General features: G+C 52.5%; 59 protein-coding genes (1 of these 59 running past the window's edge). 51 read left to right on the forward strand and 8 right to left on the reverse strand.

The features are described from left to right. From B4N58_RS01010 to B4N58_RS01045, 8 genes are all read left to right on the forward strand, one after another. Positions 1 to 679 (forward strand): CBS domain-containing protein (locus B4N58_RS01010; RefSeq protein ID WP_291745033.1); only part of this gene is annotated, 679 nt, incomplete at its 5' end. Continuing rightward, positions 676 to 1107 (forward strand): DUF3293 domain-containing protein, encoded by a 432-nt coding sequence (locus B4N58_RS01015; RefSeq protein ID WP_291745035.1) that lies wholly within the window; start codon positions 676 to 678, stop codon positions 1105 to 1107. The genes B4N58_RS01010 and B4N58_RS01015, both read left to right, overlap by 4 nt. A gap of 369 nt (positions 1108 to 1476) precedes the next feature. After that, positions 1477 to 2082 (forward strand): TetR/AcrR family transcriptional regulator, encoded by a 606-nt coding sequence (locus B4N58_RS01020; protein ID WP_138517601.1) that lies wholly within the window; start codon positions 1477 to 1479, stop codon positions 2080 to 2082. Positions 2083 to 2150: 68 nt separating this feature from the next. After that, positions 2151 to 3320, forward strand: coding sequence for an iron-containing alcohol dehydrogenase (locus B4N58_RS01025; protein ID WP_291745037.1), 1170 nt, complete (start codon positions 2151 to 2153; stop codon positions 3318 to 3320). Between the two features lie 74 nt (positions 3321 to 3394). Further along, complete coding sequence (locus B4N58_RS01030; RefSeq protein WP_291745039.1) at positions 3395 to 3700, forward strand: putative quinol monooxygenase; 306 nt, start codon at positions 3395 to 3397, stop codon at positions 3698 to 3700. A 109-nt stretch (positions 3701 to 3809) separates the two neighbouring features. Next, positions 3810 to 4772 carry an LLM class oxidoreductase gene (locus B4N58_RS01035; protein ID WP_159569251.1) on the forward strand — a complete coding sequence of 321 codons (963 nt, stop codon included), beginning with the start codon at positions 3810 to 3812 and terminating at the stop codon, positions 4770 to 4772. A gap of 82 nt (positions 4773 to 4854) precedes the next feature. Next, positions 4855 to 5877, forward strand: a complete 1023-nt coding sequence (locus B4N58_RS01040) for a zinc-binding alcohol dehydrogenase family protein (RefSeq protein WP_138517597.1) — start codon at positions 4855 to 4857, stop codon at positions 5875 to 5877. A 49-nt stretch (positions 5878 to 5926) separates the two neighbouring features. Then, the gene (locus tag B4N58_RS01045; RefSeq protein ID WP_138517596.1) at positions 5927 to 6916 is read left to right on the forward strand and encodes a zinc-dependent alcohol dehydrogenase family protein; all 990 of its coding nucleotides are present in this window, start codon (positions 5927 to 5929) and stop codon (positions 6914 to 6916) included. Between the two features lie 155 nt (positions 6917 to 7071). On the opposite strand, the gene B4N58_RS01050 is transcribed toward B4N58_RS01045, so the two are convergent. Next, a complete protein-coding gene (locus B4N58_RS01050; protein WP_291745043.1) occupies positions 7072 to 8046 on the reverse strand; it encodes an IS1595 family transposase in 975 nt (324 codons plus the stop codon). A gap of 436 nt (positions 8047 to 8482) precedes the next feature. Here B4N58_RS01050 and B4N58_RS01055 point away from each other — a divergent pair, with 436 nt between their 5' ends. From B4N58_RS01055 to B4N58_RS01105, 11 genes are all read left to right on the forward strand, one after another. Continuing rightward, positions 8483 to 9616: an alkene reductase gene (locus B4N58_RS01055; protein WP_291745045.1), complete on the forward strand. Its 1134-nt coding sequence runs from the start codon at positions 8483 to 8485 to the stop codon at positions 9614 to 9616. Positions 9617 to 9654: 38 nt separating this feature from the next. Next, on the forward strand, positions 9655 to 9966 hold the full coding sequence (locus B4N58_RS01060; protein WP_291745046.1) for an ArsR/SmtB family transcription factor: 312 nt from the start codon (positions 9655 to 9657) through the stop codon (positions 9964 to 9966). A gap of 387 nt (positions 9967 to 10353) precedes the next feature. Next, on the forward strand, positions 10354 to 10803 hold the full coding sequence (locus B4N58_RS01065; RefSeq protein WP_291745048.1) for a hypothetical protein: 450 nt from the start codon (positions 10354 to 10356) through the stop codon (positions 10801 to 10803). Between the two features lie 69 nt (positions 10804 to 10872). Further along, the gene (locus B4N58_RS01070) at positions 10873 to 11532 is read left to right on the forward strand and encodes a fumarylacetoacetate hydrolase family protein (protein WP_291745049.1); all 660 of its coding nucleotides are present in this window, start codon (positions 10873 to 10875) and stop codon (positions 11530 to 11532) included. Positions 11533 to 11536: 4 nt separating this feature from the next. Continuing rightward, the gene (locus B4N58_RS01075) at positions 11537 to 12034 is read left to right on the forward strand and encodes a DUF411 domain-containing protein (protein WP_291745051.1); all 498 of its coding nucleotides are present in this window, start codon (positions 11537 to 11539) and stop codon (positions 12032 to 12034) included. Positions 12035 to 12078: 44 nt separating this feature from the next. Then, positions 12079 to 15012 carry a monovalent cation/H+ antiporter subunit A gene (locus B4N58_RS01080; RefSeq protein ID WP_291745198.1) on the forward strand — a complete coding sequence of 978 codons (2934 nt, stop codon included), beginning with the start codon at positions 12079 to 12081 and terminating at the stop codon, positions 15010 to 15012. Next, the gene (locus tag B4N58_RS01085) at positions 15012 to 15356 is read left to right on the forward strand and encodes a Na+/H+ antiporter subunit C (RefSeq protein WP_291745053.1); all 345 of its coding nucleotides are present in this window, start codon (positions 15012 to 15014) and stop codon (positions 15354 to 15356) included. The genes B4N58_RS01080 and B4N58_RS01085 overlap by 1 nt, the downstream gene beginning before the upstream one ends. Next, positions 15353 to 17062 carry a monovalent cation/H+ antiporter subunit D gene (locus tag B4N58_RS01090; protein ID WP_291745054.1) on the forward strand — a complete coding sequence of 570 codons (1710 nt, stop codon included), beginning with the start codon at positions 15353 to 15355 and terminating at the stop codon, positions 17060 to 17062. The genes B4N58_RS01085 and B4N58_RS01090 overlap by 4 nt, the downstream gene beginning before the upstream one ends. Next, a complete protein-coding gene (locus B4N58_RS01095; RefSeq protein WP_291745056.1) occupies positions 17059 to 17550 on the forward strand; it encodes a Na+/H+ antiporter subunit E in 492 nt (163 codons plus the stop codon). The genes B4N58_RS01090 and B4N58_RS01095 overlap by 4 nt, the downstream gene beginning before the upstream one ends. Continuing rightward, positions 17547 to 17825, forward strand: coding sequence for a K+/H+ antiporter subunit F (locus B4N58_RS01100; protein ID WP_291745058.1), 279 nt, complete (start codon positions 17547 to 17549; stop codon positions 17823 to 17825). Before B4N58_RS01095 ends, B4N58_RS01100 begins: the two co-directional genes overlap by 4 nt. After that, positions 17822 to 18214: a Na+/H+ antiporter subunit G gene (locus B4N58_RS01105; RefSeq protein WP_291745060.1), complete on the forward strand. Its 393-nt coding sequence runs from the start codon at positions 17822 to 17824 to the stop codon at positions 18212 to 18214. Before B4N58_RS01100 ends, B4N58_RS01105 begins: the two co-directional genes overlap by 4 nt. Here B4N58_RS01105 and B4N58_RS01110 read toward each other — a convergent pair. After that, positions 18211 to 19260 carry an AraC family transcriptional regulator gene (locus B4N58_RS01110; RefSeq protein ID WP_291745062.1) on the reverse strand — a complete coding sequence of 350 codons (1050 nt, stop codon included), beginning with the start codon at positions 19258 to 19260 and terminating at the stop codon, positions 18211 to 18213. The two genes, B4N58_RS01105 and B4N58_RS01110, sit on opposite strands and share 4 nt — an antisense overlap. Positions 19261 to 19374: 114 nt before the next feature. On the opposite strand from B4N58_RS01110, the gene B4N58_RS01115 reads away from it, so the two are divergent. The 9 genes from B4N58_RS01115 to B4N58_RS01155 all read left to right on the forward strand — a co-directional run bounded on the left by B4N58_RS01115 (position 19375) and on the right by B4N58_RS01155 (position 29163). Further along, a complete protein-coding gene (locus B4N58_RS01115) occupies positions 19375 to 20496 on the forward strand; it encodes a fatty acid desaturase (RefSeq protein ID WP_291745064.1) in 1122 nt (373 codons plus the stop codon). Between the two features lie 221 nt (positions 20497 to 20717). Continuing rightward, on the forward strand, positions 20718 to 21020 hold the full coding sequence (locus tag B4N58_RS01120; RefSeq protein WP_291745066.1) for an FmdB family zinc ribbon protein: 303 nt from the start codon (positions 20718 to 20720) through the stop codon (positions 21018 to 21020). After that, positions 21010 to 21711: a DUF502 domain-containing protein gene (locus B4N58_RS01125; protein ID WP_008249509.1), complete on the forward strand. Its 702-nt coding sequence runs from the start codon at positions 21010 to 21012 to the stop codon at positions 21709 to 21711. Before B4N58_RS01120 ends, B4N58_RS01125 begins: the two co-directional genes overlap by 11 nt. Next, a complete protein-coding gene (aspS, locus tag B4N58_RS01130; protein ID WP_291745068.1) occupies positions 21708 to 23513 on the forward strand; it encodes an aspartate--tRNA ligase in 1806 nt (601 codons plus the stop codon). The genes B4N58_RS01125 and aspS overlap by 4 nt, the downstream gene beginning before the upstream one ends. A gap of 20 nt (positions 23514 to 23533) precedes the next feature. Continuing rightward, on the forward strand, positions 23534 to 24043 hold the full coding sequence (gene nudB, locus B4N58_RS01135) for a dihydroneopterin triphosphate diphosphatase (protein WP_291745070.1): 510 nt from the start codon (positions 23534 to 23536) through the stop codon (positions 24041 to 24043). Positions 24044 to 24247: 204 nt separating this feature from the next. Beyond that, positions 24248 to 25042: an endonuclease/exonuclease/phosphatase family protein gene (locus B4N58_RS01140; protein ID WP_008249514.1), complete on the forward strand. Its 795-nt coding sequence runs from the start codon at positions 24248 to 24250 to the stop codon at positions 25040 to 25042. Beyond that, on the forward strand, positions 25033 to 26385 hold the full coding sequence (locus B4N58_RS01145) for a phospholipase D-like domain-containing protein (protein WP_291745072.1): 1353 nt from the start codon (positions 25033 to 25035) through the stop codon (positions 26383 to 26385). The genes B4N58_RS01140 and B4N58_RS01145 overlap by 10 nt, the downstream gene beginning before the upstream one ends. A gap of 25 nt (positions 26386 to 26410) precedes the next feature. Next, the gene (locus tag B4N58_RS01150) at positions 26411 to 27418 is read left to right on the forward strand and encodes a ligase-associated DNA damage response exonuclease (RefSeq protein ID WP_291745074.1); all 1008 of its coding nucleotides are present in this window, start codon (positions 26411 to 26413) and stop codon (positions 27416 to 27418) included. Further along, the gene (locus tag B4N58_RS01155; protein ID WP_291745076.1) at positions 27415 to 29163 is read left to right on the forward strand and encodes a cisplatin damage response ATP-dependent DNA ligase; all 1749 of its coding nucleotides are present in this window, start codon (positions 27415 to 27417) and stop codon (positions 29161 to 29163) included. The genes B4N58_RS01150 and B4N58_RS01155 overlap by 4 nt, the downstream gene beginning before the upstream one ends. A 79-nt stretch (positions 29164 to 29242) precedes the next feature. On the opposite strand, the gene B4N58_RS15620 is transcribed toward B4N58_RS01155, so the two are convergent. Next, complete coding sequence (locus B4N58_RS15620; protein ID WP_414673827.1) at positions 29243 to 29488, reverse strand: hypothetical protein; 246 nt, start codon at positions 29486 to 29488, stop codon at positions 29243 to 29245. 127 nt (positions 29489 to 29615) lie between these two features. On the opposite strand from B4N58_RS15620, the gene B4N58_RS15625 reads away from it, so the two are divergent. Next, on the forward strand, positions 29616 to 30056 hold the full coding sequence (locus B4N58_RS15625) for a DUF429 domain-containing protein (protein ID WP_414673828.1): 441 nt from the start codon (positions 29616 to 29618) through the stop codon (positions 30054 to 30056). A 1-nt stretch (position 30057) separates the two neighbouring features. On the opposite strand, the gene B4N58_RS01165 is transcribed toward B4N58_RS15625, so the two are convergent. Further along, positions 30058 to 31467, reverse strand: coding sequence for a HAMP domain-containing sensor histidine kinase (locus B4N58_RS01165; RefSeq protein WP_291745079.1), 1410 nt, complete (start codon positions 31465 to 31467; stop codon positions 30058 to 30060). Between the two features lie 14 nt (positions 31468 to 31481). Beyond that, positions 31482 to 32168 (reverse strand): response regulator transcription factor, encoded by a 687-nt coding sequence (locus B4N58_RS01170; RefSeq protein ID WP_008249521.1) that lies wholly within the window; start codon positions 32166 to 32168, stop codon positions 31482 to 31484. Positions 32169 to 32304: 136 nt separating this feature from the next. On the opposite strand from B4N58_RS01170, the gene B4N58_RS01175 reads away from it, so the two are divergent. From B4N58_RS01175 to B4N58_RS01200, 6 genes are all read left to right on the forward strand, one after another. Further along, positions 32305 to 32814, forward strand: coding sequence for a Spy/CpxP family protein refolding chaperone (locus tag B4N58_RS01175; protein ID WP_008249523.1), 510 nt, complete (start codon positions 32305 to 32307; stop codon positions 32812 to 32814). 96 nt (positions 32815 to 32910) lie between these two features. Next, on the forward strand, positions 32911 to 33687 hold the full coding sequence (locus tag B4N58_RS01180) for a hypothetical protein (protein WP_008249524.1): 777 nt from the start codon (positions 32911 to 32913) through the stop codon (positions 33685 to 33687). 123 nt (positions 33688 to 33810) lie between these two features. Then, a complete protein-coding gene (locus B4N58_RS01185) occupies positions 33811 to 34470 on the forward strand; it encodes a carbonic anhydrase (RefSeq protein ID WP_008249525.1) in 660 nt (219 codons plus the stop codon). A gap of 83 nt (positions 34471 to 34553) precedes the next feature. Further along, positions 34554 to 34766, forward strand: a complete 213-nt coding sequence (locus B4N58_RS01190; protein WP_008249526.1) for a hypothetical protein — start codon at positions 34554 to 34556, stop codon at positions 34764 to 34766. 8 nt (positions 34767 to 34774) lie between these two features. Beyond that, the gene (locus B4N58_RS01195; protein WP_008249527.1) at positions 34775 to 35197 is read left to right on the forward strand and encodes a GNAT family N-acetyltransferase; all 423 of its coding nucleotides are present in this window, start codon (positions 34775 to 34777) and stop codon (positions 35195 to 35197) included. Positions 35198 to 35212: 15 nt separating this feature from the next. Continuing rightward, positions 35213 to 35806 carry a TetR/AcrR family transcriptional regulator gene (locus B4N58_RS01200; protein WP_008249528.1) on the forward strand — a complete coding sequence of 198 codons (594 nt, stop codon included), beginning with the start codon at positions 35213 to 35215 and terminating at the stop codon, positions 35804 to 35806. Between the two features lie 71 nt (positions 35807 to 35877). On the opposite strand, the gene B4N58_RS01205 is transcribed toward B4N58_RS01200, so the two are convergent. Together B4N58_RS01205 and B4N58_RS01210 are read right to left on the reverse strand one after the other, a co-directional pair. Next, entirely contained in the window at positions 35878 to 36639 is a 762-nt protein-coding gene (locus tag B4N58_RS01205) for a hypothetical protein (protein ID WP_291745085.1), read from the reverse strand. Between the two features lie 140 nt (positions 36640 to 36779). Continuing rightward, positions 36780 to 38561, reverse strand: a complete 1782-nt coding sequence (locus tag B4N58_RS01210; protein WP_008249530.1) for an acyclic terpene utilization AtuA family protein — start codon at positions 38559 to 38561, stop codon at positions 36780 to 36782. Between the two features lie 164 nt (positions 38562 to 38725). Between B4N58_RS01210 and B4N58_RS01215 the strand changes: the two genes are divergently transcribed. Then, complete coding sequence (locus tag B4N58_RS01215) at positions 38726 to 41377, forward strand: ligase-associated DNA damage response DEXH box helicase (protein ID WP_414673829.1); 2652 nt, start codon at positions 38726 to 38728, stop codon at positions 41375 to 41377. Positions 41378 to 41411: 34 nt separating this feature from the next. Further along, the gene (gene pdeM / locus B4N58_RS01220; protein WP_291745088.1) at positions 41412 to 42062 is read left to right on the forward strand and encodes a ligase-associated DNA damage response endonuclease PdeM; all 651 of its coding nucleotides are present in this window, start codon (positions 41412 to 41414) and stop codon (positions 42060 to 42062) included. 4 nt (positions 42063 to 42066) lie between these two features. Here the strand turns inward: pdeM and B4N58_RS01225 are convergent, their stop codons facing one another. After that, complete coding sequence (locus B4N58_RS01225) at positions 42067 to 42519, reverse strand: DoxX family protein (RefSeq protein WP_291745090.1); 453 nt, start codon at positions 42517 to 42519, stop codon at positions 42067 to 42069. 227 nt (positions 42520 to 42746) lie between these two features. Between B4N58_RS01225 and B4N58_RS01230 the strand changes: the two genes are divergently transcribed. From B4N58_RS01230 to B4N58_RS01290, 14 genes are all read left to right on the forward strand, one after another. Next, positions 42747 to 43361 (forward strand): TetR/AcrR family transcriptional regulator, encoded by a 615-nt coding sequence (locus tag B4N58_RS01230; RefSeq protein WP_291745092.1) that lies wholly within the window; start codon positions 42747 to 42749, stop codon positions 43359 to 43361. Between the two features lie 16 nt (positions 43362 to 43377). Beyond that, positions 43378 to 45168, forward strand: a complete 1791-nt coding sequence (locus tag B4N58_RS01235) for an acyl-CoA dehydrogenase C-terminal domain-containing protein (RefSeq protein WP_291745094.1) — start codon at positions 43378 to 43380, stop codon at positions 45166 to 45168. 75 nt (positions 45169 to 45243) lie between these two features. Beyond that, entirely contained in the window at positions 45244 to 47649 is a 2406-nt protein-coding gene (locus B4N58_RS01240; protein WP_291745097.1) for a 3-hydroxyacyl-CoA dehydrogenase/enoyl-CoA hydratase family protein, read from the forward strand. 15 nt (positions 47650 to 47664) lie between these two features. After that, entirely contained in the window at positions 47665 to 48864 is a 1200-nt protein-coding gene (locus B4N58_RS01245) for an acetyl-CoA C-acyltransferase (protein ID WP_291745099.1), read from the forward strand. 87 nt (positions 48865 to 48951) lie between these two features. Beyond that, positions 48952 to 49719, forward strand: a complete 768-nt coding sequence (locus B4N58_RS01250) for an enoyl-CoA hydratase (RefSeq protein WP_008249548.1) — start codon at positions 48952 to 48954, stop codon at positions 49717 to 49719. 24 nt (positions 49720 to 49743) lie between these two features. Next, complete coding sequence (locus B4N58_RS01255; RefSeq protein ID WP_291745102.1) at positions 49744 to 50544, forward strand: acyl-CoA thioesterase; 801 nt, start codon at positions 49744 to 49746, stop codon at positions 50542 to 50544. A gap of 106 nt (positions 50545 to 50650) precedes the next feature. Continuing rightward, positions 50651 to 50968, forward strand: coding sequence for a DUF2845 domain-containing protein (locus tag B4N58_RS15630; RefSeq protein ID WP_373567551.1), 318 nt, complete (start codon positions 50651 to 50653; stop codon positions 50966 to 50968). Between the two features lie 66 nt (positions 50969 to 51034). After that, positions 51035 to 52600 carry a PQQ-dependent sugar dehydrogenase gene (locus tag B4N58_RS01260; RefSeq protein WP_291745104.1) on the forward strand — a complete coding sequence of 522 codons (1566 nt, stop codon included), beginning with the start codon at positions 51035 to 51037 and terminating at the stop codon, positions 52598 to 52600. A gap of 67 nt (positions 52601 to 52667) precedes the next feature. Continuing rightward, entirely contained in the window at positions 52668 to 52928 is a 261-nt protein-coding gene (locus B4N58_RS01265) for a DUF2007 domain-containing protein (protein ID WP_008249556.1), read from the forward strand. Between the two features lie 9 nt (positions 52929 to 52937). Further along, complete coding sequence (locus B4N58_RS01270; RefSeq protein ID WP_008249557.1) at positions 52938 to 53183, forward strand: GlsB/YeaQ/YmgE family stress response membrane protein; 246 nt, start codon at positions 52938 to 52940, stop codon at positions 53181 to 53183. 83 nt (positions 53184 to 53266) lie between these two features. Then, positions 53267 to 53554, forward strand: coding sequence for a hypothetical protein (locus B4N58_RS01275; RefSeq protein ID WP_291745107.1), 288 nt, complete (start codon positions 53267 to 53269; stop codon positions 53552 to 53554). Positions 53555 to 53975: 421 nt separating this feature from the next. Next, entirely contained in the window at positions 53976 to 54905 is a 930-nt protein-coding gene (locus B4N58_RS01280) for a tripartite tricarboxylate transporter substrate binding protein BugD (RefSeq protein WP_414673830.1), read from the forward strand. Positions 54906 to 54924: 19 nt separating this feature from the next. Further along, entirely contained in the window at positions 54925 to 55377 is a 453-nt protein-coding gene (locus B4N58_RS01285) for a tripartite tricarboxylate transporter TctB family protein (protein ID WP_008249560.1), read from the forward strand. Between the two features lie 2 nt (positions 55378 to 55379). Continuing rightward, a protein-coding gene (locus B4N58_RS01290; protein WP_008249561.1) for a tripartite tricarboxylate transporter permease crosses the window boundary here: on the forward strand, positions 55380 to 56498 show its 5' portion. The gene runs 384 nt beyond the window's last position; the window shows 1119 of its 1503 coding nt (coding positions 1-1119); its start codon is at positions 55380 to 55382; its stop codon lies off the right edge, out of view.

Here is a 56498-nt window from a genome sequence, read left to right on the forward strand (position 1 = left end):
GTCCAGTTTCGACCAGAATACGCAGACTTGCGGATCAAATGAGTTTGATGGCTTTGTGAAGCTAGCTATTGCGGCCGAAAGAGCGGGAAAGATAAGACGCGAACAGTTGAATGAAATGAGAAGGTTTGCCGAACTTCGAAACCTAATGGTGCATGATTGGCAAGTTAATGAGCCAGCTGTCGAACCTAGCGAACGTCTCGTTGAGAGGTTGGAACGTTTGTACGCGTCTTTTACAAATCCTCCAAAAGTTTTCCCTGAATTTAAGATGGTAGTCGGGACATGTACACCCGATGATGAAATTCGAATTCCAATTTCTTTGATGCGTGACGGAAGTTATTCTCAGGTTCCCGTGCTTAATGAGGGAAAAGTAATCGATCTTTTGACTGCAGAGACTGTTACACGCTGGTTGGCTTCAGAAATCCCCAACCAATTGATCGATTTACCTTCGATAAAGGTCCGGGATGTTCTAAAGCATAGAGTTGGAAAGGAAGGCTTTAGGCTGATTTCCAGATCTTTTACTTTACTTGATGTTGCAAATCTTTTTGAAAGTCAAAAAACTTTGGGGCAAGAAATTGACGCATTAATTATCACCGAGTCTGGAAAAGATGGTCAAAATATTCTTGGGCTCGTTACCGTTTACGATATGCCGAGTATTCTTAAATTGTTGGGTGTTGAGTGAGCGTTAATTCAAAAGTTTCTGAAGACTTGATAAATGCTTACAGCAAGGCGATTTACAAGATTTCGTTTGCAAACACAAAATGCGAATTCAAAGTAGGCCAAGTCTCGCTTTGCATGGCTGACATACTCATTCGCAATCAAGCAACATCGGCCACTTTGCTTACGGCCTTTAATCCTCTGAGCGTTGTTCATTCGATGAGGCAGAATCTTAAAAGACATAAGGAGCTGTTAAATTTACTCGTTAATTTGGACGTTAGATTTGTTGATGCCACGGGAGAAGATCCCGCCGGAATTTGGAGTCCAGAGTTGGGTTTCCTTATATTCAATCTGGGTCGTGATAAGTCAGATTCGCTAGCACTTCAGTTCGAGCAGAATGCCTATGTCCTCATCGATGAATCTGGAATGGCTGAGTTACGTCTAGTCTTATAAGTAGAAATCTGTCCTGCCTGACATAGCTTGAGCCATAGATAGTAGCTTCCTCGTGACAGAGCAACTGTAAAGTTTTGCACAGTTCTCACTCGGAAATTTGACAAAAATTCTTTATAAAGTTTACAAAAAGTCAGAAAAAATACATAAAAACAATTATTTATAGATTTTGTAACGATCGCAGGTAATGTTAACCGTTTTGATTGATATAAAATATATAGGCTATATAGCGAATTGTGAATTTTCAAGTACTAGAGATTTATCATTCATCCTCTTCCCAAGCAAATTCTTTTTAGATTTTCGCAAAGTAAATTGAAAGCTTTTTTAATGGCATAACTAGACGACCGGTCTAATTAATGCAATAATGCACCTATGGGTAATGAACTTCCAATCATAAAGTCTGGCGATACGCGTCAGCAAATCCTCGATACAGCCAAGGGCATCATCCTCGGCAAGGGCTTTGCTGCGGTCGGCCTCAACGAGATACTTTCCACTGCAGGCGTGCCCAAGGGCTCGTTCTATCACTATTTCAAGTCAAAGGAGCAGTTTGGCGACGCCTTACTCGCAGACTATTTTGACGACTACCTGCAGATGTTAGAGCGCATGCTTAAAGATGACGGCAGCACTAATTCCAGCCGACTGCTGGGATTTTTCCAGTTCTGGCTGGATACGCAGTCAAGTGATGCCACAACGGATAAATGTCTGGTAGTTAAATTGAGCGCAGAAGTGACGGATCTTTCCGAATCCATGCGTATTACGTTGAAGAATGGCACCGACAGGGTAATAGCGTGCCTCACACATTGCGTGGAACAAGGTATACGCACAGGTGAATTCCCTGCCAACCTCGATGCAAAAACTGTCACGGCAGAGATCTACTATATGTGGATAGGCGCAACGCTTTTGACCAAGGTAGGCCGCACGCGTGCAGCCCTGGAATGCGCCATGAATGCCACGAAAGCGAGACTGGGACTTGCTTGAGGTCGATCTTTTTATTTATCCGAACACTAGCCGACTGGTCTAATAGCTGTAATTTTTAAGGAGTTTTGATGCTGAATTTTGATTTTTACAACCCGACGCGCATCGCTTTCGGCAAGGGCAAGGTCGCCGAAATCGACAAGCTGGTGCCTGCTGAGGCTCGCGTATTGATTGTTTACGGCGGCACTAGCGCCAAGAAGAATGGCACGCTGGATGAAGTCAAAGCTGCCCTGGGCGGGCGTTATGCCGAAGAATTCAGCGGCATCGAGCCTAATCCGACTTATGAAACGCTCATGAAAGCCGTCTCTAAAATCAAGGCCAACAAGCTGGATTACCTACTGGCAGTCGGCGGCGGCTCGGTGATTGATGGCACCAAGTTTGTTGCGGCAGCGGTGTATGCCGAGGGCGACCCGTGGGAGATTTTGCTCCAGCGAGGTGCCAATGTGAAACAGGCCATGCCTTATGGCACTGTGCTGACCTTGCCTGCGACAGGCTCGGAGATGAACGACGGCTCGGTGATTTCACGCACCGAAACCGCATCTGGCTTGCACGACAAGCTCTATTTCACCAGTGAGCATGTGTTTCCACAGTTCTCCGTGCTCGACCCGAGCAAGAGCTACACCCTGCCGCCGCGCCAGTTGGCTAACGGCGTGGTGGATGCCTACACCCACATCATGGAGCAATACCTGACCTACCCGGTGGAAGCGCGGGTGCAGGATCGCTTTGCCGAAGGCTTGCTACAGACCCTTATCGAGGTTGGTCCCAAGGTGCTGGCCAATCCGCAGGATTACGACACTCAGGCCAACTTCATGTGGGTCGCCACCCTGGCCTTGAATGGCTTGATCGGCTCCGGTGTGCCTAGCGATTGGTCGACGCACATGATAGGCCACGAGATTACCGCGCTTCATGGATTGGATCACGCACAGACTCTCGCTATCATCCTGCCGACCATGTTGAGCGTGCGTCGCGAATCCAAGCGCGCCAAGCTGCTGCAATATGCCGAGCGCGTCTGGCATATCAGTGAAGGGTCAGAGGATGCTCGCATCGAAGCGGCTATCCAGAATACCCGCGCTTTTTTCGAGAGCCTCAGCGTGCCTACGCGCTTATCCGCCTACAACATCGGTGCGGATGCCATTCCTGCCCTGCTGGCGCAACTTGAAAGTCATGGCATGGCAAAACTCGGTGAGCATGAGGATGTGACGCTGGATAAGAGCAGGGAAGTGCTGGAAGCCAGCATTTAAATTTTTAATAGGGTGGATAAAGCGCGATATCGCGAATTCAGCACCTTTGTACTTATTTTTTATTAGGAGCAATCATGAGCAAAAAGTTAGCACTGTATGTACGTCTGCACGCCAAGCCAGGTAAGGAAGCAGCACTGGAAGCATTTCTGAAATCCGCACTACCGCTGGTGGAAAACGAGCCGGAAACCGCTACCTGGTACGCACTCAAATTCGGCCCTGCCACCTTTGGCATTTTTGACACCTTTATGGATGAACATGGCCGACAAGCGCATTTGACCGGGAAAATCGCTGAGGCACTGATGGCGAATGCCGCAGATTTGCTGACCGAGATGCCGGTAATCGAAACCGTGTATTTACTGGCAGTCAAAGGCCAGTCTTAAATCTGTTTTGGCTAAGTAGATAGCTCCTCCCCGGGCTATTTCGGACCTACACTGGCACATCACTTTCCTACCTTTTGTGGTGTGCCAGTGTTTTTTCTTAGTGAGCAGAATGTATACCCCTAATCCAAATCAATCGCCGACAGCCAACCGCGGCTGGCAGCGTGTATTCCAACGCGGCAAACTCACGCTGGGCATCATGTTCCCGATCGAGGCCTTCGAGCGCGACCAGCCGACCATGCACAACCAGGTAGCGCTGGCGCAGTTTGCCGAAAAAGCCGGTTTTTCCAGCCTCGGCTTTCGCGATGTGCCGCTGCGCGACCCGAATTTTGGCGATGTCGGCCAGGTATTCGACCCGTGGGCTTATCTCGGTTATATGGCCGCGCAGACCACAGAAATCGCGCTGCTGACGGCATCCATCATTCTGCCATTGCGCCACCCGATACATATCGCCAAAGCCGCCGCCAGCATAGACCAGTTGTCCAATGGCCGCTTGCTGCTTGGCATAGCTACAGGCGATAGGATGGTGGAGTTCCCAGCCTTTAATGTGGATTTTGAGTCGCGAGGGGCGATGTTTCGCGAAGAGGTCGATTTGCTAAAGATATATTGGTCAGAGTTTTACCCGCAAATAAGTAGCAGCTTTGGCCATCTGCAACATGCCGATGTCATTCCCAAGCCGGTAGCTTCGCATGTGCCCTTGTTAGTTACCGGACATAGTCAGCAGGATCTGGGCTGGATCGCGCGCAATGCCGACGGCTGGATGAGCTACCCGCGTAGCATAGAAGCGCAGGCGCAGGTGGTGCAGCGCTGGCGCGACACTGTTGAAGCGGAATTGCCGGGGCAGTATAAACCGTTTACGCAGTCTTATTTTATTGATCTTGCCGATAACCCGAACGAAGCACCAACGCCTATTCATCTGGGTCACCGACTCGGCAGGAATGCGCTGCTGGTACATCTGCGTGCCAGCAAACGTATCGGCGTGGACCACATGATTTTCAACGTCAAATACGGCAAACGTCCGGCCGGTGAGGTGTTGCAGGAGTTGGCTGAATTTGTTTTACCGGAATTTATATGAAGTTGTTGCGCATGCGCCCCGCCTGCCAACTTATCAAAAAAACGCAGGCGAGGACGCCTGCGCTACAAAAATAGGAGCCGCCATGAAAGCCGTTGCATTAACCAAGTATTTACCTATCAGCGATCCTGAATCGCTGATGGATGTCGAATTGCCCATCCCCGTCACTACCGGTCGCGATCTGCTGGTCAAGATCCACGCCATTGCAGTTAACCCGGTAGATACCAAAGTGCGAAAACCCAAGGACAAGATAGAGACCACACCCAAGGTGCTGGGCTGGGATGCCGCTGGTGAAGTCGTCGAAGCCGGGCCAGATTGCACGCTGTTCAAGACTGGCGACAAAGTGTTTTATGCGGGTGACATCACGCGCTCGGGCTGCAATGCCGAATACCAGCTCATGGATGAGCGTATAGTCGGGCACATGCCGCAGAGCTTGAGTTATGAGCAGGCGGCAGCTTTGCCGCTGACCGCAGTGACAGCTTGGGAATCACTGTTCGACCGCCTGGGCATTGCGCTTGATATAGCGCAGAACCGCAATAAAAACCTGCTTATCATAGGCGGTGCGGGCGGCGTGGGTTCGATTGCCATCCAACTCGCGAACAAACTGGCGGGATTGACCGTGGTAGCCACGGCATCGCGGCCTGAGACCGTACGCTGGGTGCAGGAATTGGGCGCACAGTATGTCATCAATCATAAGCATGACCTAGTGACGCAAATGCGCGAAATCGGCATTCCCCAACCAGATTATATTTTCTGCTGCAACGATACCGATGGCTATTTTTCTGTCATGGCCGAGCTCATCAAGCCGCAAGGCAAGATTTGCTCGATTGTCGAAACCGCACAGCCGGTGGACCTTAATCTGCTCAAGAATAAGAGCGCGACCTTCGCATGGGAGCTGATGTTTACACGTTCCATGTTTCAGACCGCCGACATGACAGAACAGCACCTTATCCTCGACCGCATTGCCAAACTGGTGGATGAGGGTGTGCTGAAGACCACGCTCAATGAAACCCTATCACCCATCAATGCTACCAATCTGCGTAAGGCGCACGCTCAGCTCGAAGCAGGTGGCACCATAGGCAAGATCGTGTTGAAAGGCTGGCATTAAATTATAAATAGTATTTTCACACTATTTTTTACATTATCAGGAGATAAAAATGTCACGTGTCGTCAGATTCCACCAAACCGGTGGGCCAGAAGTATTACAGATAGCAGATGAACAAGTCGCCTCACCAGGCAAGGGTGAGGTGCAGATCAAGGTGCATGCCATCGGACTCAATCGTGCCGAAGTCATGTTTCGCAATGGTCAGTATCTGGAAACACCGCAACTGCCAGCGAGGCTCGGCTATGAGGCGGCAGGCATAATCAATGCGGTGGGCGAGGATGTGACTGATTTCAAGATAGGTGATGCGGTCAGCACGGTTCCGGCGTTTTCGCAGAATCAGTATGGCGTGTATGGTGAGTTGGCGAATGTGCCCGCATTTGCCGTGGTCAAGCATCCACCATCACTTTCTTGGCCGGAAGCTTCCGCCATCTGGATGCAATATATGACTGCCTACGGCGCATTGGTGGAGTTTGCCGATACCAAAGTCGGTGAGTTTGTGCTGATTCCGGCGGCATCCAGTAGCGTGGGTGTGGCAGCTATCGAGATTGCTAATCTGCTGGGTGCCATTCCTGTTGCTTTGACGCGCACCAGCAGCAAGCGCGAGGCTTTGCTCAAGGCCGGTGCCAAGCATGTGATTGCGACGGAAGAACAAGACCTGGTGACCGAAGTGAACCGCATTACCAATAATAAAGGTGCACGCGTGGTGTTCGATCCGGTTGGCGGGCCGACCATCAGCAAACTGGCAGAAGCGACAGCCCAAAGCGGCATTATTTTCCAGTATGGCGCGCTAAGTACAGAGCCGACGCCATTGCCGCTGTTCCCCGTGCTCGCCAAGCAATTAACCATACGCGGGTATACCCTATTTGAAATCAGCACTCATCCTGAACGCATGGCACGCGCCAAAGCCTTCATTGTGCAAGGGCTGACTGAAGGCAAGCTGAAACCGCTGGTGGCCAAAACCTTTCCGCTAGCGCAGATTGTCGAAGCACACCGCTATATGGAATCCAACCAGCAGATCGGCAAAATTGTGGTGACAGTTTAGCGCTATTAGCAACTGCATAGGCGCTTTGCAGTCGGTTGGGCAGTCACGTTTGAGTGCCGAAATGAAGCCTCCACGATGAAAGTATACAAACATAGAATCTGGGGGCGTTAATGGTGGATTTTGTTTAGCAAGCTCACCCTAACCCTTTGGCTCTGTTAGCGTTTCGTATTGATGACCTGCAAACCGATAGCAGAACGGATGTAATCTTCAGGTAGTAGACCCTCTTTTTCCCACTTTAATAGCCTTTTCCATGCTAAATAGTGGGGAAGATTCTTAGTCGCTACGCCTTTTAGGTCTCTATTTATGAATTTTTTCAGTTCCGAGTGATAGCTGTTGACACTCTGAACGTGATATGTGGGGCACTTATCAGGCGATTTATAGCTTGCAACCGCCACCTTAATAGGCACTTTCAGATTTGTGGGAATATTCTCAAACGATGTACTGCCATCGCAGCATACGATAGTTTGATTGGGGTCCAAGTGCCTGGCGAGAGCTTGTTCAACTTCGAAGCGGCTCATAGAGGGCATTACTGCATCCAATGTGAGTGGCGTGCCTCTTGCTCGGCCCACCAATACCGCTTGCCAATGCTTGCGTGAACGACCCCTACCAAGCCCCTTGGTGCTTCCATTTGAGCGTGGCTCATCGAGACCACGCTGCCCCTTGTGAGAAATACGGAAATAGGTCTCATCGACTTCGAGAATTCCTTCAATGACTTCAGGCTGGTGAGCAACAACAGACTGGAGGAAGCGATGTCTCCAGCGAAAGGCTGTAGATAGCGCGATGCCTACAATCCGAGCGGTTTCACGCAAAGGCAAACCCGCCGCCATGCACTTCGCATACGCCTGAAATTTGTCTTTTTTATGAAGTCGAGCAATGGGGCTGTGGCTGATTGGGTTTGTGGTGTGTTTGCAGTCCTTGCAAACATAGCGCTGCATACCCCTGGCAGTGCCATTTTTGACCAAATTCACTGAGCCGCAGGCGGTGCAGGCAGATGGTCGTAGCCCCTGAACAATCTCCTGAACCTTATTTCTCCCACTTATTTGAAGCAACCGTTCCTCTACCTGCTCTCTTTGGCTGGGTGTGAGCGTGCTCAAGGAATCAAGTAAGGCAGCAAAAGCATCTGATTTCATAGATGATTGTGGTAGTTGGATACCAAAACTATACCGCTAATCAACACGAATTGCTAACACAGCTAACCCTTTAGCGGGACGCCTGACGGTGCTCATGCATTCAACTGTTGAAGGTCAGTTAAGGGACGATTAGAGTCGGTTATTCTAACAGCTCATATAATTCTAAAGAGAAAGTCAGCTTAATCCTGTCTACTTTTCAGTTTAAGGATATTAGGAGTATTTGAACTGCTATTTTAACTTTATTCCGGGATTGGGTTTTATGAAGGTCGAAAATGGATTCCGCGATGACTTTCTGACTGTATCAGCAATCTTAATTCTACTTTTTATTTATGAGCATATATGACCCATAGTTGAACTTCATATATATTCAAAACAACTCTTAACATTTATACATTTAAATGTTACAATGTATGCAACTTAAATTAAAGAGGCATATATGAACGTATCGTCATTATTCGAAAAAGTCCAATTAGGCGACTTGTTTTTACCCAATCGGATTGTATTACCGCCATTAACTCGCTGCCGTAGCACTCAGCCAGGAAATGTACCTAATGAATTAATGGCAAGTTACTATAAACAACGCTCTACTGCAGGTTTCATGGTTACAGAAGGTACACAGATTGAGGCGCGTGGTCAAGGTTACGCTTGGACACCAGGTATACATTCTGAGGAGCAAATAGAAGGTTGGAAGAAAGTAACGAACGCTGTACACGAAAGTGGTGGAGTTATTTTTTGCCAACTTTGGCATGTTGGCCGAGTATCACATTGCAAGTTACAACCAAACGGAGATGCACCAGTTGCACCTTCAGCCATTCAGGCGAAGTCTGTAAAGGTGTTCATTGAGACAGGTCTAGGTGAGGGTTCTTTGGTTGAACCAAGCATGCCTCGTGAACTGACAACAGAAGAAGTTAAAGAATTAGTTAACTTATATCGTCAAGCTGCTAAAAACGCAAAGTTGGCTGGATTTGATGGCGTTGAACTTCACTCAGCTAACGGTTATCTGCTAAATCAATTCATATCTGAGCATACGAATCACAGAACTGATGAATATGGTGGCTCGCTACCCAATAGACTACGCTTTTTAAAAGAGGTAACTGAAGCTGTAATCGAAGTGTTTGGGCGCAATCGAGTAGGTGTACGATTCGCTCCACTGTTTGCTACCACTACAGAAGACCGAGTTTACCTTGGCCTAGTAGAAAGCAATCCTCATGAAACCTACATTTGTGCTGCTAAAATGTTGAATGACCTTGGGATCGCTTATTTATCAATCGCAGAGGCGGATTGGGACAACAGCCCAGACTTGCCTGAAACATTTAGAAGTGAATTACGTAAAACATTTGAGCGTGCGATAATCTATGCGGGTCGTTATAGCGTACAAAAGGCACTAACAGTAAATTCAAAAGGCTACGGTGATTTATATGCATTTGGTAGAGCATTCATCGCAAACCCAGACTTACCGTATCGAATTCAAAAAGGATTATCGTTGAATCAGGTCCAAAATGATACCCTTTTCGGTGGTGGCGAAGCAGGGTACATTGATTATCCATTCAGCACACAATTATCAACTTAAATGGTGGGCTTTCCCACTGGCAATAAGGTGAGAGTAAGATGGATTTAAATGAAGCATTAAAAATGCTAGCTAACCCGACAAGACGTACAATATTGGTTTGGTTAGCTAATCCTAATGAGGCGTTTAAGGACTACACACAACTTTACCCATACGAGATGTATGGGGTGTGTGCAAGCTTGATTCAGGACAAGGTAGGGCTATCGCAACCTGCCACATCATTATGTTTGAAAGCGTTGCAAGATGCGAACTTGGTCGAATCAACTAAGGTTGGTAAATGGACATACTACAAACGTAACTCGACGGTGGTAGAGCAAGTTTTAGCTACCTTACGTGAAGTATTAAGTGAATAGTGAGGTTGTTATGTCTAGCGGAACTCTAATCAATCAAATAGACCAGATTAGCTCGAATTGGAATGACTGCTATGGGCCGGAAGCAGTCAAAAATTGAATGTAAAATGTAAAGTTACTAACTTTACAAATAATTTTGCAAACTCTATTTTTATATCAAATGGTAGTTAATATTTAGGGTGCAACTTTACTAAATTTAATTAATTTAAATTTTTAACTAATTAAAACAAGTGGTTACTGCTATTTAATTGGCGTTTATAAGAACTACCGTTTTGATTGGGATAAAAGCATTATTGCCGCAACCCTGAGAGCCTGTGTGCCTGTGATGGCCACAGGCTTTTTTTATCGACCTGCTTGTCCTTCCCGAAAAGCGTCAGTATGCTGATCGCAATGAGCAGTCGTGCAAGGGGTTGTATGAAGTATCAGTTTGGTTTGCTGGGTATTTTTTTGGCAGCTTTCGCGACTATGTCGCGCGCTGAAACCCAATTGCCTCCGGGGCACCCGTTGGTGGGCTTGTGGCGAATCAATCTGCCTGAACAAGCCTGTTCCGAAATTTATGACATTCGTACCGATGGAACCACTCAAATTCTCAGCGGTGGCCAGGTGGTACAAACTCGGTACGACATTAGCTTGCGGCCTGATTCACAGGGGTTTTACAAGTGGGTCGACACAGTGGTGCAGGTGAATGACCAACCTGATTGCATGGGTCACAAAGTGCCCAATGGCAATGTGGCCACCAACTACATCGTGATGCACGCAACAGGCTCAAAATTCATGATGTGTCAAAAGGTCGAGCTTGAAACCTGTTTTGGACCTTTTTTGAAAGAGGCTGGTATTTAATCGCAGTGCGCGGGGTGTCTGCTTGGTGCACAATCAAGTGCATTGACTGTTTTTACCCAGGAAACTCCCATGCCCCATATCACCTTGCTGGCTCAGCAAACCAAAGCAGTTCAGGTTCGCAATATTTTTTGCATTGGTCGAAATTACGCTGCGCACATTGCCGAGCTGGGCAATCGACCCGAGGAAGATCCTGTGGTGTTTATCAAGCCCACATCAGCCTTGCACCCGCCGGGAACACCGATTGTGTTGCCTGCACACTCAAGTGATGTGCATTACGAGGCCGAACTGGTTTTACTAGTGGGGCAGGGTGGAAAAAACATTGCTGAAGACAAAGCATTGAAACACATCGCCGGTTATGGCCTTGGCCTTGATCTGACCGCACGCGACTTGCAAACCAAAGCCAAGCAGGGTGGCTTGCCCTGGGCGGTGGCCAAGGGTTTTGACTGTTCGGCCACAGTGACACAGTTTGTGCCCGCTGAACACATTGAGCACCCACACAATATTGAGTTTCAAATGCATTTGAACGGACAAATTCGGCAGCACGGCGATGTCCGAAAAATGCTGTTTCCCATTCCGTTTATCGTGCGTTATTTGAGTCAGCTGTTTACCTTGCAGGAGGGTGATCTGGTTTTCACAGGAACTCCCGAGGGCGTAGGGCCTCTAAAAGGCGGCGATCAAGTGCGTTTGATTCTTCCCGGCCTGATCGATACTGAATTCAAAGTGAGTTGATTCAATGAAAAAATTTCGAATGAAACATGGCCTTGCGGTATTGCTGTTGGCCTCTTCCAGCCTGATGGCAGCTTGCAGCGAAAAACCGGCAGAGGCTGTTCAGCAGGGCGATAACTTTGTCGAGGTCTGGAAAACGCCCACCTGTGGTTGTTGCTCGGAATGGGTCGAGCACCTGGAGTCGAACGGCTTCACAGTGAAGGTGAACGATGTTCAGAATACCGATTCATTCCGCGCCGCTTTGGGAATGCCTCAGCAATATGGCAGTTGTCACAGTGCCAAGGTGGCTGGCTATGCAGTTGAAGGACACGTGCCCGCTGAAGACATCAAGAAATTGATTGCGGAGAAACCAGATGCGGTGGGCTTGTCTGTGCCTGCCATGCCCATGGGTTCCCCGGGCATGGAGCACCCTGACTTTCCCCACAAGCGTGCTGAATACGATGTGTTGCTGATCGGGTCTAATGGTCAGGTAAACTCATTCACCAAATACGAAGCCATTCAATAATTTATTGACTGAAGCAGGTCTTCAGCAATGTATACATGACATCTCTGCCACTGATCAGTCTTATTCTTTTGCCTTTCGCTGCAAGTTTGATTGCCGCAATTTTGCCTGCGAATGCCCGAAATGCGGAATCTACGCTGGCTGGCGCGGTGGCCCTGTTGTGTGCACTGCAGGTTGCAAGTCTGTACCCGGAGGTGGCCACTGGCGAGGTATTGCGCGAGGAATACTCCTGGATACCTTCTCTGGGGCTCAGCTTTGTGGTGCGAATGGATGGTTTTGCGTGGATGTTTTCCATGCTGGTGCTTGGGATCGGGGCCCTGGTCGTGCTTTACGCACGCTACTACATGTCCCCTTCCGATCCTGTTCCCCGGTTTTTTTCATTCCTCCTGGCTTTCATGGGGGCCATGAGTGGTGTGGTGTTGTCAGGGAATCTGATTCAACTGGCTGTGTTTTGGGAATTGACCAGTCTGTTTTCTTTTCTGTTGATCGGTTACTGGTACCACCGCAAAGATGCACGGCGTGGTGCCCGCATGGCGCTTACCGTGACCGGGGCAGGTGGGTTGTGTCTGTTCGCAGGCTTGTTGATCCTGGGGCACATCGCGGGCAGTTACGATCTTGATGTGGTTTTGGCCGCCAAAGACGCAGTACAGGCGCACCCACTTTATACGCCCATGCTGGTTTTGGTGTTGCTTGGTGCTTTCACCAAAAGTGCACAGTTTCCTTTCCATTTTTGGTTGCCCCATGCCATGGCCGCACCCACACCCGTGTCGGCTTACCTGCATTCCGCCACCATGGTGAAGGCGGGGGTTTTCCTTCTGGCGCGTTTCTGGCCTGTGTTGGCTGGTACGGATGAATGGTTTTGGATGGTGACTTGTGCTGGCCTGGCCACGCTGTTGATCGGTGGCTTCGCAGCCATTTTCCAGACGGACTTGAAGGGGCTGCTTGCCTATTCCACGATTTCCCACCTTGGGTTGATCATGACCCTGTTGGGTATGAACAGTCGCCTTGCCGCGGTGGCGGCTGTGTTTCACATCATTAACCACGCCACGTTCAAGGCTTCATTGTTCATGGCGGTGGGAATTATTGACCACGAAACGGGTACGCGAGACATTCGACGATTGAGCGGTCTGCGGCATGCCATGCCAATCACGGCGACCCTGACCATGGTGGCTGCTGCTGCCATGGCGGGTGTTCCGTTGTTGAACGGATTCATTTCCAAGGAAATGTTTTTCACAGAGGCAGTTTTCGTGAGTACAGTGCCTTGGTTTTCAACGGCGCTGCCCTTCATTGCGACCCTGGCCGGGGTTTTCAGCGTGGTGTATTCATTGCGCTTTACTGTGGACGTGTTTTTTGGGCCAAACCAATGTAGCGCTTTGCCCAAGCCCGCGCATGAACCTCCGCACTGGATGCGTGTGCCTGTGGAGTTGCTGGTGCTGATCTGCCTGGCTGTAGGTGTGTTGCCACAGCTGGTTATTCAGGCTGTTCTGGTCACGGCAGCTACGCCAGTGGTTGCAGGCAATCTCCCGCAATTCGATTTGGCGCTTTGGCATGGTTTCAACTTGCCCTTGGTCATGAGCTTTGTGGCCTTGTTTGGTGGCATCGGGTTGTATTGGTGGATGCGTCGTGGAATGAATGTCAGTGGCGTAAAGGCTGCGCCAGTGATTGGAATTTTCAGCGGAAAAAAGCTGTTCAGAAGTGTGCTGGCCCTGTTTGTGGTTGGTGCGCGTGCAGGTATGCGATTTGTCAGCACGCGGCGCCTACAGCCTCAATTGTTGCTGGTGATGCTGGTGACTGTTTTGGCGGCCGCTTCTCCCCTCTACGGACTACCACTTGCCGACTGGCTTGATGCGTCAACCCGGGAAAAGCTACCTTTTTCACCCATGTTTGCTTTGTTGTGGGTGGTAGGTTGTTTTGCAGCGGTCGCTTCTGTTTGGCAGGCCAAGTATCACCGACTGACTTCGTTGGTCCTGATGAGTGTGGCGGGTTTAACAACCGTGATCACCTTCGCATGGTTCTCGGCCCCAGACCTTGCATTGACCCAGCTTTCGGTTGAGGCAGTGACCACAGTGTTGATTCTTCTGGGGCTGCGTTGGCTACCCAATCGCCGAGAGGAAATCAAGGGACAAGAACCATTCTTCGTGAAGGCCAAAGCGAAAGCCCGACGCTCCAGAGACCTGATTTTAGCTTCGACTGCCGGTCTTGGATTGGCGCTGTTGTCTTATGCTGCGATGAGTCGGAGTTTCCCCCAGAGTATTTCACCGTTCTTTCTTGAGAGGGCTCTCCCGGAGGGGGGCGGTACGAATGTGGTGAACGTGATGTTGGTGGATTTTCGCGGCTTTGACACCTTGGCTGAAATTACAGTGTTGGGCGTGGTCGCATTGACCGTGTATGCCTTGCTTCGCCGTTTCCGGCCTGCGGCAGAAAGCATTGATATTCCGCTTCAGCAGCGCGCAATTCCAGTGGACATCGCCACGGATCTGATTTCAAGCGATCAAGACATCGACACCGCGAAGGGATACCTTCTGGTGCCCGCGGTGCTGGTACGGGCCGTGTTGCCGATTGCTGCGGTAATTGCTGTGTACCTGTTCATGCGCGGTCACAATGAGCCCGGTGGTGGTTTTGTGGCCGGGTTGGTGTTGTCCACGGCGTTTATTCTTCAATACATTGTTTCGGGCACGCGTTGGGTAGAAACCCACATGCCCTTGCGTCCACCGATCTGGATTGCCAGTGGTTTGTTGATCGCGACGGCGACCGGGGCGGGCGCCTTGTTGCTGGGCTATCCCTTCCTGACTACACACACTGCGCATTTGTATTTACCTTGGATTGGCGAGCTTCATGTGGCCAGTGCCTTGTTCTTTGACATCGGTGTTTTCACATTGGTGGTTGGGTCCACTTTGCTGATTTTGACGGCCTTGGGGCATCAATCATTGCGGGGGCACCGCCGCGCCGTTGTTCATGAAGACCACAAAGGAGAGGGTTGATGGAACTGGTGCTTTCGATCGCAATTGGCGTTTTGACAGCTTGTGGCGTTTGGTTGGTGCTGCGTCCGCGCACCTACCAGGTCATTATCGGGTTCTGCCTGTTGGGCTATGGCGTCAATCTGTTTATTTTCAGCATGGGGCGCCTGGCCGTGGACAGCGAGCCTATTCTGGTTCCGGAACTGGCTGCCAATTTAATGAACTACACCGATCCCATGCCCCAAGCTTTGGTGCTGACGGCAATTGTGATTGGCTTTGCCATGACTGCACTCTTTCTGGTGGTGTTGTTGGCTCAACGAGGCTTTTTTGGCAACGACCATGTGGACGGCAAAGGGGATGCTGAATGATGTGGCTTGTTGAGGGTTTGATGCCTCATTTGATCATTGCCCCCATTCTGTTTCCGCTCATCATGGCCTGCCTCATGTTGCTGGCTGGCGAGCGTCGCTACCGCTTAAAGATTTCCCTTGGCCTCTTTGCAGGATTGGTGAACCTGGCAATTGCCTTGTCATTGCTGATTTGGGTCAAAGAATCCCCGGTGGTTGGGTCAATCGGTGTTTATTTGCCAGGCAATTGGGACATACCTTTTGGGATAGTGCTGGTCCTTGATCAATTGTCGGCGCTCATGTTGGTGTTGGCCGCATTGGTGGGTTTTGCGGCTTATGTGTTTTCAATGGCGAGGTGGCACAAGGCGGGTTCACACTTTCACCCCTTGTTTCTGGTTCAGCTGATGGGCATTAACGGGGCCTTCCTGACTGGGGACCTGTTTAATCTGTTCGTGTTTTTTGAAGTGATGCTGGCAGCATCGTATGGTCTGCTTTTGCACGGTTCAGGCCGTTTGCGCGTGCGCTCGGGCCTGCACTACATCGCGATTAACCTGACTGCTTCATCGTTGTTTCTGGTGGGTGCTGCCATGATTTATGGCATTACAGGAACTTTGAATATGGCTGATCTTGCCGCCAGGATTCCTCAGATCGCTGATGCCGATCGCGCGCTTTTCCACTCAGGTTGCGCCGTGTTGGGCATCGCTTTTTTAGCCAAGGCAGCAATGTGGCCACTGAACTTTTGGTTGGTGCCCGCTTATTCGTCGGCCAGTGCGCCTGCCGCAGCGGTGTTTGCCCTGCTGACGAAGGTGGGGGTGTACGTGTTGTTGCGCTTGAGCACCTTGCTGTTTTCAGACCAGGCTCAAGGCTCGGCAGGTTTTGGTAGCGACTGGTTGGTGTGGGGCGGGTTGTTGACCATGGCCTGTGGTTCATTGGGTGTGCTCACAGCGACCAGCCCAGCCAGGGCGGCCGCGTTCTCGATCACTGTTTCATCGGGGATTTTGATCTGTGTAGTGGGTTTCGGGGTTCCAGAGGTCACAGCCAGTGCGCTGTATTACCTGTTGGGCTCCACGTTTGCCGTTTCAGCATTGTTCCTGCTGACTGAACTGATGGATAGGGTTCGGGACATGGAAGCTGCGCAGCGCCGGCAAGACGAGGAGGAAGACGTCAATTTGCCGTTTGGTTATGCCGAGTCCAGATTCAGGGCCGATTCCATGGCGCATGCCAATCTGGATGACAACGAAGAGTTTTTGATTGGCAAGCCGACACCGGGATCAATCGCATTGCTGGGTTTGACTTACATCGTTTGCACGCTGCTGGTTGCCGGTTTGCCGCCACTATCCGGTTTTCTGGGCAAGTTTGCCGTGGTGTCTGCCATGTTGCCGATTGCAGACACTGATTTCACAACCACACCCGGCATGTGGGCATTGATGGTGTTGCTGTTCGTGTCAGGTTTGTTTGCTTTGGTTGCCCTGACCAGGATAGGTATACGCTTTTTCTGGATGACCAGTGGCAGGCCAGCGCCGCTGTTGCGCTCGATCGAATATTTGCCGATTGCACTGCTGATTGTATTTTCTGTGTTGTTGACTGTGCGCGCGGAAGTGGTCATGAAGTTTGCCAAGCAAGCTTCTGAGACATTGCATTCGCCTCAGCGATACATGGATGCGGTGTTGTCAGCCAAGCCGACATGGGCGCCTACGAATGCCTATCGTCTTGAAAAGGAGACGCCATGATTCGCAGGTTGTTCCCCGATCCACTCATGACTTTGGGGTTAATTGCCCTTTGGCTTGTTTTGAATCGATCCTACGGATTTGGTCACCTGCTTTTTGCAGTGATTCTAGGCGTAGGTATCCCTTTGCTGGTGAAGCCCTTGAGGCCGGCGCCCGTGTTTTTCAAGAAACCACTGTTGGCGTTTGCTTTGTTCTGGCGTGTGGGGTTTGATGTTGTGGTTTGGAACTGGCGTGTGCTGCTGGGTACGCTGGCGGTTGGAGACAGGGTACCAAAAGGTGGTTTTGTGGTGGTGCCACTTGAATTAAGAGATCCAAACGGTTTGGCTGTGCTGGCCGCCATTTTGTGTGTGATCCCGGGAACTGTATGGTCTGAGCTTGCGTTGGACCGCAGCCAGCTGCTTGTGCACGTGTTCGACATGAAAAATGCCGAGGAAGAAATTGAAACCATCAAAACAAGATACGAGAAACCCCTGATGGAGATTTTTCAATGAGCACGTTCCTGTTTGCGGCCATCGTCATTACCTTGAGCTGCTATGCCGTTGCCATGGGCCTTACCCTGTACCGCATGCTGAAGGGGCCACGTGCTCAAGACCGTGTGTTGGCAATGGACTTGATGTACACCATCGGCATGTTGATGCTCATGGTGCTGGCTATTCGTTACCAGAGCGAAATGTATTTTGAAGCCGCTTTGCTGATTGCGTTGTTCGGTTTTGTGAGCTCGGCAGCCATGGCGAAGTTCCTGCTACGGGGGGAGGTAATCGAATGATGGCAGCCGCACCCTTCTGGGTTGAAGTTCTTGTTGGGGTTTTGTTGATTGTTTCCGGGGTGTTTACTTTGTCTTCGGCGGTGGGCATTGTTCGTTTCAATAGCTTCTTTCAGCGCATGCACCCGACCGCACTGGCCTACAGTTTCTCTGCCTGGATTGTCACCTTGGCCAGTATTGTTTACTTTTCGGCGGTTGAAACTTCCGTGACAGTTCACCCGTGGTTGATCATCGTTTTCTTATCGATCACCGTACCGGTGACCACAATTTTTCTGGCCAGAACTAATTTGTTCCGAAACAGGATTTCGAAAGAACCCGAAACTGAGGTACCGCCGCCGCTGAGTGAAGTGGCGTCCCCGATGCCCAAGAAAAAGCCGGCTCACCTGGATTAATTGCTCGCGCCCAGCGAGTCTTGTCGAATCTCGCTGGGGCTTTTGCCGAACCAGCGCTTGCAGGCCCGGCTGAAGGCTGAGGCATCCGAGAATCCCAGGTCGAGTGCAATTGCGGTGAGTGAATCCTGACTTTGCTTGAGGCGACGCGTGGCCTCGCTTTGCCTGATTTCGTCAACAATACTGGCAAGGTTAGTGCCTTCGTCGGCCAGCTTGCGCTGCAAGTTGCGGCTGCTCATGTGCATGAATGCAGCAGCTTGCTCAATGCTGGGTGCGCCTTTGTCCAGTTGACCCAGTGCCCACTGGCGAATGGCTTTGCTGGCGCTGTGGGCGGGTTTCAAGCGTTCAATTGCCGCCTGGCTGGCCTGGTCAAGGTGTTCCGCAATCAAGGGGTTTGCGCCTTTCAGGCGGGCTTGCACGGTGGGCAATGCATACACGATACGCATGGTGGCGCAGCCAAATTTCAGCGGTGCGGCAAAGCTTTTCTCAAAAAATTCCAGATTGCAGGCTTGTGGTGTGGGGCGGCTTAATTCAACCCGCAATGGCACCAAGCCAGATTCTCCCAAGCCTTTGCCGGCATTGGCCAGCAAACAGAGAAAACCATCGGTGGATTGGTGAGCGGGTTGCGCACCCTCTCGCAGTTTAAGTTCGACGATGAATTCTGACTCGGTACTTTGAAGCTCGATTGTGCTGGCGTCGGTGACCAAATCAGCAAACCTTCGCATACGGCCAAAAGCCTGCTCCAGAGTCTCGCTGGCCATGACGCTAAGTCCCACCGCGTGAAAGGTTGCGGGTGTGATGTGCCGAATGGCTTTGATGCCCAAAGTTTCATCGCCAGTGGCAGCCACTGCTTTTTGCCACAGCAGGGTTGTTTGGGGTACGGGGTAGCGCGCTTCCGGAGACTCCAGCAAGGCAAAGTCCAGCCCTGCTTCCTCAAACAAAGGTGCTGGCTCACAGCCTTGTTGTTCCAGTTCGCGCGCCAATCCGCGCATCCAGCTGGCCAGCGCGGTGGGTGTATTTGGGTTCGAATTGGACGCTTTGTTGTTCATTGCTTCTTGATTTTGGCGCCGAAGGTCATGGGCTTGTCGTTTCGGAACAAGCTTTACTAGTTAAACCCAAGCATACTTCAATCACCAAAAGCCAAAACATAAAGAGGCAAGAGTATGTCAAGTTTGAGTGAAAAACTGATGGGTCAGGCGGCAAAAGCCGATGGTGGCTCTCGCATCAAGCAAAACAGCATCAATGCGCAAGATCAAAAACGAATTGCTGCCATTAAAACTGCTGTGCTGGCCGAAGGTGATCGCATTCGCGCCAAATACCCGATTTTGAAGCATCAAGACCTGATCGGCATGGCCATTCTGCTGTTTTCCATGGCAGGCGCAGTACTGACCGGTTGGGCTTACGTGGAAGGTGTGCTGGCCTGGTATGTAACCATCCCGGTGATCGCCATTTTCCTGAGCTTCACGCATGAACTGGAACATGACCTGATCCATTACATGTACTTCCGTAAAAACAAGTTCATGCACAACCTGATGATGGCCCTGGTGTGGATTTGCCGCCCCAGCACCATCAATCCCTGGGCGCGTCGCCACTTGCATTTGCATCACCACAAGCATTCCGGCACCGAAACAGACCTGGAAGAGCGCGCCATTACCAATGGCGAGCGGTTTACTCCACTGCGCTTGCTGATGATGTTTGATCTGGAATTGAGCGTGGTGTTGCGTGTGTTCAGGATTCCAAAGAATCGTCGTCTTAAAATGTTGATGATGGGCGCTGCCGGTAACTTCCCATTGGCTTCAGCGTTCTACATTGGCTGGCATGCTTATGTGGCGTACTGGGCAATCGAGGCGGCTGCATGGGCTGTGGGTTACAGCGTGCCATGGCCCGCCTTTGTGACCCCCGAACTGGTTGCAACTGCCAATACCGTCGCTGTGCTGATTTTCGCACCCAACTTGTTGCGTTCGTTCAGCATCAACTTCATCAGCTCGAACATGCACTACTTTGGCGACATCGAAGACGGCAACTTCGTGCAGCAGTGTCAGGTGCTGAACAGCAAGTGGTTCATCATTCCGCACCTGTTCTGTTTCAACTTTGGCTCAACCCACGGCATTCATCACTTCGTAGTTCGTGATCCGTTCTACATTCGCCAGATGACCGCCAAGAAGGCACACGAAGTGATGCGTGAAAACGGCGTTCGATTCAATGATCTGGGCACTTTCAAGCGTGCCAACCGCTGGTCAGCCAGCGAGCAAGGTCAACAAGAGGCAGGATACCAGGCCGCTTAAGAGTCTGTTGATCCAAAACCGCTCTTTGCTAGAGAGAGGGCGGCGTAGTTCTAGTGTCATTGGCTGAATTCTGAATGGGGCAGCCTACTCCGTCGACACGAAGGGCGCTTTTCGAGAGGAAAGCGCTCTTTTTTTGTCTTTGAAATTCATGATGTTGGAGTTCTTCAGCCTTCCATCTTATAATGGGGAGTTTTTCGTTTGTATTTGCAGGTGTAGCGGAAATGCCAATTTATGCGTATCGCTGTGAAGCGTGTGGCTTCGAAAAAGACGTGTTGCAAAAACTGAGCGATGCTCCTTTGACCCAGTGTCCAAGTTGTGGGCAGGCCAGTTTTGCAAAGCAGGTGACTGCGGCGGGCTTTCAATTGAAAGGCTCGGGTTGGTATGTCACTGATTTCCGGGGCGGTGGCGGTGCATCGTCGGCCGCTGGTGCGACCACTTCGGAAAAACCGGCAGTAGGTGCTGCAACCGCAGCGCCAAGTGCAAGCCCACCTTCAGCCACGGCGCCGAGTACCGATGCCAGCTAAGTCCACAGCCAAGTCGTCGGCCAAGTTGCCTGAACGGGTTTTGAACTCGGACATCATCAAGAAATACCTGCTGACAGGTTTGTTGATCTGGGTGCCCTTGGGCATCACCTTGTGGGTGTTGGCTTTGGTAGTGGGTTTGATGGATCAAACCCTAATGCTGCTGCCCGATGCGCTGCACCCCCGTGTATGGCTGGGAGTTCATATTCCCGGGCTGGGTGTTATTTTGACCCTGGCAGTGTTGTTGGGCACGGGTGTGCTGGCGGCCAATTACTTCGGGGCCTGGTTATTCAAGGCAGGTGACTGGGTGTTGTCGCGCATCCCTTTGTTCAAAATTGTGTACAACAGCGTGAAGCAGGTGTCCGATACGCTGTTAAGCTCATCCGGAAAAGCGTTTACTCGCTCGGTGCTGGTGCCTTATCCACATCCCGGGGTGTGGGCTTTGGGTTTTGTGACCGGGACACCGCCCCCCAGCCTGCTGGAAAACCTGAATGATCAGGGGCCGCTGGTGTCGGTTTATGTGCCTACCTCGCCTAGCCCGGCTTCGGGATACGTGATTATGGTTCCCGAAAAATTATTGCGTCCGTCCGGTTTGTCTGTGGACGAGGCCTTGAAGTACATTGTGTCCTTGGGGGTGGTAACGCCCTCTGATGACGTGTTGGATCAACCCATTAAACAAGACTTACATTCATGAAAATGCGTACTGACTATTGTGGCAATGTGTCACAGGCCTACCTGGGCCAAACCATTGCCCTGTGTGGCTGGGTACAACGTCGCCGTGACCACGGTGGTGTTATTTTTATCGACCTTCGCGACCGCGAGGGTTTGGTGCAGGTGGTGTGCGACCCCGACCTGGCCGATGTATTTGCCACTGCCGAAACATTGCGCAATGAGTTTTGCGTGCGTGTAGAGGGCCTGGTGCGGGCTCGCCCCGAAGGCACCGAAAACAGCAATCTGAAAAGCGGTGCTGTAGAAGTGTTGTGCAAGGGCCTTGAAATTCTGAACGCCTCGGTTACACCTCCGTTCCAGCTGGACGACGAAAATTTGTCTGAAACCACACGCTTGACTCACCGTGTGCTCGATTTGCGTCGCCCGCAAATGCAGAAAAACCTGATGTTGCGTTACAAAGTGGCCATGGCCATTCGTAACCACCTGGACGCACAGGGTTTTGTGGACATTGAAACCCCCATGCTGACCAAGAGCACACCTGAAGGTGCGCGCGATTACCTGGTGCCCTCTCGTGTACATGCCGGCGAGTTTTTTGCCTTGCCGCAGTCGCCTCAACTGTTCAAGCAAATGCTGATGGTGGCCGGTTACGACCGTTATTACCAAATCACCAAGTGTTTCCGCGACGAAGACTTGCGCGCCGATCGTCAGCCTGAATTCACCCAGGTGGACATTGAAACCTCGTTCCTCGGTGAGCAGGAAATTCGTGACCTGTTCGAGGACATGATCCGCAAGGTGTTCAAGCAAACCATGGATGTGGAATTGCAGAACCCCTTCCCTGTAATGCCTTACAGCGAGGCCATGGCGCGTTTTGGTTCAGACAAACCCGACCTGCGCGTGAAAATGGAATTCACCGAACTGACCGACATCATGAAAGATGTGGATTTCAAGGTGTTCTCTGGCCCAGCCAATATGGACAATGGCCGTGTGGTGGCACTGCGTGTGCCCGGCGGTGCTGAAATTCCGCGTTCGGAAATTGACAACTACACCAAGTTTGTCGGCATTTATGGTGCCAAAGGCCTGGCCTGGATCAAGGTCAACGAGCTGGCCAAGGGCCGTGACGGTTTGCAGTCACCCATCGTGAAAAACATTCACGACACCGCCCTGAATGAACTGCTCAAGCGCAGCGGTGCAGCCGATGGCGACATTTTGTTCTTCGGTGCCGACAAGGCCAAAGTGGTGAACGACGCCATGGGCGCGTTGCGCTTGAAGATTGGTCACAGCGAATTTGGCCAGAAAGCCGGTTTGGTGCAAGGCAAGTGGGAACCCCTGTGGGTGATCGACTTCCCGATGTTTGAACTGGACGAGGAAGCCGGTCGCTGGGTGGCCTGCCACCATCCCTTTACCAGCCCCAAAGACGGCCACGAAGACTACCTGACCACCGACCCCGGCAAGTGCATTGCCAAGGCCTACGACATGGTGCTCAACGGTTGGGAACTGGGTGGTGGTTCGGTGCGTATTCACAAGGAAAAAGTACAAAGCAAGGTGTTCCGTGCCTTGAATATTTCCGAAGAAGAAGCGGCTGCCAAGTTTGGTTTCTTGCTGGATGCCTTGCAGTATGGCGCGCCACCCCACGGTGGTTTGGCCTTTGGTTTGGATCGCATTGTGACCATGATGAGTGGTGCAGAGAGTATTCGTGATGTGATTGCTTTCCCGAAAACACAGCGTGCGCAGTGCTTGTTGACCCAAGCGCCAAGCCCTGTGGACGAAAAGCAGTTGCGTGAACTGCATATTCGTTTGCGTCAGACCGAACCCAAAAACGTCGCTTGACCACCCAGGGCAGCGCAGTTTTGAGCGGTCATAAAATCCCCGTATCGGTGCTGGTCGTGATGGTCAGCCCGGCCGGGGATTTTTTATTGATTGAACGGGCAGACAAAGCCGGTTATTGGCAATCGGTGACTGGAAGCCTTGATTTTCCGGATGAATTGCCATTGCATGCGGCGGTGCGTGAGCTGGCGGAGGAAACCGGTTTCGCGGCTTCGCCCGTACAGGCCCCTACCGTGATGGAGGCTAGCCTTAGCGATTTGCTGCAAACGGGCGTGCTGCGACCTTGGCCACACAGCTTGCAGTACGAAATTTTTGAGCATTGGCGTCATCGTTACCCGCCGGGTGTAACCCACAACACCGAGCATTGGTTTGTGGCGTGTGTGCCCGCCGATTTTATGCCCCAACTGGCTGCCGATGAACATGTCGGGTATGCCTGGTTGAGTGCGAAAGAGGCTGCAGACCGGTGTTTTTCACCCAACAATGCACAAGCCATTCTTGAATTGAGTGCAAGGCTTCAGGCCCCGTCGGCTTGAAAATACAAAGGGGCCGCAAAGGGCCCCTTTTTTCATATACGGTATATAGCTGCTGCTGGAAACGGTTTTAAACTGCTTTAGAAAGTTCAATATTTACAATTTGAGTATAGGGGTAACCCTAATTGGGGGGCAATACCCAGTGTTTGTGACATGACTTGAATTGACTTGGTAAATTACCGAACTATTTTCTAGGTATTGCATGTAATGCGACTTCGAATTGCGACCTACAACATTCACAAGGGGGTGATGGGCCTGCGCAAGCCCGCCCTTACTATTCATGCCCTGCGCGAACAAATCCACGCCATGAATGCGGACCTGGTATTTTTACAGGAGGTGCAGGGTCGGCACGACCGCCATGCCGGCAAGTTTGAACACTGGCCAGAAGGTGGGCAACACGAGTTTTTGGCCCAGTCTCCCTCTGCGATTGACGACCTGTTGGGCCATGCCAGCCAACAGTACTTTACAGCCTACGGCATGAATGCGGTGTACTCACACGGGCACCATGGCAATGCTTTGTTGTCACGCTATGAAATTGAATGGATGCTGAATCAGGATGTTTCAGACCATCGGCTTGAACAACGGGGTTTATTGCATTGCTGCGTGAAAACGCCTGCGGGTCCCATTCATGCCATGGTGGCGCATTTTGGTTTGCTCTACCGCAGCCGTGTGCGGCAGGCCAGCAAACTGATTGAGCATGTGGGTACGCATGTACCTGCCGGCATGCCCTTGGTGGTTGCGGGCGATTTCAACGACTGGCAGCGCCGCTTGGGGCCAATTTTGCAGCAAGGCTTGAAGGCTGAGGAAGTCATGCCCCTGGACAAGAAAAATCGCCTGGCCCGTGTGGGTAGCTTTCCAAGCAGGTTTCCAGTGCTGGGGCTAGACCGCGTATTTGCACGTGGTTTTAAGGTTCATGAGGCCACGGTGCTTCATGGGCCTGCTTGGGCCAAGCTGTCCGACCATGCGCCATTCGTGGTCGACCTGGAGTGTGCATGGTGTTGAACCTGTTGCCAGCGGCTGCACCTGAGCGGGAGGGCAATGCAGTTGAGTTGCTGGTGGGTGGGGAGCAGCTGTTTCCCCGCGCAATGGGCGCCATTGAGAAAGCGCGGCAGGCCGTGCGCATCGAAACCTATATTTTTGCAAATGACTCCATTGGCGAGGCTTTCTGTGAGGCCATGTGTCGAGCTGCGGCACGCGGTGTCGAAGTTCGTTTGGTGCTGGATGGTTTCGGTGGCCAGGAGGGCGTACGCACATGGGTGCCCACTTTGCAGCAGCATGGCGTGCATGTGCGGGTGTTTCGGCCTGAGGGCGTGTTGTTCAAGCTGAACCCGAAACGGCTTCGCCGCATGCACCGGAAAATAATTGCGGTTGACAACGAAATTGCCTTTGTGGGCGGCATTAACCTGATTGATGACCTTAACCATGAAGGTGAACGCGATGAGCTGCTGAAAGCCACAGAGCGGGCACAACAAAAACGGGAGCCTATTTGGGGTGCTTCAGGTGGCATGCGTGAACAGGCCATGGTGGTGAACACCGATTTGTTGGATCAAAAAACATTGGGGCCACGCTACGACTTTGCCGTGCAGTTGCAAGGCCCGGTGGTGCAGGATGTGTGGCACAACATGGAGTGGTTGTGGTTACAAATTGGCCCCGGTGGTCGGGTGACCGACACTTTCAGTTCGGGTTGGTGGAAGGAAAGGGTTGAACAGTTGCAAGACGCCATGGTTCGCCAGCGTTCAACACCCAAACCAAAACCGGTGGGCAAGGTGAAAGCCCAACTGGCGGTGCGTGACAACTTCCGTTTGCGCAGGCGTATTGAGCGCGCTTATCTGCAGGCCATTGGCAACGCGCAACGTTCGATCATTCTGAGCAATGCTTATTTTTTGCCGGGCCGTAAAATACGCAAAGCCTTGTTGGCAGCGCGTGGTCGCGGTGTGCATGTTCAGTTGTTGTTGCAAGGGCGAGTGGAGTATCGCTTTCAGCATTACGCCACCCAAAGTCTGTATTCCAGTTTGTTGGCGTCTGGTGTCGATATTTACGAATACTTGCCCGGGTTTTTGCATGCCAAAGTGGCGGTGGTGGATTCAAACTGGGCCACTGTGGGTTCGTCCAACCTGGATCCTCTGAGTTGTCTGTTTGCCCGTGAAGCGAATGTGATTGTTTATAACCGCGAGTTCGCAGTTGCGCTTCGGGAAGAACTATTAAAATCCATTCAGAAAGACAGCCGCGAAATTCAGGCCCATGAACACGCACAGCGACCTTTGAAAGAAAGGGTATTCAGTTGGCTGTGTTATAAATTAATGCTGTTGGCTGTTTTTGTGGGTGGTTTTGGCAGCCGGTATTAGTGCCTGTTTTTGAAGGTTGTGCAGCATGGATTTGGTGGTGAGTCGCCCCGAAGGTTTGTATTGCCCACAGGGCGATTTTTACATTGACCCGTGGCGCAAGGTAGACCGCGCAATTATTACCCATGCGCATGCCGACCACGCCCGTGTTGGCCACAATCATTACCTGTGTGCAGCGCCCGGCGAGGGCGTGTTGCGCACGCGCCTGGGCAATATTTCTCTCGACACCTTGCCTTACGGTACAGGTACTGTTCACAACGGCGTCAAGATTTCGCTGCACCCGGCGGGTCATGTGTTGGGGTCCTGTCAAATTCGTCTTGAATACCAAGGCCATGTGTGGGTGGCCAGTGGCGATTACAAGGTGGCCTCCGATTTAACCTGCGATGCGTTTGAGCCTGTAAAGTGTCACACCTTCATCACAGAGTCTACTTTCGGCCTTCCCATTTACCGGTGGCGCAGCGACGCTGAAATTTATGCGGAGATCAACGCGTGGTGGGCTGCCAATGCAGCGCAAGGCAAAGCCAGCGTGCTTTACGGTTATTCCTTTGGCAAAGCACAACGAATACTGGCGGGTGTTGATTCAAGCATTGGCCCCATTGTGTGCCACAGCGCCTGCGAGGGATTGAACAAGGCCTATCGCGACGCGGGCGTGAAGTTGCCAGAAACGTTGACCGTGAGTGAGGTGCTCGATAAATCCATTTACAAAACCTGTCTTGCCATTGCACCGCCAGCTGCCCAGGGTGCCGCCTGGATGAAGCGATTTGGCAATGCGTATTCCGATGCATTTGCATCGGGCTGGATGCAGCTGCGTGGTGGGCGCAGGCGCAGCAATGTGGATCGGGGTTTTGTGATGTCGGACCACGCAGACTGGCCTGGGCTGATGCGTGCCATTGGTGCCACCGGTGCAGAACAAGTGATTGTGACGCACGGCTATGTTCAGGTGATGGTGCGCTGGCTGCAAGAGCAGGGATTGAACGCACGCGCTTTTGTAACCGAGTACGGCGGTGAAGGCGAAGGCGAGGCGCCTGCTGCATGAGACAGTTTGCGGAATTGTTTGCCGAGCTTGATGGCTCCACCTCGACACTGCACAAAGTGCAGGCCTTGCGGCGTTATTTTGAACATGCGCCTTCTGATGATGCTGCATGGGCGGTTTACTTCCTGTCAGGTGGCAAACCCAAACGCACCGTGCCCACACGCACACTGCGCGAAGTGGCCTTGCAGGTGAGTGGTTTGCCCGATTGGTTGTTTGAAGAAAGTTACCAGGCCGTGGGTGATTTGGCCGAGACCATTGCGCATGTGTTACCGATTACACCTGCGCTTGCCAGCCAGTCGCAGGGCTTGGCCTGGTGGATGCAACACCGTATTTTGCCTCTGCGAAATCTGCCGGATGAAGAACGTATTCCCGCCGTACAAGCGTGCTGGAGTGAACTGACTGCCACGGAGCGTTTTTTGTTCGTAAAACTAGTGGGTGGAGGTTTTCGGGTAGGAGTATCCAAGTTGTTGGTGACCCGTGCCTTGGCTGAACTGGCTGGGCTGGATGCCAAGCTGGTGGCCACTCGCATGATGGGGTTTGCCGATGCAAGCAACCAACCCACCGCAGAGCAGTTCAGCGCATTGTTGGCTGTACCCGCAAACAGCAGCACAGGGCAAGACCCCGGTCGTTTGGGTCAGCCCTTGCCGTTTTTTCTGGCGCATCCCTTGCAGGAGGAGCCTGAGGAGTTGGGCCCACTTGAAGATTGGCTGGTGGAATGGAAATACGACGGCATTCGCGCCCAAGTGGTAAAAGAAGGTGGTCAGGTGTGGGTGTGGTCGCGCGGTGAAGAGTTGGTCAGTGAACAGTTTCCGGAGTTGCAAGATGCGTTTGCGCACTGGCCCGACGGCTGTATTCTGGATGGCGAAATTTTGGTGTGGCAAGGCGATGCGCCAGCCGGGTTCAATGCTTTGCAAGGGCGTTTGAATCGCAAGGTGGTCAGCAAAAAATTGATGGCCGATGCGCCGGTTGTTTTTTTGGCTTACGACCTGCTGCGTTTCAATGGAATGACTACAGTGGATCAAACCCAGCTTGAACGCAGGGCTGCGCTGGAGGCTTTTCATGCTGAACATTGCGAACACTGCACCGTGAATGAAATGCCCCGTTTGTTGTTGTCGGAACTTGTGAAAGCACCCACTTGGGATAAGTTGAAATTGCTGCGCGAAGAAAGCCGTGCACGGGGTGTGGAAGGTTTCATGTTGAAGCACCGCGATTCCCGCTATGGGGTTGGGCGAACCAAGGCGGATGGCCTGTGGTGGAAATGGAAAATTGATCCGATGACTGTGGACTGCGTGTTGGTGTATGCCCAGCGCGGCCACGGCCGCCGTGCCAGCCTGTACACCGATTACACATTTGCGGTGTGGGAAACACCACCAGCCACGGCAGCGCAAGCGCAAGAAGTGGCGCAGGCCATTGCAAATGGTGAAAAAGTGGAAGACACAGTGGCGCGTGGTTTGCCCCGTTTGGTGCCATTTGCCAAGGCGTATTCTGGCTTGACGGATGAGGAGTTCAAGGAAGTGGATCGCGTGATTCGCAAACACACCGTGGACAAGTTTGGGCCAGTTCGCACGGTGGTGCCAGTGCTGGTTTTCGAACTTGGATTCGAAGCAATTTCCCGCTCCACTCGCCACAAAAGTGGTGTGGCTGTTCGTTTTCCACGTATGCTGCGCATTCGCCACGATAAACCTTTGCATGAAGCCGATCACCTTGCGGTGCTCGAAGCTTTATTGCCCCCGGAGAATGCAGTTTGAATCCCGAAAACAGTCGTTTGCTCGGCATTGATTTTTCCAGTAGCCCCACCAAGAAAAAGCCGATTGCTGTGGCTGTGGGTCACTGGCAAGGCGCTGTGCTGGCGGTTGACGAGCTGATGTCGCTGACCACGTTGGGCGAGTTTGAAACCTTGCTGAAAGAAGGGCCGCAGGCATTCGGAAAATTCGAGCGTGCAGCTGGGCCGCTGGAACAGTTGGGGTTTGTGGCCGCCATCGACATGCCGTTTGGTTTGTCGCGCAAACTGGTGGAAGGTTTGAAGTGGCCTGGTGCCGGGCGTACCGACTTCAAGGCTTGGGAAAACCTCATCAATTACTACAGCGCTTTGAGTCGAGAGCAAATTCGTGCCACCTTCAAGGCGTGGTGTGATGCCAGGCCTGCCGGGCACAAGTTTGCGCACCGGGAATGCGATGGCCCTGCTGGTTCTTCACCCTCCATGAAATGGGTAAACCCACCGGTGGCTTACATGTTGCACGCTGGCGCACCGTTGCTGATGAAAACAGGCGTCCACATTCCTGGTATGCAGCGTGGCGACTCCACCCGTGTGGCCTTGGAGGCTTACCCCGGCTACTTGGCCCGCAAGGTACTGAACCGTGCCAGCTACAAAAGTGACGATCCGAAAAAAGACACAGCGGATCGCCGCATGGCTCGCTCAGAATTGCTGTGCGCTTTGGAAGAGGGCATGTTGTTTGGCATCAAGGTGCAAGTGCGCCCCTATTTGCGTGCGCGTTTGCTGGACGATGTCAAAGCCGATCATTTGGATGCGGTGTTGTGTTGTTTGGTGGCGGGCTGGGCCGCCAAGCGGGCAGACTCCAATTTTGGTTTGCCCAAATTGATCGACCCGGTAGAAGGCTGGATTGCGGGTGTAAGCCCTTGATTCAGGTGCCGGGTAATTCAATGGTCACCAGCAAACCGTGCGGTGCAAAGTTGCATGCGCTGAGCTCTCCGTTGGCACGCTGAATCGATTTTTTTGCAATGGCCAAACCCAGGCCATGGCCCGAGTGTTCACCGTGTTTGAAAAATGGTGTGAACAGCTTGGGCAACAATGCGGCGGGTACACCCGGGCCTTGATCCCTGATTTGAATGCGCAGCTTTTTTCCCTGGATGGAACAATCAATGTTCACAGTGGTGCTGACGGGTGTGTGCTTGATCGCGTTGCGAATAATATTGTCGAATGCGCCTTGAAGGCTTTCCGCATCGCAGTTCAAATGCCATTGTTTTACCGGGCTGTTGAAAGTTACTTGTTTGTCTTGTTGCTCGGCTTCAAATTGTGCATCGTCCACCACGGCCAGCAGCAATTCAATCACATTGTGCTCGCGGTTGTTTTCCGGGTTTTGCTTGGAGTCCAGTCGGGACAAATTCAACAGTTGCCCAATCAGGTTGTCCAGTCTCTCTGCCTCGGTTTCAATGCGGCTCAAGCTTGTGTCCAGTTGCGCCGGGTTTTGCCGGGCCAAGCCTACGGCCAGGTTCAGGCGTGCCAATGGCGAGCGTAGTTCATGCGACACGTCATGCAGCAGGGCTTTTTGTTGCTCAATTCGGGTTTCAATTTCTTCGGCCATGTGGTCGAAGCCGCTGAGTAATTCACCAATTTCATCGCTGCGTTTTTTGCCGGGTGTGTGGCTATTTGAAATACGCACACCCAGCCGCCCTTTGCCTGCTTCTCGAAACGCATTTTTCAAGGTGTTCAGTGGTCTGCTGAACGTATAGGCGAGCACGCCTGCAAACAACAGGCTGGCCAAAAAGGCAGCAAATAGCCCGGCACCCGGCACAGGTGGAAGCGGAGGCTCCAGGGCTTCACGTTGTTTGCGTTTGTCGGCTTGAGAGGATTCAGATTCAACTGTGTTGGCACCGTCCTGGTTTGAGGGTTCTGCGTGTCGGCGATTGCGTGGAATGAAAAGAATCCATTCCGATTGATCCTGCGCTGTCACCCTCAAAATACCTTGTTCGGTTGGTTCGTTGTTGGTGAATAGTGCTGAGATTCTTTGCTGAATGTTCTCGGGTACTTCACGGCTTAAAATTTCCTGGCCTTCACTCGACACTGCAAACACCGGGATGGCGTTGCCGGTTCGCTGGCGGTTTCTGTCCAGCAAATGACGCAAGGCATCGGGCCCTTTGCCTTCGAGTACTTCCTGAATGGTTTCCAGCATGAATTGCGCACGCGGGCCTTCAGCAATATCGCTGCTGGCTGGCTTTTCCCGCATCAGGTAAAGCGCAGTGCCCGTGGCTACCGCTGCTGCAATGAGGCACAGCCAAAAACCGAAGAAGAATTTCCAGAACAGCTTGCCCATGTGCCTCGCCCCGGTTAATCGAGGCTGAGCTGATAGCCCTGACCGCGTATGGTGTGCAGGGTCAGCGGCAGTTCGTCGCTGTTCAGGTTCAGCTTGTTGCGCAGGCTACTCAAGTGCACATCAATGCTGCGGTCAAAGCGCTCAAGCGGACGTCCCAAACCCTGTTCACTCAGTGCCGCTTTGCTCACTACCTGGCCTGCATGGCTGGCCAACACCTCCAGAAGGTTGAACTCGGCACTGGTCAATTCCACTTCGGTGCCGTGCAACAGCACCTTTCGCTTGGCCGGTTGTACTTCAAGTGGACCCAGTTGAAGTGCCTGTTTGGGTGCGCTGTTGGAGTCACTGGCACGCCGCAGAATGGCGCGGACACGGGCCACGATTTCGCGAGGCAGACAGGGTTTGGGTACGTAATCGTCGGCACCCAGTTCAAGGCCCACAATGCGGTCAATGTTGTCTCCCCGCGCAGTCAGCATCAGCACGGGGGTGTTGTACTTCAAGCGAATCTGCTTCAGCGTTTCAAGCCCGCTTTGCTGCGGCATCATGACATCGAGCACCACCAACTGGTATTGCTCGTCCGCCAGTTTTTTCAAACCTTCGATTGGGTTGGCGCAATGCTCTGCCTCAAAACCCTCGCCGCGCAAGTATTCGCACAGCATTTCGCCCAGTTCAATGTCGTCGTCGATGTGAAGTATTTTCGTCATGGCTTCAATATTACTAGGCGCCTTGGGTTGATGCGCAATTGTTTGCAATCGCTTTACCCATCTTTACACAGCCTACATCCTCGTTTACAAGCCGGTTTTGCACAATGCAGTTGTCGATTACACAAGGAGTAGACAAATGAATGTATCCAGACTGACCATCCAGAAAATGATTGCTGTCACTGCAATGGCCATGGCGATTCCCATGAGTGCGTACGCAGGTCATCACGAGGAAGGTGGCAAAAAGCAGCATTCGGAAATGCGTCACCACCACAAGCATGGTGGCATGGGCATGTTGAAACAGCTTGATTTGACCGAGGCGCAACAGGCGCAGGTGAAACAGATTATGGACAAGCAAAGGACCGAGATGAAAACAGCCATGAGCGATCGCCGTGCACACCGCGAAGAAATGAAGTCGATTGTGGAGCAAGACACTTTTGATGCCGCCAAAGCGGAGCGCCTGATTGCCCAGCAACAGGAACAGGAGCGTGCCACCAAATTGAGCATGCTACGCACCCAGCACGAGATCTACAAAGTACTGACACCCGAGCAGCGTGAGAAGGCCAAAGTGATTCGCGCGGAATGGAAAGAGAAAATGAAGGACCGTTACAACAAACGCAAAGCTGACAATGCAAGCAATGCCATGTAATACCTGAATTTTGTAAGTACTTTCCCAGCCACCTTTTGAAGTATTCCAGCAGCTGTGCTTTTGCCCCTATACTGTTTCAAAAAAAGGAGACAGTTAATGGGGCAATCTTTTATTCGACTCGCATTGGCCTGCACTTTGACAGCAGCCAGCACAGCAGCAATCGCAGCCCCTCCGGGCTTGTTGATGACTTACAGCTTCGACAGTTTGTCGGGCAAGTTTGGTCAAGCACAGGAAATCAAGGCCAGATCTTTCACCCTGGGTGCAACCCTGGTGGGCGAGGGGTACCGCGCCTCCCTGTTTGTACCTTACATTTCACTGGAAGGCCCAGGTACCCTGGTGGCAGGCACCGTGACTGGTACCAATGGACCGGCACGGCGCAGTGAGCAGGGCCTTGGTGATATGGTGGCCACGTATACCACCGACATTATCGGCGGCATTCAAACCAAGGGCTTTGCCATGTCGGCAACTGGCTTGGTGAAAATTGCCAGCGGCAATGAAGACAGGGGGCTTGGAACCGGCAAAACCGACTATGGTATTCAGACCGACCTTGCTTACCGTTTCAATAACGGTTTTGGCCTGACTGCCGTGTTGGGACGCCAGTACTATGGCGACACACCTGAACTGCCCTTGCTCAACGGCAATTACAGCACCGTGGGTGTGAATTTCCCCTTGGGCGATTCTTTGTTCATTAACCTGACCACCTCCCAGCGCGATGAACTGCTGGCCGGCACCGAGAAGCGCAAGGAGCGGGCAATTTCAGCCGTCTATGCACTGGACACGACGTCTGCCTTGCAGTTTGGTTATACCAAAGGCCGCAGCACAGCCAGCCCCGACGATGTTCTGTCGGTCAGCTACGTGTCACAGGTCGAGTAAAACCTGGTCTTCATTCTCTGCCAACAACGGGGTGACGCAAAAGTGTCACCTCGGGCTCCCCCCAATGTTAAAGCATGCTGCGCTGCAGTAAAATGCAGGTCTTGATTCCAACAGGCGAACAACGTGTCCAAAGACCTTTCACACCTTCTTGATGCCAACCAAACTTGGGCCGCTGCTCAAGTGGACAAAGACCCTGAGTTTTTCAAACGCCTGGAGAATCAGCAATCTCCGGAGTACTTCTGGATTGGTTGCTCTGACAGTCGCGTACCCGCCAACACCATTGTGAATTTGCAACCCGGCGAGGTGTTTGTACACCGCAACGTGGCGAACCAGGTGTTTCATGGCGACTTGAATGGCCAGTCAGCCACCCAGTTCGCTGTCGAGTTTTTGAAGGTGAAACACATTATTGTGTGTGGTCACTATGGCTGTTCTGGCGTGCGCATGGCCATGCGAGGCGACAGGGTGGGTTTGGCAGACGCTTGGGTTCGCCCCATTCACCAGTTGGCACGCAGGCACGGGCTGGTAACCTGCGACGCAGCCTTGGAGCAAAAGTGCCATGACCAACTCTGCGAACTGAATGTGATTGAGCAAGTAAAACACTTGTGCGAAAGCACCTTGATTGAGGATGCTTGGGAGCGCGGACAAGACCTCACGGTGCATGGCTGGTTGTATAGCCTGAAAGACGGCATTGTGCGAAATCTTCAAATTTCCATCTCGGATCCCAAGGATCTCGACAAGATTTACACTGATGCAGTGGCAGCATTGAAAAAGCGTTACAGCTGATCGATTCTTGGTCTAGAATGAGGAAATAATTCAAGCGTTTGTTTGAATTGTGGGTTAATTTAAAATTCTAGGAGACGATTTACATGGCTTTTTCTACCCAATCCAAACTGGGCGATTTGCTGGACAACCCAGAGACCGCAGCGATTTTGGAAAAACACATGCCCGGCATTTCCACACATCCACAAATTGGTATGGGCAAAGGTTTCCCCTTGGCCGTTGTTGCCAATTTCTCCGGTGGTTTGATTACCCAGGAAATGCTGGAAGCAGTTGACGCTGAATTCGCTGCATTGGGCTGATCGATTCGTTGATTCGGATTGACTGTTCCAGTTGGTTGATCAACGGCGAGTGGGCCAGTTCCATTCGCCGTTCTGTTTTTGTCGAAGAACAGGGCATTGATGAATCCGAAGAATGGGATGAACACGATTCGGTTTCAACACATGTGCTGGCCTGGCTAGGCGATAGGTCAGTGGGAACCGCCAGGCTGTTGCCCGAAGGAAAAATTGGCAGAATGGCCGTGCTCCCCGAATTCAGAAGCCGGGGAATCGGCAGTGCCATGTTGATGGCATTGCTGGCGGTTGCCAAAGAAAAAAATTTGCCGCGTGTGCGCTTGAGTGCGCAACAGCAGGCGATCGAATTTTACAGTCGACATGGTTTTGCGCCGTGTGGAGATGCCCACATGGAGGTGGGTATTCCCCACCAGTGGATGGTGCTGGACCTGACAACATAAAAAAAGGACTGGGTTGTGGCTAGAGTACTGAAAGAACAAAAACATGATGATGGAAGGCGTGGCGACATTGTTCGCGCAGCCGCCAAGCTTTTTCGTGACAAGGGTTACGATGGCGCCAGCATGCGGGCGATTGCCAATGCAGTGGGCATGCAATGTGGCAGCCCTTTTTATCATTTTGCCAGCAAGCAAGACATTCTGGTGGCGGTGGTTGAGGAAGGCTTGCGCCAGGGGCTTGAGAAAACGCGCGCTGTTGTCAAACCCAATTTACCGGCAGATGTGCAGTTTCGCGCTTTGGTGAAGGTGCACCTCAGCATCATTCTTGAAGACGGCAACGACTTCATTCCGGTGATGCTTTACAACTGGCGTTGCCTGGACGAGGTACATCAACGCAGACTGATTGCTACCAAAGATGAATACGATGCAATTTGGCAAAATGCGGTCAATGGTTTGCACAATGCGGGTTTTCTGGGCGGGGACACCAAGTTTGCGCGCTTGATGGTGTTGGGTGCCATGAACTTCATGGTGACTTGGTACAAGCCCAAGAAAGGCGACAATCTGGATACGCTTTCTGACAAAGTGGTTGCCTTTTTTCTGTCTCAACACGCCTGAAGTTTGCCAATGAGAAAAAGCCCTTGCTGGCGTTTAAGCAGCAAGGGCTTTTTTTATTGCAGGGCTTGCGATTAACGCAACAAGCCTGTCAGTGACGCTGGGCGTGAAGCAATCACGTTCTGAATCAGGCTTGAGGTCATGGCAGTAATGGCACCCAACTGACCGGCATTCATCATGCTGGCTGTTGCGCTCAAATTGCCGGCCAGGTTGGCAGTGGCCAAGCCTGCAATGTCCAGTGAACCTGTGCTTGCCATGTCTGCGGCCAGGTTTGCACCAGAGGTCATGTTGGCCACGTTTTGCACGGTGCCCAATACACCACCAGTCACACCTTCAACCACAGTACCTGCTGTTTGATACACGCCGTCAACGGTGTTAAGTACCTGGCCCAGCTGCTCGCCGCTCAAATTAACTGTGGCGCTCAAGCTGGCATTGGCACTTGCCATGGCTTGGCCTGCGTTGTCCTGGCCAGCTTCGGCCGACTCACCCACGTTGTCACCGGTCGCAGCGGTTTGGTCGCCAGCTTCGGGTTGTTCCATCTCCGGGGCTTCAGCAGTAGGTGCAGGTTCGTTGGTGGGTGCTGGTTCAGTCACGGGTGTTGGTTGTGGAGCTGCTTCTGGGGCAGGCTGGGCTGCTGGTGGTTGCTGGCGCTGAAACAGGCTTACCTTGATTTCGCCTTGTGCCTGACCTTGAGCAGACGCTTGCTGACCTGAATGTGCAGCAGCGAACAAAGCGCCCCAGCCATTCAAGGTAGCAATGTCAGAAGCCTGAGCTGTCATGGGCATTGCGAAAGAGGAAGCGATAGCTGCAACGATTGCGATCTGTTTGACTTGCATGGTGTTCTCCTGTGTGTTGGGTGTAGTAGGCGCTCTCTGGATCTCGCCTCACACTTTCACTAACGGAGACACCGTGTAGGAAAAAGATAACTAGCTAGGGGGTCCGCCCAACGTGGTGTACCCCTTCAAACAGGTGAAGATTATTCGGTTATTTTCATGTTTAGCAGCACTTGGGCCATGCCTTTACCCAGTGGATCATTTCTCATCGAGGTCATTCCTCCGCCGTCCAGCGCTTCTTTCATAACGAGATTAAAAGCTTGAACTTGAGGTAGCTCGAAAGTGTGAATCTCGCCTTTCACCAAATGCGCCAGGTAGTTTTTTACATTCTCGGGGCGCAGCAAATGCTGCAGCAAAGCCCAATATTCAGGCTTTCGGGCCACAATACCCACGTTGCTGGTGTCGCCTTTGTCGCCGCTGCGACCGTGTGCGATTTCAATCAAGGGTTTGCCCAATAGCTCGCGGGGCACTGTGACTTTTTCAAATGACCTTTCAGTAATCGGGTGCGTTTCAACGCGTGCTTTGGGGTGTTCCGGCTCCAGGTATTGAACAGGCTCGCCGCCTACTTGAACCACAGCGGTTTGCATGTGTTTGGGCACAAAGCAGCTGAACATCTTCACCAGGGGCGTTACATTGGGGCGTCCCATGCCAAAGTTGCCGCTCGTGCCTGGTGCATAGCTGGTACCAGCTGGCGCAATTTCGCGGGAGAAAATTGCAGCGGCCTTCTTGTCGCTGTGTGTAATTGCGATGCGCATCATGGCCTCGTGGCCCAACTGCACTTGGGCATGCGGGCCCAAATCGGTTTCGCTGCCAATAATTTCGATGGACGTGCGCGTGTAGTCTGCCAAACCCTGGCGTTTGAACATGGCGCGCGTGCGTTCCAGAATGGCTTCGCCTGTACGCCTTGCCTTGGCATGTGCATCAAACCCCACGATCGACAGCATGCCAATGCATCGAAATCCTTCCGGATAAGTAGCGCACACTTTGTACAAGTCGCTGGGGGCTTTGCCGGTGGCTCCATAAATTCGTACCCGGTTTGAACCGGTTTCTTCAATGTTCACCGTGGTGAAATCGCACACCACATCGGGCAGGGCATAGTTGGCTGGATCATGAATTTCGTAAAGCAATTGCTCGGTGGCTACTGCTTTGTTCACCAAGCCACCAGTGCCTTCTGGTTTGCTTAATTCAAAGCTGCCATCGGCAGAAACTTCAACAATCGGGTAACCAATGTTGGCCCAGTCGGGCACTTGTTGCCAGTCTGTGAAAAGTCCGCCGGTGGCTTGGGCTCCGCACTCTACGATGTGGCCGGCCAGGCTCCCTTGGGCAAGCGGGTTCAAGTCAGTGGTTTGCCACTTGAATTCATGCACCAGTGCGCCCAACACCATCGCGCTGTCGACCACACGGCCGGTAATCACAATGTCAGCACCCGCATCCAGCGCTGCAGCAATTGGAAACGCACCCAGGTAGGCATTGGCTGTGAGAAAAAACGGCGGTGCTGCCTGATTCGAATGTTGGTCTCTCAACTCAACGCCATCTTTGCGCAGCTGGCCCAGTGTGCCAGTCGCATCATCTCCGCTGACCACACCAATTCGAATCGTGTGACCCGCTTCCGTCATGGCTTGTTGCAAGGCCGCCGCACAGCCTGCGGGGTTGAGTCCGCCGGCATTCGCAATAATCCTGATGCCTTTGGATTTGGCCACGGGCAAGGCCTTCTTCATCAGATCAATGAAGTCCAGTGCATAACCATGCTCCGGGTTTTTCATGCGCATGCCAGCCATAATGGCCAAAGTAAGCTCGGCGAGGTAATCGTAGGTGATGTATTGAATCCCCGGGACCTTCAGCAGTTGCTCGGTACCCTGGCTACTATCGCCCCAAAAGCCGCAGGCGCCGCCGATTTTGATGGTGTTTGGGGTTGGCATGCTCATGGTCACTTGTCGATGGTATTGGGAGGTCCATCATAACAAAGCCACTTGCAATAAATCAAACGATCGTTTGAATTATTCAAATTGCAGACCACTTCTCAACCCGCGTATCTTATCGCGTAGGCAGCATGGCACAATCGAACATCGATTTAACTTTGCAGTACACCATGTCTGAATTTCGAGGCATTCCACCCGGTCCCAATGTGGGCACCCAACTCAAGGCCTTGCGTCGCAAGAAGAAAGCTGGAGAAAAAGCAAGTCAGCAAGCCTTGATTCAGTCGGAAATTCAATCCAGCAGCGCAGTGGCCAACAATGCTGAATTGACCATGCCACAGTTGCGAGAACTGAACCTTGAGCGCGTGAAGGCCTGGTTCCATGCACAAGGCTGGGAGCCTTTTGATTATCAGCTCCAGGTGTGGAATGCCTTCCAGAAAGGGCACAGTGGTTTACTGCATGCCACTACCGGTGCAGGTAAAACCCTGGCAGTGTGGCTGGGTGCCTTGTTAAGACTGGCGCAGACTCCAGCGCCGCGGGGCGCAGCAACACGTGTCATGTGGATAACGCCCATGCGTGCCTTGGCTGCAGACAGCACCAAGGCTTTGCAAAAATCGCTTTCCGCATTGGCGGACGATTGCGACGTGGCCCTGCAAACCGGTGACACCGATTCAGCTGCGCGAGCGGCCATTTTGCGTAAACCACCTTTCGCATTGGTCACCACGCCTGAAAGCCTGACCCTGATGTTCACACGCGCCAGCAGACAACCCAATTTAAGCAAGCTGCAAGTGTTGGTCGTTGATGAATGGCACGAGCTGATCGGTAACAAACGTGGCGTGCAACTGCAGCTGGCCATCGCGCGCCTGGCGCGTATTAACCCCGGCTTGCAGGTGTGGGGTTTAAGTGCCACCTTGGGTAATTTGCAGGTGGCCATGGATGTGCTGTTGCACCCAGTTAAAAACCACAGCAAGTCCACTTTGGTTCAAGGCAAGTTACCCAAACAGTTGATGATCGATAGCCTGATTCCAGACACCTTTGAGCGTTTTCCATGGGGTGGGCATTTGGGCCTGAATCAGCTTGAGTTTGTGGCGCGCGAAATTGACCAGTCTGCATCTACCCTGGTCTTCACCAATACGCGTTCCCAAGCCGAAATTTGGTATCAGGCTTTGCTCGAAGCTCGGCCCGACTACGCCGGTTTACTGGCTTTACACCATGGCTCGCTGGACAAAACCGTGCGCGATTGGGTTGAACAGGGTTTGAAAAGCGGCAGTTTGAAGGCGGTGGTGTGCACCTCGTCACTTGATTTGGGTGTCGATTTTTTGCCCGTAGAACGCGTAATTCAAATTGGTTCGCCCAAAGGTGTTGCCCGTCTGCTTCAACGTGCAGGCCGTTCTGGCCACGCGCCCGGCAGGCCCTCCCGAATTACCGTGGTACCCACCCATGCACTTGAGCTTGTTGAGGCCGCCGCGGCCCGCCATGCGGCTCAACTAAAACAGATCGAATCGCGCTTTAGCCCGCAGGCACCGCTGGACGTGTTGGTGCAGCACTTGGTTACCGTGGCCATGGGCACGGGATTCAAGCCTGATGAATTGTTTGCTGAAGTTCGCACCACGATTGCCTATGAAAATTTGAGTCGTGCCCAGTTCGATTGGGCTTTGATATTTGTAGAAAAGGGTGGTGAAAGCCTGGCGGCGTATCCGGACTATCAAAGGGTGGCCGCTGATGAAGAAGGCATTTACCGAGTGCCGCGGCGTGATATTGCGCGCAGGCATGCCATGTCGGTGGGCACCATTGTCTCCGATGCGGCCATGCACGTGGCGTGGATGACTGGTGGTCGCCTTGGTACCATTGAGGAGGGGTTTATTGCACGCCTGAAAACCGGCGATTGTTTTAGTTTCGCAGGCCGTGTGCTTGAATTGGTGAAGGTGCGTGACATGACCGCCTATGTGCGCAAAGCCAATCGCAAAAAGGCCACGGTGCCGCAGTGGCAGGGCGGTAAAATGCCCTTGAGCAGCGAACTTGCCCATGCATCGCTGCAAATGCTGGAGTTGGCACGCCAGTCCATTTCTTCTGGAAAAAAGATCGCCTTGCCGGAATTGCGCGCGCTGGAAAGTTTGCTGGCTTTGCAAATGCGCTGGAGTGCTTTGCCCAACACGGGCAATTTGCTGATCGAAGAAATGCACAGCAAAGAAGGTCACCACCTGTTTGTGTATCCATTTGAGGGACGCACAGTGCACATTGGCTTGGCCAGCCTTCTGGCGTGGCGCGCTTCGCGCAATAAACCAGGCACGTTTTCCATTGCCATGAATGATTATGGGTTTGAGTTGTTGAGCGCCGAGCCTGTGAACTGGCATGAATGGATCGCGGGCGGCCTTGCCCAGGCCCCTTTGTTTTCAACAGACCATCTTTTTGAAGATGTGCTGGCCTGTTTGAATGCTTCCGAACTTGCCCAGCGACGTTTTCGAGAAATTGCGAGAATTGCTGGACTGGTTTTTCAGGGCTACCCCGGGGCCGGAAAAAGTGCGAAGCAATTACAAGCCTCCAGCGGCTTGTTTTTTGAGGTGTTCAAAAAGCACGATCAACAAAACTTGTTGCTCGATCAGGCCCAGCGGGAAGCACTTGAACAAGAACTTGATTTGAAGCGGATGGAGTCTGCTCTTCGTGCAATTCAGTGCAAAACGCTGGCTTTTAAATTGATTGATCGCCCCACACCCTTTGCGTTTCCACTGCTGATTGAGCGATTGCGCGAAACTGTCAGTACTGAAAAACTAAGTGACCGGGTGGCGCGCATGGTGGCCGAGTTGGAGAAAGCTGCTCAGGCCTAACAGATTAAAAACTACGATTCAGGTTATTTTCACCGTGCATTTGTTGTCAGCAAATTATTCGACTCATTCAATTGAAACACCTTTTGGTGCGCTTCAGCTGTCGCACCACAAAGTGGTGTTTTCGCCAGCGCATCAAGCCATGTTTGTTGCTGATATTCACTTGGGCAAGGCAGCAACATTTCGAAGCCTTGGTGTGCCTGTGCCGGCCGGCACTACGCAGGAGAACCTGGATAAGCTTTCAGGATGCATTGCAGAATTCAAACCGCTTTCGGTTTATTTTCTGGGCGATTTGCTGCACGCCAAGGCAGCGCACAACGCAGAGTTACTGGAAAAGTTGCAGCAATGGCGCCAGCAGCACAGCAATATTCAAATGACCTTGATTCGAGGCAATCATGACAGCAAGGCGGGCGATCCACCTGCAAGTTTGAACATTGCCGTGGTCGAAGAGCCTTTCAGGTTGGGTGGTTTTGCTTTGTGCCATCACCCGCAAACAGTGCCCAACGCTTTGGTATTGGCCGGGCATGAGCACCCCGTGGTGGTGTTGAACGGCAAGGGTAGAAGCCGGGCCCGGTTGCCATGCTTCTACGTCAAAACAGACCAGCTCATCTTGCCTTCATTTGGTGCTTTCACCGGCGGGTATTCAGTGAATCCCCAGGCCGGTGAAGCAGTATTTCCAGTGGTCTGAAACTTTACTTGCCTTTGCTCAAACCCAGCGCGCCGCCGCCCAAGGCCACAATCATCAGCAGGCCACCAGCCACACTGACGTTTTTCATGAACATCAGTTGCTGCACATAGGCTTGTTCAGCAGGCATGGCCCAGTAGTTGTGAAACAGCACCGAGGCCGCCAAGGTGAAGCCAGCCAGCAGCAACGCTGCAATTCTTACCTTGAAGCCGACGATCAAGGCCAGCCCCGCGCCAATTTCAACCGCAATGGTCAGCATAGTAAGTACTTCTGGAAAAGGCAGACCCACAGAACCGATGTACCCGGCCGTGCCTTCAAATCCCCCAATCTTGTCGAATCCAGCCAGAACAAACATGGCAGCCAGTAGAACCCGGCCAATCAGGGCAATGGTTGAGGCAGATGAGTTAAAGGCATTGTCCAGCACATTCGTGCCTGCGTGTGTTGTGTTTGCTGTAGTCATTTCAATTCTCCGTATTGGGTTTGCGATTCACTGAATCGATGAGTGAATCATGCGCGCCAATGCTGGCTAAATCGAGCCGGCCTTTTTGCATTGTTTGTTCAAATTATTTGAATAAAGGTATGCCGTCTGTATTACCCTAGAGTAAATTCTCTAACCTGGCTCATTCCCTTTTTCCTGAAGAAATAGCGTACACTCATAAAAAAACGAACGTTCGGTCTATTTTCTATATGCGCAAAGGTGAACAAACCCGAGCCGCCATTGTTGAGGCGGCGCTTGAAATCGCGTCCACGCAAGGGCTCGAGGGTTTAACCATTGGTTCTATCGCAGAAAAAATGACCATGAGCAAAAGCGGTGTGTTTGCCCACTTTGGCTCGCGTGAAGAACTTCAAATTGCCGTACTTCAAGAGTACGAAACCCAATTCATCAATGCCGTGTTGTTCCCCTGCCTGAAAGAGCCCCGTGGATTGCCGCGTTTGCGTGCAATTTTCATGCGCTGGCTTGACCGGATCGGCAAGGAAATCGACAGTGGTTGCATCTACATTTCAGGCGCGACAGAATACGATGACAGGCCAGGGGCGGTTCGCGATGTCCTGGTGAAAATGCATCGCGACTGGCAAAAAGAAATGCACCGTGCCACGGCACAGGCCATCGAAGAAAATCATTTACCAGCCAATCAGGCCCATGCGGATCAACTCGTTTTCGAGATGGTTGGCCTGATTCTGGCAGCGCACCAGCAAGGTCGCCTGATGGGCGACTCTTTGTCTGTGAAGCGGGCCAGTCAAGGCTTCGAACGCATGATTCAGCATTACCAGCAAACCCAGTCAGAAATTCTGAGCCAGTAGTACCAGGAGACCTTAAATGAGCCAATACACGCCCCCAATTCGCGACATGCAATTCGTTCTGCACGAAATGTTGAATGCAGAAGCCACTTTCAAAGCCATTCCTGCGTTTGAAGAAATTGACGCCGACACGGTGAACCAGATCATCGAAGAAGGTGGCAAGTTCTGCGCGGAAGTGCTGCAACCCCTGAACGCCGTGGGCGACTCGGAAGGTTGTACATTGAACAAAGCCGATCATTCCCTGAAAACGCCAACAGGCTTCAAAGAGGCCTATCAGCAGTTCGTGGAAGCCGGCTGGGCCTCGCTAAGCTGCGACCCCAACTACGGTGGCCAAGGCCTGCCAGTCACTGTGAACCAGGCGTTCTACGAAATGATGAACAGCGCCAACCAAGCCTGGACCATGTACCCCGGCCTGACGCACGGCGCCTATGATTGTCTGCACGAGCACGGCAGCCAGGAACAGAAAGACCTGTACTTGCCCAAACTGACCAGCGGCGAGTGGACCGGCACCATGTGCCTGACCGAACCACATTGCGGCACCGACCTGGGCATGTTGCGCAGCAAGGCCGAGCCCCAGGCCGATGGCAGCTACAAAATTACCGGCGCGAAAATTTTTATCAGCTCTGGTGAACACGACATGGCTGAAAACATCATTCACCTGGTGTTGGCACGTCTGCCCGATGCGCCCGTTGGCACCAAAGGCATTTCGCTGTTCCTGGTACCCAAATTCATTCCGAATGCAGACGGTTCAATTGGTGAGCGCAACCCGATTTTCTGTGGCGCGATTGAACACAAAATGGGCATTCACGGCAACGCCACTTGCCAGATGAACCTGGACGGTGCAACTGGTTGGTTGATTGGCCAACCCCATCGCGGTTTGGCCGCCATGTTCGTGATGATGAACGCTGCCCGCCTGGGCGTTGGCATGCAGTCACTGGGTCTGACCGAAGTGGCGTACCAAAACGCTGTTGTTTATGCGAAAGACCGCATTCAAAGCCGCTCACTGACTGGCCCCAAGGCCACAGACAAACCGGCCGACCCCATCATCGTTCACCCCGATGTGCGCAAAATGCTGTTGACCACTCGTGCATACGCCGAAGGTGGCCGTGCATTGTGCATGTGGACTGCGCTGGAGCTGGACAAAGAACTGAGCCACCCCGATGAAGCTGTTCGCAAGGAAGCTGCCGACATGGTTGCCCTGGCCACGCCCATCGTGAAAGCCTTTATTACCGACAACGCCTGGGAAGCCACTTCACACTGTATGCAGGTGTATGGCGGCCATGGCTACATCGCCGAGTGGGGCATGGAGCAGTATGTTCGCGACAGCCGCATCAACATGATTTACGAAGGCACCAACACCATTCAGTCACTCGACCTGCTAGGTCGCAAAGTGCTGGGCGACGGTGGCGCCAAGTTGATGAAGTTCGGCAAAATGGTGCGCGCCTTGTGCGAAGCGGAGGCCAATAACCCAGCCATGAAAGAGTTCATTGAACCCTTGGCCGACCTGGGCGACAAGGTCAGTAAGCTGACCATGGAAATTGGTGGCAAGGCCATGCAAAACCCCGATGAAGTGGGTGCTGCTGCCGTGGATTACCTGCGTGTTGTGGGTCACCTGTTCTACGGCTACTTCTTTGCGAAAGCTGCAAAAATCGCGCTGGAAAAGCAAGCCAGTGGTGACAAGTTCTACACCGCCAAACTGCACACAGCCCGTTTCTACTTCCAGAAAATGCTGCCCGAAACCGCCATGTTGATTCGCAAGGCGCGTGCCGGTTCCAGCAGCCTGATGGAAATGGAAGCTGACCTGTTCTAAGAAACCTGTCCCGTAGTACCCCGCAGCCACACGTGGTTGCGGGCGTTGAATCCAATTAACTCGAAGGAGACACGCGTGTCCAATTTCATCGTTCGCAAAGTCGCCGTGCTCGGCGCTGGCGTGATGGGTGCACAAATTGCTGCCCACTGTGCCAATGCCAAAGTGCCCGTGGTGCTGTTTGATCTGCCCGCCAAAGAAGGCCCCAAGAATGGCATCGTTGACAAAGCCATTTTGAACCTCACCAAACTGAAGCCGGCCCCATTTGGCGCGAAAGACGTTGCGCAATATGTGCAAGCTGCCAACTACGAAGAGCACCTGGAATTGCTGCAGGGCTGCGATTTGGTGATCGAAGCCATTGCCGAGCGCATGGACTGGAAACACGACCTGTACAAAAAAGTGGCGCCGCACATCAACGCCAACGCAATTTTTGCGACCAACACATCGGGTTTGAGCATCTCCAAGCTGAGCGAAGGTTTTGATGCAGAACTGAAGAGCCGCTTCTGTGGTGTTCACTTCTTCAACCCACCCCGTTACATGCACCTGTGCGAACTCATTCCATTGAGCACCACACGCCAAGACATTCTGGACAATCTGGAAACCTTCCTGACCACCACCTTGGGCAAGGGAATTATTACTGCCAAAGACACGCCCAACTTCGTGGCCAACCGCGTGGGCGTGGCTGGCATGCTGGCCACCATGGCTGAAGCGCAAAAGTACGGCATTCCATTCGACATCGTTGATCAACTGACCGGTTCCAAACTGGGCCGTGCAAAATCAGCCACATTCCGCACCGCCGACGTGGTGGGTCTGGACACCATGGGCCATGTGATTGCGACTATGCAAAACACATTGCCCAACGACCCGTTTGCACCCAGCTATGCAACACCTGCCGTGTTGAAAACCCTGGTTGAAAAAGGCGCACTGGGCCAGAAAACCAAAGGTGGCTTCTTCAAGAAAGAAGGCAAGCAGATCATGGTGTTCGATGCCAACACCAGTGGCTATGTGCCTTCTGAAGGCAAGGCCGACGAAGCAGTGCTGAAAATTTTGAAGAACCGCAATGTGGCTGAACGCATGGCTGCACTGCGCGCTTCCGAGCACCCACAAGCCAAATTCCTGTGGGCAATTTTCCGCGACGCCTTCCATTACATCGCATTCCACCTGAATGAAATTGCAGACACCGCGCGTGAAGTTGATTTCTCACTGCGCTGGGGTTATGGCTGGACAGAAGGTCCATTCGAAACCTGGCAAGCCGCAGGCTGGAAGCAGGTTGCCCAGTGGGTGAAGGCCGACATCGATGCAGGCGAAGCCTTGTGCAAAGCACCTTTGCCAGCTTGGGTATTTGAAGGCCCGGTTGCTGACAATGGCGGCGTGTACAGCACCGCTGGCGCATTCAGTCCCGCAAGCAATTCATTCGTACCCCGCAAAGATTTGCCGGTGTACCAGCGCCAAATTTTCCGCGCCAAAGTGTTGGGCGAAACAACCGTGACTGGTCACAACGGCGGCACCACGATCAAAGAAAACGACGCGGTTCGCATTTGGACTGCACCTGGTCATGATGACGTGTTGATCTTGTCCATCAAAACGAAAATGCACGCGATTGGCCCCGATGTAATCACTGGCACCCACGAAGCCATTGCCCTGGCCGAGAAAAGCTACAAGGGTTTGGTGTTGTGGAGCCCGGATGAGCCCTTCTCCGCAGGTGCCGACCTGCAAGCCATGTTGCCTGCATTTATGCAGGGCGGTGGCAAGGCCATCGAACCCATGGTGGCTGAATTCCAGAAAGGCACTGCGGCGCTGAAATACGCACAGGTTCCAACCGTGGCCGCCGTTACTGGCCTGGCTTTGGGTGGTGGTTGTGAATTCGCAATTCACTGTGCGGCACGCGTGGCCAACCTGGAAAGCTACATGGGCCTGGTGGAAGTGGGCGTAGGCCTGATCCCCGGCGGCGGTGGCTTGAAAGAAATCGCTGTCAATGCCGGCCTGGCTGCCCAAAAAGCAGGCTCAGCCGATGTATTGGCTTTCCTGAAAGACGGCTTCATGACCGCTGCAACCGCCAAGGTGGGCACATCGGCCATGGAATGTCGCGACCTGGGCTTCATCAAGGAATCTGACACAATCGTTTTCAACAGCCATGAACTGTTGTATGTCGCCATTTCACGCGCACGCGCCATGTTCGACGGCGGCTATCGCCCACCCCACAAGATCAAGGGTGTGCCAGCCGCAGGCAAATCAGGCTACGCCACGATCAAGGCGCAGCTGGTCAACATGCGCGACGGTGGTTTCATCTCTGCTTACGACTTCCACTTGGGCTGTGTGATTGCCGAAGTGGTGTGCGGTGGCGAAATTGAAACAGGCTCCTTGGTGGATGAAGAATGGTTCCTGAACCTGGAACGCAAGCACTTCGTGAAGTTGCTCGACAACCCCAAGACACAAGAACGAATCATGGGCATGCTGCAAACCGGCAAGCCAGTGCGTAACTAATTAAGGAGAGCAAACATGGCTCAAACTTGTAAAGATGTTTACATCGTCGCTGCAACGCGTACCCCAATCGGCAAGGCCCCGCGTGGCGTGTTCAAAGACACTCGCCCCGATGACCTGCTGGTGCACGCCATTGCCAGCGCCATGGCCCAGGTGCCAACGCTCGACCCCGCATCCATTAATGATGCAATCGTAGGTTGTGCATTCCCCGAAGGCGAGCAGGGCATGAACATGGCCCGTATCGCTGTGTTGCTGGCAGGTCTGCCCAACACCGTGGGCGGCGTGACCATCAACCGCTTCTGTGCATCGGGCATTACCGCGGTTTCAATGGCCGCCAATGCAATCGCCATGGGCGAAGCCGAAGTGATGATTGCAGCCGGCGCTGAAAGCATGAGCATGGTGCCCATGAGCGGCAACAAGCCCAGCTTTAACAACGCAATTTTCCAGAAAGACGAAAACCTGGGTATTGCCTACGGCATGGGCATGACTGCTGAAAAAGTAGCGCAGCAGTGGGGCATCAGCCGCGATGCACAAGACGAATTCGCCTTGAACAGCCACAAAAAAGCAATCGCCGCTCAACAGGCTGGCGAGTTCAACGATGAAATCACACCGTTTACCGTTGTAAAAGCCACGCCCGATCTGGCTTCTGGTGAAATCAAAACCAGCACAAAAGGAGTGAAGCTGGACGAAGGCCCCCGTGCCGATTCTTCCATTGAAGGCCTCACCAAGCTTCGCCCTGTGTTTGCGGCCAAAGGTTCAGTTACTGCGGGTAACAGCTCACAGATGAGCGACGGCGCAGGCGCACTTATTCTGGCTTCTGAAGAAGCCGTGAAGCGCTACAACCTGACCCCCTTGGCCAAGTGGCGAGGTTTTGCAGTGCGCGGTGTGCCTCCAGAAATTATGGGCATCGGCCCCAAGGAAGCGATTCCCGCCGTGTTGAAAACCGCAGGTTTGAAAACCAGCGACATCGACTGGTTTGAATTGAACGAGGCGTTTGCTGCGCAATCGCTGGCTGTAATGAAAGACCTGGAGCTCGACCCCGCAAAAGTGAACCCCATGGGCGGCGCAATCGCCTTGGGTCACCCGCTGGGTGCAACTGGTGCAATTCGTGCAGCCACCGTGGTGCATGCACTGCGTCGCCACAACCTGAAATACGGTATGGTAACCATGTGTATCGGCACCGGCATGGGTGCAGCAGGCATCTTCGAACGCGTGTAATTTCGGCGCGAATAAAAGCGGGTGTGGGTGCAAACCTTCACCCGTTTTTTTTAGTTCTAACAACAAAAACAGACAGGGAATACGGCAGTGGATATTCAAACAGAAACCAGCAATGGCTTGATGACCATCACCATCAATCGGCCAGAACGCAAGAACTCTTTCACCAACGCCATGTACACCGCGCTGGCGGATGCATTTCGTGATGCCACGCACAGCAGTGGCGTGAAAGTGGTGTTGCTCAAAGGCCATGAAGGCTGTTTTTCTGCGGGCAACGACCTGGGCGATTTTCTGAACAACCCACCCACCGATCTCGACGCACCGGTGTTTCGTTTTCTGCGCATGATTTCCGTATTCCCCAAGCCCGTGGTCGCGCAGGTTCAAGGTTTGGCGATCGGCATTGGCACCACTGTGCTGTTGCATTGTGATTTGGTGTACGCGGCAAGCACAGCGAAGTTTTCCATGCCCTTTGTGAAATTGGGCTTGTGCCCGGAAGCAGCGTCCAGCCTGTTGTTGCCCATTTCCGCCGGCTATCAAAAAGCGGCCGAGCTGCTGTTGCTGGGCGATATCTTCACCGCCTTGAAAGCTTATGACACCGGCATTGTTTCCGATGTGCTTGAACCTGAAACTTTGGATGCACACGTGCAAGCGCAAGTGAAAAAACTGCTCGACCTGCCACTCACCAGCCTGCTGACCACCAAGCGTCTGATGAAGTCTGTGAACAAATCAGCAATTTCAGAGAAAATGGCCGAAGAAGGGCATTTGTTCATGAGCATGATTCCGCAAGCCCCGGCGCAAGAAGCGTTCAAGGCGTTTGGCGAAAAACGCGCGCCAAATTTCAAGCAGTTCGAAAACTAATCCAATCCGCACCAAAGGCTAAGCATGACCGTTGCACTTTCCGAAATTCTGTCCAGCCGCCGCCTGAGCGGTGACACAGTCACGTTCACCGCCACAGAGGACTGGATGCAAGGCCGCACCATGTTTGGTGGGTTTTTGTCAGCCCTTGCTGTGGTCGCCATGCGCGACACCTTGGGTATCGACATGCCTTTGCGTGCATTGCAAACCAATTTTGTGGGCCCCGTGCCCGCTGGTGATGTGGTGTACCGCACGCGTTTGCTTCGGCAAGGCAAAAGCGTCAGCCAGGTGCAATGCGAAATTTACAGCGATGAAACACTGGCTGGTTTGGTGGTGGGTGTATTCGGTGCTCCGCGTGAAACCGCGCTGCCGGTGTTAACCCCGAAGCACCAACCCTTGCCCAAAGCGGTCGGCGATGTTCCCGCCTTGCCCTTCATTCCAAAAATTACACCCAACTTTTTGCAGCATGTTGAAATGCGCTGGGCCTTGGGCAGCATTCCTTACATGGGTAATCCGTTTTGGGAAAGCGGCATTTACATTCGTGCCACCGACAAAAATCTGAGCCCTGAAGTGCTGATTGTGATGCTCAGTGATGGTCCACCCACGCCCTGCCTAAGTCACTTTAAAGGCCCTGTCATGGCCAGCTCAGTGAGTTGGTCACTTGAGTTGCCGCCCATTCCTGCCAATATTGACAGTGAGGGCTGGTTTCAAATCGACATGGAAACCAAAGCCGTCTCCGACGGCTACGTGAATCAAAGCGCCAAGCTGTGGACTCCCGATGGTCAACTGGCCTCGCTGGGTTATCAAGTGGTCGCGGTTTACGGTTAAACGTTCAGGGCTGATTTGCGTGTTCACTGAACTTTCGTTTTTTCTGAGCTGTCGAAATCACGAAGGAGACAGTTGAACCATGAAACATGCACTGCACACAGTCGGAATGTTTGTTCTGTTTTTCCTGGTTTCGCCAGTCAAAGCAGAGTCTTTGCGGTGTTCACAGGGCAGTGCCTATGAGGGGGACAGTCGGGTGTCCGTGCTCTATAAATGCGGGCAGCCAGCACTGAAAGATACTTTTTGTGATCCAGTGTATTTTCCCGGTACCCTGCAACCTGTTCCCTCTCCGTTTGCGCAATCGGTGGTGCCATGCCTGCCAGTCGAACTGTGGGTGTACGACAGGGGGCAGGGGAATCTGATTGCCACTGTTCGCTTTCGCGGGGGAGTGGTCCAGTCCATTTCATATGGGCGACAACCACAATAATTCTGTGAAATTATTTCTATCAACGAATCAGGCTGGGCACGCGCCGGTCGCCTTGGGCATGCTTTCATGAATCACGCAAATAAACGGTTTTCGGTTTTTCTGGTTTGGCTCTTGGTGTGGCTGGTGGGATCCCTGCTGGGTACCTTGGTGCAATCTCAAGTCAATTTACAGGCGCTTCAAGGGTTGGGCGTGGCCATTCCATTGGGCACGCGGTTTTACACCACCGTGCACGATCTCGGGAACTTCTCGCCGGTTTATGCAGTCATTTTCGGGTGCAGTTTTGCGGTATCTCAGGCCGTCGCATTGCTGTTTACGCGTTTCACCGGCACTGCATGGCGTACCTTTTGGTGTGTTTTCGGTGCTGCCCTGGGCCTGTGGGTAACTTTCAAAGTGGTCGACATGATTGCACCAATGCCAATACTTATTTCATCCACCCGCACCGCTGGCGGCATGTTCTCCATGCTCGCAGCTGCAGCCGTGTCGGGTGCCTTGTTCGCTAAATGGTCTTCTCGCAAACTGTCGGCCAGTCCAGCAATTCTCGCCTTACTCATCGCCGGTGTTGCGCTGCCACCCGAACAGGCTCAGGCTCAATCTGGCAAACCTTACAGGATCGAGACTTTCGCCAATGGCCTGGATAGCCCTTGGTCCATGGCCTTTTTGCCAGACGGCCGCGCGCTGATCACTGAAAAGCCAGGCCAGCTGCGCTTGGTAGCGGTCGATGGCAAATTGGTCAACACCCCAATCACGGGTGTACCGAAAGTGTTTTATGGCGGTCAGGCGGGTTTGTTTGATGTTTTGCCTGCCCACGATTTTGCGCAAAGCCAGCAAATTTTTCTCAGTTATGCTTGCGGCACTCGCAGTGCAAACCATCTTTGTGTCGCCAGTGCCAAGTTTGGTGAAAATAGTCTTGCGAATGTCAAAGAAATTTTCCGTTCCCAAATGGCAAAATCAGGCAGTGCCCACTACGGTGGGCGCATGGCATGGCTGCCCGACAATACCTTGATCGTGACGCTGGGTGATGGTTACAGCTACCGCGAGGAGGCGCAGAATTTATCGAATCACCTCGGGAAAATTGTTCGGCTCAATGCCGACGGCTCTGTGCCCAAAGACAATCCGTTCGTAGGGCAGCAAGGTGCCAAGCCTGAAATTTACAGCTATGGTCATCGCAATGTTCAGGGCTTGGCCTACGATGCCGTCAACAAACGATTGATCGCCCACGAGCACGGCCCGCGTGGTGGTGACGAAGTGAACGTAATTACTCCGGGTACCAATTACGGCTGGCCCAAAGCCACCTACGGTATCGATTACACCGGCGCCCAAATTTCGCCCTACAAAGAATACGAGGGTACCCAGCAACCCGCAATCTACTGGGTGCCGTCCATCGCGCCCTCCGGCATCACCGTCTACAACGGCGACATGTTCCCTCAGTGGAAAGGCAACTTGTTGGTGGGTGCACTCAAGGCCCAGCAAGTGAGTCGGGTGGTGCTAAAAGGCAACAAGGCTTCTGAGGAAGAAGTATTGTTCAAAGAGGTGGGGGCGCGTTTTAGAGACATTCGCACAGGCCCCGATGGTGCAATTTACCTGTTGACTGACAGCTCGGATGGTAAGGTGCTTCGCGTCACTGCGCGCTAAGCCTCAACGAGCAGTTGTGTTTACCTGCTCCCTTGTTTGGGCTAGTCTTGTGCAACAAGGGGGCACCATGGAAATTGTTTTTAAAGCAGGCAACATTATCGAGGCGCACATTGTTGCCGGTATGTTGAACGCCTGTGAAATACCCACTTATGTGGGTGGCCATTTCCTGCAGGGTGCAGTTGGCGATCTTTCCCCCACCGGCTTTGCCAATGTTTTTGTTGCCTCCGAGCATTTCGATCAGGCGGCGGCATTGGTTGCCGACTACGAAAAAAACGACCTGTGTTCTGGCGATTTGGTCACGTCTCCACGTTTCGTCCATTCGTTCTAGGAGAATAAAATGAGTCTGTTAGTCTTTTTGTTGGTGGGTATTGTTGCGGGCTGGTTGGCTGGCAAGTTGGTTCGGGGTGGTGGTTTCGGTTTGATCGGCGATCTGGTCGTTGGTGTCATCGGTGCTTTTGTGGGTGGCTTTCTCTTCAACTCACTGGGGGTGTCCAGTGGCGGTGGTCTGCTGGGAAGCATCGTGGTTGCCACTGTTGGTGCAGTGGTGTTGTTGATGTTGATTCGCTTGATCAAGCGGGCTTGACCTCGGCTTAACCGTCTGCACACTTCGGGGCGTGGTTTGGCGCTATACTTCGTTCCCGATCTGCCCCTTTCCTCAGGAACCTCATGGCGCTCAAATCCACCGATATGGCTAAAAATATGGCCAAAAAACTTGATGGTTCACTGAAATCTGAAAGTCTTCCCGACCGTTTCGGTCAAGCTTCAAAAGTGCAAAACAACAAACGCGAGCGCGCTGCAGAAATTCCTGCCAGCAAGCTGGTGCCGGTTAATTACCGTCTGCCCGCCGATTTGGTAAGTCGCCTGCGCGAACACGCGGTGAGTACCGATGAAGGTATTAATCAGGTGGTTGCAACTGCCTTGAATGACTGGCTGAACACCCAAACAAAAAAATAATGTGTGCTTGCCAAGAATGAAAGCCCGCTTTCTGCCTGTTTTTTGTCAGGAAAGTCAGCGTATTTTTCCTTCCGATTAATATCGATTTGCAAATTAATTTTCTAATAATCCATTCCTTCATTGCCTCTTTCGGGGGTATTTAGTTTTGTCCCGGAACGGTATTGTTTTTTCAGTGTCGGTGACGCTGCATTTTTTCATTTGAACTTCTCTCCGAATGGCTCATGCTGTGGTTTCTGCGTATATGGAAAACCACAATTGCTGCACGTCACGGGCATGCTGATACTCCATCCACCTGCGCGAATATGTGTGGAAATTCAATAAGAAAAACAGCTGTCGCAGTTGACATTCTGATACCAATCACAAGGAGAGTTCCGTGAAGAAATCGATTAAATCCGTATTGGCAGTTGCCCTGTTGGGCTTGATGGGTTCCGTGCAAGCCCAGGATGCTTACCCATCCAAAGTCATCACCATGTTGATTCCATTTGCAGCGGGTGGCCCAACTGACACGGTTGGTCGTTTGATTGCACAGTCCATGTCCAAAGATCTCGGTCAACAGGTGATTGTTGAAAACCTGGGCGGTGCTGGTGGCACCCTGGCTGCCGGCAAAGCAGCCCGTTCAGCACCTGATGGCTACAACATTTTCTTGCATCACATTGGCCAGTCCACTGCGCCTTCGCTCTACCGCAAATTGTCTTACAACGCATCGACCGACTTTGAAACCATTGGTTTGGTCACTGACGTGCCCATGACCATTGTGGCCCGTGGCAACATGCCTGCGAAAAACATGCAGGAATTGCTGGCTTACATCAAAACAAACAAAGACAAAGTAACTTACGCGAACGCAGGTATTGGTTCTGCTTCTCACCTGTGCGGTATGTTGTTCCAGACTGCTGTGGGCGTGGACCTCACAACCGTGCCTTACAAAGGCACTGGCCCAGCCATGAACGATTTGTTGGGCGGTCAGGTCGACTTCATGTGTGACCAAACCACCAACACCACCAGCCAAATCAAGGGCGGAAAAATCAAGGCCTACGCTGTAACCACCAAAAAGCCAGTTGCCTCCTTGCCCGATTTGCCAACGCTGGACAAAGCAGGCTTGCCCGGCTTTGAAGTGGGTGTATGGCACGGTTTGTATGCTCCCAAAGGCACACCCAAGCCCATCATCGATCGCTTGAGCAAGTCTTTGCAAACTGCCTTGAAAGATCCCGCAGTAATTTCACGTTTTGCTGAATTGGGCACCGAGCCAGTGCCCCAAGATCAGGCCACACCTGCTGCACACCGCAAGCATCTGGATGCTGAAATTGCACGCTGGAAGCCAATTATCGACAAAGCTGGTCAGTACGCTGACTGATCTATTCTGAGAACCTAAAATGCCAAAAGATTTAAGAGACTTTTGGGCTGGGCTGCTGTACCTGATTATCGGTGCAGCAGCTTTGTACATGGCTGCTGACTATGAAATGGGCACAGCCATCAGCATGGGCCCTGGCTATTTCCCCAAAGTATTAAGTGGTTTGCTCATTTTGATCGGCGCTGCCTCATTGATTCGCTCCTTCATAGTTGAAGGCGAACCTTTGAAAGGCTTTGCCTTCTCGAAAATTTTATACGTCACCATTTCCATCGTGGTTTTTGCCGTGTTGGTGGAAGGTGCAGGTCTTGCAATTGCAGTCATGGCGGTGTTCGGTATTTCTGCGATGGCCAGCAAATTTTTCAATTGGAAGTTCACCCTTGTGATTGCTTTTGGCGCCGCTATTTTTTGTAGCCTCGTGTTCGTCAAAGGCCTGGGTATTCCGCTGCCCATTTTTGGGTCTTGGTTTGGAATGTAAACATGGAACTTCTTGCTAATCTTTCAATTGGTCTTGAAACAGCCTTCACGATCAATAACCTGTTGTTCTGCCTGATTGGTGTATTTTTGGGCACCGCAATCGGCGTATTGCCCGGCTTGGGTCCCACAGCCACCATTGCCATGCTGCTGCCAATCACCTTCGGTTTGCCGCCAGTGTCATCGCTCATCATGTTGTCTGGAATTTATTACGGCGCGCAATATGGGGGGTCCACCACGGCTATCCTTGTTAACCTGCCAGGCGAATCGTCCTCGGTGGTCACTGCGCTTGATGGCTACCAAATGGCTCGTCAAGGCAAAGCGGGCAAGGCTTTGGCCACTGCAGCAATCGGCTCTTTCGTAGCTGGTACTTTCGCAACTGTGTTGCTGGCTTTGTTTGCACCACCTTTGGCTGAAATCGCCTTGCAGTTTGGTGCTGCCGAGTACTTCTCACTCATGGTGGTAGGTTTGGTCGCCTCTGTAGTGCTGGCCAGCGGTTCTTTGCTGCAAGCCTTTGGCATGATCGTGCTTGGATTACTCATGGGCATGGCTGGTACCGATGTGAATTCGGGCATGGAACGCTACACCTTCGATACACCCTACATGGCCGAGGGCATTAACTTTGTGATTCTGGCCATGGGTATGTTTGGCTTGGGCGAAATCATCAAGAACCTCGAAGAAGAACACCTGCGCTCTGCCATGGTGTCCAAGGTTCAAGGGTTGCTTCCCAACAAAGAAGACCTCAAGCGTATGGCCTGGCCTATCGTTCGCGGCACTGGTTTGGGTTCCTTGCTCGGTATTTTGCCCGGTGGTGGCGCCATGTTGGCCTCGTTCGCTTCTTACTCCATCGAGAAGAAAATCTCGAAAACACCGGAGCAGTTTGGCAAGGGTGCTATTGAGGGTGTTGCCGGCCCCGAGTCGGCCAACAATGCGGGCGCACAAACTTCGTTCATTCCTCTGCTGACCCTGGGTATTCCGTCCAACCCGGTCATGGCCCTGATGATCGGCGCCATGATCATTCAAGGCATTACCCCGGGTCCCGCGGTCATGACCGAGCAGCCAGCCTTGTTCTGGGGCATCATTGTTTCCATGTGGATCGGTAACCTGTTCCTCGTGGTCCTGAAT

It is taken from the genome of Limnobacter sp. UBA3528 (genome assembly GCF_002377005.1).
Lineage (GTDB): Bacteria > Pseudomonadota > Gammaproteobacteria > Burkholderiales > Burkholderiaceae_B > Limnobacter.

Excerpts from the sequence above, each read along its gene's own strand:
- B4N58_RS01070 (WP_291745049.1), top strand. The coding sequence starts at position 10,873 with ATGCCCCATATCACCTTGCTGGCTCAGCAAACCAAAGCAGTTCAGGTT.
- B4N58_RS01180 (WP_008249524.1), top strand. The coding sequence starts at position 32,911 with ATGGGGCAATCTTTTATTCGACTCGCATTGGCCTGCACTTTGACAGCA.
- B4N58_RS01025 (WP_291745037.1), top strand. The coding sequence starts at position 2,151 with ATGCTGAATTTTGATTTTTACAACCCGACGCGCATCGCTTTCGGCAAG.
- B4N58_RS01170 (WP_008249521.1), bottom strand. The coding sequence starts at position 32,168 with ATGACGAAAATACTTCACATCGACGACGACATTGAACTGGGCGAAATG.
- B4N58_RS01225 (WP_291745090.1), bottom strand. The coding sequence starts at position 42,519 with ATGACTACAGCAAACACAACACACGCAGGCACGAATGTGCTGGACAAT.
- B4N58_RS01175 (WP_008249523.1), top strand. The coding sequence starts at position 32,305 with ATGAATGTATCCAGACTGACCATCCAGAAAATGATTGCTGTCACTGCA.
- B4N58_RS01275 (WP_291745107.1), top strand. The coding sequence starts at position 53,267 with ATGGCGCTCAAATCCACCGATATGGCTAAAAATATGGCCAAAAAACTT.
- B4N58_RS01140 (WP_008249514.1), top strand. The coding sequence starts at position 24,248 with ATGCGACTTCGAATTGCGACCTACAACATTCACAAGGGGGTGATGGGC.
- B4N58_RS01075 (WP_291745051.1), top strand. The coding sequence starts at position 11,537 with ATGAAAAAATTTCGAATGAAACATGGCCTTGCGGTATTGCTGTTGGCC.
- B4N58_RS01060 (WP_291745046.1), top strand. The coding sequence starts at position 9,655 with ATGGATTTAAATGAAGCATTAAAAATGCTAGCTAACCCGACAAGACGT.
- B4N58_RS01125 (WP_008249509.1), top strand. The coding sequence starts at position 21,010 with ATGCCAGCTAAGTCCACAGCCAAGTCGTCGGCCAAGTTGCCTGAACGG.
- B4N58_RS01035 (WP_159569251.1), top strand. The coding sequence starts at position 3,810 with ATGTATACCCCTAATCCAAATCAATCGCCGACAGCCAACCGCGGCTGG.
- B4N58_RS01065 (WP_291745048.1), top strand. The coding sequence starts at position 10,354 with ATGAGCAGTCGTGCAAGGGGTTGTATGAAGTATCAGTTTGGTTTGCTG.
- B4N58_RS01205 (WP_291745085.1), bottom strand. The coding sequence starts at position 36,639 with ATGCAAGTCAAACAGATCGCAATCGTTGCAGCTATCGCTTCCTCTTTC.
- B4N58_RS01120 (WP_291745066.1), top strand. The coding sequence starts at position 20,718 with ATGCCAATTTATGCGTATCGCTGTGAAGCGTGTGGCTTCGAAAAAGAC.
- B4N58_RS01145 (WP_291745072.1), top strand. The coding sequence starts at position 25,033 with ATGGTGTTGAACCTGTTGCCAGCGGCTGCACCTGAGCGGGAGGGCAAT.
- B4N58_RS01150 (WP_291745074.1), top strand. The coding sequence starts at position 26,411 with ATGGATTTGGTGGTGAGTCGCCCCGAAGGTTTGTATTGCCCACAGGGC.
- B4N58_RS01210 (WP_008249530.1), bottom strand. The coding sequence starts at position 38,561 with ATGAGCATGCCAACCCCAAACACCATCAAAATCGGCGGCGCCTGCGGC.
- B4N58_RS01155 (WP_291745076.1), top strand. The coding sequence starts at position 27,415 with ATGAGACAGTTTGCGGAATTGTTTGCCGAGCTTGATGGCTCCACCTCG.
- B4N58_RS01165 (WP_291745079.1), bottom strand. The coding sequence starts at position 31,467 with ATGGGCAAGCTGTTCTGGAAATTCTTCTTCGGTTTTTGGCTGTGCCTC.
- B4N58_RS01050 (WP_291745043.1), bottom strand. The coding sequence starts at position 8,046 with ATGAAATCAGATGCTTTTGCTGCCTTACTTGATTCCTTGAGCACGCTC.
- B4N58_RS01020 (WP_138517601.1), top strand. The coding sequence starts at position 1,477 with ATGGGTAATGAACTTCCAATCATAAAGTCTGGCGATACGCGTCAGCAA.
- B4N58_RS01115 (WP_291745064.1), top strand. The coding sequence starts at position 19,375 with ATGTCAAGTTTGAGTGAAAAACTGATGGGTCAGGCGGCAAAAGCCGAT.
- B4N58_RS01055 (WP_291745045.1), top strand. The coding sequence starts at position 8,483 with ATGAACGTATCGTCATTATTCGAAAAAGTCCAATTAGGCGACTTGTTT.
- B4N58_RS01085 (WP_291745053.1), top strand. The coding sequence starts at position 15,012 with ATGGAACTGGTGCTTTCGATCGCAATTGGCGTTTTGACAGCTTGTGGC.
- B4N58_RS01090 (WP_291745054.1), top strand. The coding sequence starts at position 15,353 with ATGATGTGGCTTGTTGAGGGTTTGATGCCTCATTTGATCATTGCCCCC.
- B4N58_RS01265 (WP_008249556.1), top strand. The coding sequence starts at position 52,668 with ATGGAAATTGTTTTTAAAGCAGGCAACATTATCGAGGCGCACATTGTT.
- B4N58_RS01040 (WP_138517597.1), top strand. The coding sequence starts at position 4,855 with ATGAAAGCCGTTGCATTAACCAAGTATTTACCTATCAGCGATCCTGAA.
- aspS (WP_291745068.1), top strand. The coding sequence starts at position 21,708 with ATGAAAATGCGTACTGACTATTGTGGCAATGTGTCACAGGCCTACCTG.
- B4N58_RS01230 (WP_291745092.1), top strand. The coding sequence starts at position 42,747 with ATGCGCAAAGGTGAACAAACCCGAGCCGCCATTGTTGAGGCGGCGCTT.
- B4N58_RS01030 (WP_291745039.1), top strand. The coding sequence starts at position 3,395 with ATGAGCAAAAAGTTAGCACTGTATGTACGTCTGCACGCCAAGCCAGGT.
- B4N58_RS01110 (WP_291745062.1), bottom strand. The coding sequence starts at position 19,260 with ATGAACAACAAAGCGTCCAATTCGAACCCAAATACACCCACCGCGCTG.
- B4N58_RS01045 (WP_138517596.1), top strand. The coding sequence starts at position 5,927 with ATGTCACGTGTCGTCAGATTCCACCAAACCGGTGGGCCAGAAGTATTA.
- B4N58_RS01255 (WP_291745102.1), top strand. The coding sequence starts at position 49,744 with ATGACCGTTGCACTTTCCGAAATTCTGTCCAGCCGCCGCCTGAGCGGT.
- B4N58_RS01245 (WP_291745099.1), top strand. The coding sequence starts at position 47,665 with ATGGCTCAAACTTGTAAAGATGTTTACATCGTCGCTGCAACGCGTACC.
- B4N58_RS01100 (WP_291745058.1), top strand. The coding sequence starts at position 17,547 with ATGAGCACGTTCCTGTTTGCGGCCATCGTCATTACCTTGAGCTGCTAT.
- B4N58_RS15620 (WP_414673827.1), bottom strand. The coding sequence starts at position 29,488 with ATGAGGTTTTCCCAAGCCTTGAAGTCGGTACGCCCGGCACCAGGCCAC.
- B4N58_RS01285 (WP_008249560.1), top strand. The coding sequence starts at position 54,925 with ATGCCAAAAGATTTAAGAGACTTTTGGGCTGGGCTGCTGTACCTGATT.
- B4N58_RS01235 (WP_291745094.1), top strand. The coding sequence starts at position 43,378 with ATGAGCCAATACACGCCCCCAATTCGCGACATGCAATTCGTTCTGCAC.
- B4N58_RS01095 (WP_291745056.1), top strand. The coding sequence starts at position 17,059 with ATGATTCGCAGGTTGTTCCCCGATCCACTCATGACTTTGGGGTTAATT.
- B4N58_RS01105 (WP_291745060.1), top strand. The coding sequence starts at position 17,822 with ATGATGGCAGCCGCACCCTTCTGGGTTGAAGTTCTTGTTGGGGTTTTG.
- B4N58_RS01270 (WP_008249557.1), top strand. The coding sequence starts at position 52,938 with ATGAGTCTGTTAGTCTTTTTGTTGGTGGGTATTGTTGCGGGCTGGTTG.
- B4N58_RS01280 (WP_414673830.1), top strand. The coding sequence starts at position 53,976 with ATGGGTTCCGTGCAAGCCCAGGATGCTTACCCATCCAAAGTCATCACC.
- B4N58_RS15630 (WP_373567551.1), top strand. The coding sequence starts at position 50,651 with ATGTTTGTTCTGTTTTTCCTGGTTTCGCCAGTCAAAGCAGAGTCTTTG.
- B4N58_RS15625 (WP_414673828.1), top strand. The coding sequence starts at position 29,616 with ATGAAATGGGTAAACCCACCGGTGGCTTACATGTTGCACGCTGGCGCA.
- B4N58_RS01215 (WP_414673829.1), top strand. The coding sequence starts at position 38,726 with ATGTCTGAATTTCGAGGCATTCCACCCGGTCCCAATGTGGGCACCCAA.
- B4N58_RS01190 (WP_008249526.1), top strand. The coding sequence starts at position 34,554 with ATGGCTTTTTCTACCCAATCCAAACTGGGCGATTTGCTGGACAACCCA.
- B4N58_RS01260 (WP_291745104.1), top strand. The coding sequence starts at position 51,035 with ATGAATCACGCAAATAAACGGTTTTCGGTTTTTCTGGTTTGGCTCTTG.